This window comes from Pseudomonas sp. zjy_15 (assembly GCF_043101865.1).
Taxonomy (GTDB): domain Bacteria; phylum Pseudomonadota; class Gammaproteobacteria; order Pseudomonadales; family Pseudomonadaceae; genus Aquipseudomonas; species Aquipseudomonas putida_Y.
The window spans coordinates 1-47,534 of the sequence record NZ_JBICII010000027.1; the positions used below are offsets into that span (position 1 = coordinate 1).

The 47,534-nt window shown below is 61.6% G+C and carries 37 protein-coding genes; 14 read left to right on the forward strand and 23 right to left on the reverse strand.

Annotation, left to right across the window (positions count from 1 at the left end):
* The 4 genes from ACF8EF_RS03865 to ACF8EF_RS03880 form a co-directional block, all read left to right on the forward strand.
* Positions 1 to 937: zeta toxin family protein (locus tag ACF8EF_RS03865; protein WP_392460571.1), on the forward strand; the 937-nt coding region annotated here is incomplete at its 5' end.
* Between the two features lie 370 nt (positions 938 to 1,307).
* Positions 1,308 to 3,005, forward strand: a complete 1,698-nt coding sequence (locus ACF8EF_RS03870) for an EAL domain-containing protein (protein ID WP_392460572.1) — start codon at positions 1,308 to 1,310, stop codon at positions 3,003 to 3,005.
* 46 nt (positions 3,006 to 3,051) lie between these two features.
* On the forward strand, positions 3,052 to 7,929 hold the full coding sequence (locus ACF8EF_RS03875; RefSeq protein WP_392460574.1) for a PAS domain S-box protein: 4,878 nt from the start codon (positions 3,052 to 3,054) through the stop codon (positions 7,927 to 7,929).
* Positions 7,919 to 8,881, forward strand: coding sequence for a diguanylate cyclase domain-containing protein (locus ACF8EF_RS03880; protein ID WP_392460575.1), 963 nt, complete (start codon positions 7,919 to 7,921; stop codon positions 8,879 to 8,881). Before ACF8EF_RS03875 ends, ACF8EF_RS03880 begins: the two co-directional genes overlap by 11 nt.
* A 184-nt stretch (positions 8,882 to 9,065) precedes the next feature.
* Here ACF8EF_RS03880 and ACF8EF_RS03885 read toward each other — a convergent pair whose 3' ends face one another.
* The 10 genes from ACF8EF_RS03885 to ACF8EF_RS03930 form a co-directional block, all read right to left on the reverse strand.
* Entirely contained in the window at positions 9,066 to 9,524 is a 459-nt protein-coding gene (locus ACF8EF_RS03885) for a hemerythrin domain-containing protein (RefSeq protein ID WP_176684369.1), read from the reverse strand.
* A 555-nt stretch (positions 9,525 to 10,079) separates the two neighbouring features.
* The gene (locus ACF8EF_RS03890; protein WP_176684370.1) at positions 10,080 to 10,781 is read right to left on the reverse strand and encodes an XRE family transcriptional regulator; all 702 of its coding nucleotides are present in this window, start codon (positions 10,779 to 10,781) and stop codon (positions 10,080 to 10,082) included.
* Positions 10,782 to 10,963: 182 nt separating this feature from the next.
* The gene (gene ppa / locus ACF8EF_RS03895) at positions 10,964 to 11,491 is read right to left on the reverse strand and encodes an inorganic diphosphatase (protein WP_003255365.1); all 528 of its coding nucleotides are present in this window, start codon (positions 11,489 to 11,491) and stop codon (positions 10,964 to 10,966) included.
* 92 nt (positions 11,492 to 11,583) lie between these two features.
* Positions 11,584 to 12,399, reverse strand: a complete 816-nt coding sequence (locus tag ACF8EF_RS03900) for a zinc-dependent peptidase (protein WP_392460577.1) — start codon at positions 12,397 to 12,399, stop codon at positions 11,584 to 11,586.
* A gap of 20 nt (positions 12,400 to 12,419) precedes the next feature.
* Positions 12,420 to 13,067: a DedA family protein gene (locus ACF8EF_RS03905; protein WP_021783945.1), complete on the reverse strand. Its 648-nt coding sequence runs from the start codon at positions 13,065 to 13,067 to the stop codon at positions 12,420 to 12,422.
* 189 nt (positions 13,068 to 13,256) lie between these two features.
* Positions 13,257 to 13,715, reverse strand: a complete 459-nt coding sequence (locus tag ACF8EF_RS03910) for a GNAT family N-acetyltransferase (RefSeq protein ID WP_028697785.1) — start codon at positions 13,713 to 13,715, stop codon at positions 13,257 to 13,259.
* A gap of 108 nt (positions 13,716 to 13,823) precedes the next feature.
* The gene (gene eutC, locus ACF8EF_RS03915; protein WP_392460578.1) at positions 13,824 to 14,642 is read right to left on the reverse strand and encodes an ethanolamine ammonia-lyase subunit EutC; all 819 of its coding nucleotides are present in this window, start codon (positions 14,640 to 14,642) and stop codon (positions 13,824 to 13,826) included.
* A gap of 8 nt (positions 14,643 to 14,650) precedes the next feature.
* The gene (locus tag ACF8EF_RS03920; RefSeq protein WP_010951821.1) at positions 14,651 to 16,045 is read right to left on the reverse strand and encodes an ethanolamine ammonia-lyase subunit EutB; all 1,395 of its coding nucleotides are present in this window, start codon (positions 16,043 to 16,045) and stop codon (positions 14,651 to 14,653) included.
* A 46-nt stretch (positions 16,046 to 16,091) separates the two neighbouring features.
* Positions 16,092 to 17,540 (reverse strand): ethanolamine permease, encoded by a 1,449-nt coding sequence (eat, locus tag ACF8EF_RS03925; RefSeq protein ID WP_392460579.1) that lies wholly within the window; start codon positions 17,538 to 17,540, stop codon positions 16,092 to 16,094.
* 226 nt (positions 17,541 to 17,766) lie between these two features.
* Positions 17,767 to 19,287 carry an aldehyde dehydrogenase family protein gene (locus tag ACF8EF_RS03930; RefSeq protein ID WP_176684372.1) on the reverse strand — a complete coding sequence of 507 codons (1,521 nt, stop codon included), beginning with the start codon at positions 19,285 to 19,287 and terminating at the stop codon, positions 17,767 to 17,769.
* Positions 19,288 to 19,542: 255 nt separating this feature from the next.
* Here ACF8EF_RS03930 and ACF8EF_RS03935 point away from each other — a divergent pair, with 255 nt between their 5' ends.
* The 4 genes from ACF8EF_RS03935 to ACF8EF_RS03950 all read left to right on the forward strand — a co-directional run bounded on the left by ACF8EF_RS03935 (position 19,543) and on the right by ACF8EF_RS03950 (position 23,884).
* Entirely contained in the window at positions 19,543 to 21,558 is a 2,016-nt protein-coding gene (locus ACF8EF_RS03935; protein ID WP_339535105.1) for a sigma-54-dependent Fis family transcriptional regulator, read from the forward strand.
* Positions 21,559 to 21,624: 66 nt separating this feature from the next.
* The gene (mpl, locus tag ACF8EF_RS03940) at positions 21,625 to 22,974 is read left to right on the forward strand and encodes a UDP-N-acetylmuramate:L-alanyl-gamma-D-glutamyl-meso-diaminopimelate ligase (RefSeq protein WP_392460580.1); all 1,350 of its coding nucleotides are present in this window, start codon (positions 21,625 to 21,627) and stop codon (positions 22,972 to 22,974) included.
* On the forward strand, positions 22,971 to 23,600 hold the full coding sequence (gene ubiX / locus ACF8EF_RS03945; RefSeq protein ID WP_003255348.1) for a flavin prenyltransferase UbiX: 630 nt from the start codon (positions 22,971 to 22,973) through the stop codon (positions 23,598 to 23,600). Before mpl ends, ubiX begins: the two co-directional genes overlap by 4 nt.
* Entirely contained in the window at positions 23,597 to 23,884 is a 288-nt protein-coding gene (locus ACF8EF_RS03950; protein WP_176684375.1) for a YceK/YidQ family lipoprotein, read from the forward strand. Before ubiX ends, ACF8EF_RS03950 begins: the two co-directional genes overlap by 4 nt.
* A gap of 46 nt (positions 23,885 to 23,930) precedes the next feature.
* Here the strand turns inward: ACF8EF_RS03950 and ACF8EF_RS03955 are convergent, their stop codons facing one another.
* The 7 genes from ACF8EF_RS03955 to ACF8EF_RS03985 form a co-directional block, all read right to left on the reverse strand.
* A complete protein-coding gene (locus tag ACF8EF_RS03955) occupies positions 23,931 to 24,575 on the reverse strand; it encodes an oxidoreductase (protein WP_176684376.1) in 645 nt (214 codons plus the stop codon).
* Between the two features lie 27 nt (positions 24,576 to 24,602).
* A complete protein-coding gene (locus tag ACF8EF_RS03960) occupies positions 24,603 to 26,336 on the reverse strand; it encodes a C13 family peptidase (protein ID WP_392460581.1) in 1,734 nt (577 codons plus the stop codon).
* Between the two features lie 212 nt (positions 26,337 to 26,548).
* Complete coding sequence (locus ACF8EF_RS03965; protein ID WP_245355382.1) at positions 26,549 to 27,613, reverse strand: 2,3-butanediol dehydrogenase; 1,065 nt, start codon at positions 27,611 to 27,613, stop codon at positions 26,549 to 26,551.
* A gap of 52 nt (positions 27,614 to 27,665) precedes the next feature.
* The gene (locus ACF8EF_RS03970; protein WP_392460582.1) at positions 27,666 to 28,772 is read right to left on the reverse strand and encodes an acetoin dehydrogenase dihydrolipoyllysine-residue acetyltransferase subunit; all 1,107 of its coding nucleotides are present in this window, start codon (positions 28,770 to 28,772) and stop codon (positions 27,666 to 27,668) included.
* Positions 28,769 to 29,791: an alpha-ketoacid dehydrogenase subunit beta gene (locus ACF8EF_RS03975; protein ID WP_274148801.1), complete on the reverse strand. Its 1,023-nt coding sequence runs from the start codon at positions 29,789 to 29,791 to the stop codon at positions 28,769 to 28,771. Before ACF8EF_RS03975 ends, ACF8EF_RS03970 begins: the two co-directional genes overlap by 4 nt.
* 33 nt (positions 29,792 to 29,824) lie before the next feature.
* Positions 29,825 to 30,802 carry a thiamine pyrophosphate-dependent dehydrogenase E1 component subunit alpha gene (locus ACF8EF_RS03980; RefSeq protein ID WP_010951830.1) on the reverse strand — a complete coding sequence of 326 codons (978 nt, stop codon included), beginning with the start codon at positions 30,800 to 30,802 and terminating at the stop codon, positions 29,825 to 29,827.
* 22 nt (positions 30,803 to 30,824) lie between these two features.
* Entirely contained in the window at positions 30,825 to 31,880 is a 1,056-nt protein-coding gene (locus tag ACF8EF_RS03985; protein WP_176684380.1) for an ATP-NAD kinase family protein, read from the reverse strand.
* Positions 31,881 to 32,163: 283 nt separating this feature from the next.
* Between ACF8EF_RS03985 and ACF8EF_RS03990 the strand changes: the two genes are divergently transcribed.
* On the forward strand, positions 32,164 to 34,017 hold the full coding sequence (locus ACF8EF_RS03990) for a sigma-54-dependent Fis family transcriptional regulator (RefSeq protein WP_392460583.1): 1,854 nt from the start codon (positions 32,164 to 32,166) through the stop codon (positions 34,015 to 34,017).
* A gap of 193 nt (positions 34,018 to 34,210) precedes the next feature.
* Here the strand turns inward: ACF8EF_RS03990 and accC are convergent, their stop codons facing one another.
* The 6 genes from accC to ACF8EF_RS04020 all read right to left on the reverse strand — a co-directional run bounded on the left by accC (position 34,211) and on the right by ACF8EF_RS04020 (position 42,303).
* A complete protein-coding gene (accC, locus tag ACF8EF_RS03995; RefSeq protein WP_003255333.1) occupies positions 34,211 to 35,566 on the reverse strand; it encodes an acetyl-CoA carboxylase biotin carboxylase subunit in 1,356 nt (451 codons plus the stop codon).
* Between the two features lie 17 nt (positions 35,567 to 35,583).
* Positions 35,584 to 36,045: an acetyl-CoA carboxylase biotin carboxyl carrier protein gene (gene accB, locus ACF8EF_RS04000; protein ID WP_176684382.1), complete on the reverse strand. Its 462-nt coding sequence runs from the start codon at positions 36,043 to 36,045 to the stop codon at positions 35,584 to 35,586.
* Positions 36,046 to 36,145: 100 nt separating this feature from the next.
* Positions 36,146 to 36,601, reverse strand: a complete 456-nt coding sequence (aroQ, locus tag ACF8EF_RS04005; RefSeq protein WP_003255330.1) for a type II 3-dehydroquinate dehydratase — start codon at positions 36,599 to 36,601, stop codon at positions 36,146 to 36,148.
* Between the two features lie 179 nt (positions 36,602 to 36,780).
* Positions 36,781 to 38,553 carry a protein-disulfide reductase DsbD gene (locus tag ACF8EF_RS04010; protein ID WP_392460584.1) on the reverse strand — a complete coding sequence of 591 codons (1,773 nt, stop codon included), beginning with the start codon at positions 38,551 to 38,553 and terminating at the stop codon, positions 36,781 to 36,783.
* Positions 38,554 to 38,741: 188 nt separating this feature from the next.
* Positions 38,742 to 40,703: a methyl-accepting chemotaxis protein gene (locus ACF8EF_RS04015; RefSeq protein ID WP_176684384.1), complete on the reverse strand. Its 1,962-nt coding sequence runs from the start codon at positions 40,701 to 40,703 to the stop codon at positions 38,742 to 38,744.
* A gap of 244 nt (positions 40,704 to 40,947) precedes the next feature.
* Positions 40,948 to 42,303, reverse strand: coding sequence for a diguanylate cyclase (locus tag ACF8EF_RS04020; protein ID WP_176684385.1), 1,356 nt, complete (start codon positions 42,301 to 42,303; stop codon positions 40,948 to 40,950).
* A gap of 248 nt (positions 42,304 to 42,551) precedes the next feature.
* Here ACF8EF_RS04020 and ACF8EF_RS04025 point away from each other — a divergent pair, with 248 nt between their 5' ends.
* The 5 genes from ACF8EF_RS04025 (at position 42,552) to ACF8EF_RS04045 (ending at position 47,456) form a co-directional block, all read left to right on the forward strand.
* Positions 42,552 to 43,619 carry a DUF2333 family protein gene (locus tag ACF8EF_RS04025; protein WP_176684386.1) on the forward strand — a complete coding sequence of 356 codons (1,068 nt, stop codon included), beginning with the start codon at positions 42,552 to 42,554 and terminating at the stop codon, positions 43,617 to 43,619.
* A gap of 2 nt (positions 43,620 to 43,621) precedes the next feature.
* Positions 43,622 to 44,155: an NUDIX hydrolase gene (locus ACF8EF_RS04030; RefSeq protein ID WP_392460585.1), complete on the forward strand. Its 534-nt coding sequence runs from the start codon at positions 43,622 to 43,624 to the stop codon at positions 44,153 to 44,155.
* A 239-nt stretch (positions 44,156 to 44,394) separates the two neighbouring features.
* A complete protein-coding gene (locus tag ACF8EF_RS04035) occupies positions 44,395 to 44,766 on the forward strand; it encodes a translation initiation factor Sui1 (protein ID WP_176684388.1) in 372 nt (123 codons plus the stop codon).
* A gap of 150 nt (positions 44,767 to 44,916) precedes the next feature.
* Positions 44,917 to 46,830, forward strand: a complete 1,914-nt coding sequence (speA, locus tag ACF8EF_RS04040) for an arginine decarboxylase (protein ID WP_176684389.1) — start codon at positions 44,917 to 44,919, stop codon at positions 46,828 to 46,830.
* A gap of 170 nt (positions 46,831 to 47,000) precedes the next feature.
* On the forward strand, positions 47,001 to 47,456 hold the full coding sequence (locus tag ACF8EF_RS04045) for a transposase (RefSeq protein ID WP_392460586.1): 456 nt from the start codon (positions 47,001 to 47,003) through the stop codon (positions 47,454 to 47,456).
* Positions 47,457 to 47,534 lie beyond the last annotated feature (78 nt).

Here is a 47,534-nt window from a genome sequence, read left to right on the forward strand (position 1 = left end):
ATTCAGAAAGGTCGTCGACACATTGTTCGACAAGAAGCGCGACTATGTCGACGGCGTGCTCAAGCCCAAAATGCTCATCATTGCCGGTGCACAAGGCTCGGGTAAGACGTACTTGCTGGAAAACGCGCTGCTGAAGAGCGGGCGGTACGACAATTACGTTCGCCTTTACGAAACCCATTTTCGTGAACTGCACCCTCACTATCGGGCCATGGAAGACAAAGGCGTGCTGTATGTCTACGAGCATACCGAGTCGTTCATCTGGCGGCTGGGGGCATTGATTTGCACGTATGCGATGGAAAACAAATACAACATCATCATGGAGACCGCGCTCGACAGCCCTCATTTCGCTGATTTTCCACCTGAAGCCGCCCGACAGGGCTATCAGAGCGAGGTCCATCTGATTGCGTGTCAGAAAGAATTCAGCCACTGGTCGACCCTGGACCGTGTGGTCAACAGCGTTGGCAATCAGGAGATCGAGCGTGTGGTCAGCCTGACGCAGATCGAAGAGGCGCAAATCAATGGCAGGTCCATCATCGATGCTTTCGAAAACGCCTGTATCGAGGTACCGGGTTCCGAAATCGTGATCTATCGACGTGGCCTGGAGACGGATAAGAATAGCCTTCCGGTCTGTCACAGCACCTGCCCGGAAAAAGGGCTTCTCGTGCCCCAGCAGACCTATCAGGGCAGAGCATTCTTCCGCGGGGCAGACCTGAAGATCGACTTCAAGGTCCAACGCAGCCCCCAAGCCGATTTCCCCTGTTCTTATATTCAGTATGCGCAGGTGGTGCATGCCGGCCTGCTGGGTTCGGAACACCGTCGGGCGATGGCCGAGCTCAATTGTAAAACCCTCGGCCAGGCTCAGAAGCTGATGTCGCAACTGCCTGTCGATGTCTACCGCGAGCTGTGCCTGTACGTACTCAAGTACGCGCAACCTTGAGTCGACCAGGGGCAGGGCTGATCACTGGCCAGGCATGCCCTTGATCACCCGCGCCTGTCGGACAATCGCCCATCCCGCTACCACAGTGACGGGGTGGGCATTTCCGTTGTCCTTTTGTCTGCTACCCCTAAATCCATTCTTCAGCATTCAATGGGTTGTTGTAGCTGGATCTTCATTCTGGATGTTGGGGCAGGCTGACCCTCGGAACTTCAATGTAATCACTGAGCACCTTAAGCCATGAGCTCACATCGCATTACGGGATATCAGCAGTCCATTGTGAGCAACCTGTTGGTCACAGGCTTGTCTGACTGCGCAATTCGCAGCTGATCGTCTACGCTGACGCTTTGAAATGGATTTCCAGGAGTCACACATGCTTGATCTGGCAGATCAGATGAACTCTGTGATCCTGATCGTTGATGACCAATCAAGCGATCGTGAAGTTCTTCAAGGGTCTGTCAGCAGCTTCGGTGAGGTTCATGTTGCCCATGACGGCCGTGAAGCGCTGCAGGTGGCCGGGGAATACCGCCCCGACCTGATCCTTATCGACATCGAGTTACCCGACATGAATGGCTTTGCATTGTGCCGGGCGATCAAGACCGACCCAAAGCTCTGTGACGCTGCCGTCCTGTTCGTCAGCTCCCATACCCAGTGCGACAATCAAGTTCGTGCCCTGGAGTTCGGAGGGGTTGGCTTTATCCAGAAGCCTATCAATGTTCCCGTGGTAAGGGCCCATGTACGCGCCCACCTGAATCTGCGCAATGAAGCCAAGCGCTTGTCTTATTTTGATGCGCTAACTGGCTTGCCCAACCGTCAACTATTCACGAACCGCGCAGCACAATCGATTCAGCAGGCCCAAAGCAACGGCAGCAAGGTCGCGTTGTTACTGTTGGATCTGGATCATTTCAAGAGCATCAATGACTCATTGGGGCATTCAGTCGGGGATGCCATTCTAAAGTGCGTCGCTGAGCGTTTGGCCAGCAGCGTTCGGCCGCAGGATACGGTGAGCCGGCCGGGAGGCGATGAGTTCGTGATTTTACTGCCGCAAGTGGTCCGGCTAGAAGCTATTGGGGACTTGTGCGAACAGTTATTGCGGACGCTTGCGTCCCCGATGCAGATTGGCGAGAAGCGTTACAGCATTACCACCAGTATTGGTGTCAGTATCTACCCCGAAGACAGTACCGACCTGGAAGCGCTTTACAGCCACGCCGATGCAGCCATGTATCAGGCCAAACGTGAAGGCAGGAATCGCTCACGCTTCTTTTCCCGGACATTGGAAACCAGCACCCGTGCCAGGCATATGCTTGAGCAACATATGCGCAGCGCCTTGGAACAGGGCGTCTTCGAGGTTTTCTATCAGCCGAAAATGGATGCCCGAACGGGATGTATGCGTGGCATGGAAGCGTTGATTCGCTGTCGACAACCCGATGGCACGCTGCTTTCACCAGGTGAATTCATTCCGGTCGCAGAGGAGACTGGACTGATTGTTCCACTGGGGCGTCAAGTACTGACGCAGGCCTGTAAAGACGCCTGCCTATTGATGGATTCAGGATTTCAAGTCCCCGTCAGTGTCAATATTTCCGCTGTTCAATTTCGTGAAGATAATTTCTTCGACATGATACGTAGGGGGCTCCAGGACTCAGGGCTTCCTGCGTACCTGCTTGAGCTGGAAATCACGGAGGGCGTGTTGGCAGACAATGTCGTCAAGGCGCGAGAAACACTTGAAGCACTGAAGCGCATGGGCGTGCGGCTGGCAATCGACGATTTTGGTACCGGCTACTCCAGCCTTAGTTACCTCAAACAACTGCCCATCGATGTGCTGAAAATCGACCAGAGTTTTGTGCGTGACATGCTTGACGACCACAGTGATGCCGCCATCATCGAAGCCATTGTGCGTATGGGCCAGGCGCTGGGGTTGGAACTGATTGCCGAAGGTGTGGAAAACCAAGAGCAGGCGATCAGCCTCATGGCACTGGGTTGCTGGCTGATGCAGGGATATCACTACTGCCGACCAGTACCGTTCCTGCAACTGCAACAGATGCTGGAGACCGGCAATCTGAGGCCAATCTAGCGCAATCGATTTTTCTCGTTTGGCCAGCCGCTGATGTGGGGTGAAATTGAAAGATCGTATTCTGAAGCTTGGATCTGTTACAGCGATGATCGCTGTGTTTGTCGCAGGCCTGGCGGTTACCCTTATGACCTCCTACGTTCTGATGAATCAGAACAGGGCGCATGCCGAGGCTGCATTGACCCGTGCAGTCCAGCGTACAAGCGATGCTGTTGCTGCACGCATCCATCTTTATGAGTTCGGTTTGAGAGGAGCGCGTGGTGCTCTTCAGGTCATGGGCGAGCAACAGGCCAGCCGTCATGGCTTTTTGACTTACATCAAGACTCGAGACCTCGATACCGAGTTTCCGGGGGCTCGCGGCTTCGGTTTCATTCGTCGCGTTCCAGCCAGTGCCGAAGCGGCTTTCCTGCAAAAGGCCAGGCTCGATGGCAAACCTGATTTCACGATACGCCAGCTTACGCCACATGAGGGCGAGCGCTTCGTCATTCAGTACATCGAGCCTCAGGAGAAGAACCTGGCAGCGGTAGGTTTGGATATCGCGTCAGAAAAGAACAGGCGAGAGGCTGCTGGCGCGGCAATGCGCACGGGAGCTGCGCGTCTCACGGGTCCGATCACCTTGGTCCAGGCAACGGGCAAACCGCTGCAGTCATTCTTGTTCCTGCTGCCGATCTACCGAACGGGAAATACGCCGGATACCGTTGCCGAAAGAGTGGCACAAGGTTTTGGTTGGAGTTATGCACCGCTACTGACCGAAGAGGTCCTTACAGGGCTGCCATTGCCATCCGATGGAATTCGGTTGCATTTGCGTGACGTGACCGATGCGGCCGCCCCTGTGCAATTCTATGAGCGCAATCAAAATGGCGGGGAACAGCAAGAGGTCATGCGCACCCATTTGACCCAGTTGGTTTTTGGTCGTCGCTGGGAAATCGAGTTGGTTGCATACCCCTCTTTCGTGCAGGAGTTACGCCAGTTCTCCCCCCGCAGTGCCTTTGGCATCGGGCTGTGCAGCACCCTGTTGATCACGGCATTGGTGGGGGTTTTCAGTGTCAGCCGTAGACGTCGACGCGACGTTCTGGCGGAACAGGCCAAGCTCGCAGCCATTGTTGAGAACTCCAACGATGGAATCATTGGCCAGACCCTGGATGGCATCGTCACGGCCTGGAACCATGGCGCCGAGAAGATTTTTGGCTATGGCAGCGATGAAGTACTGGGCCGCACTTTACTGGGCCGGATATTGCCCTGCGAGTTGGCGGACGAGGAAGTGCATTTGCTGGAGAAAATAGCTCGCAGCGAGCGTATCGAGCACTTTGAGACCCGACGAGTGCGTAAAGACGGCCAGTCGTTAGACGTTTCGGTAACAGTCTCGCCTATTTGTGATGCAGCAGGGCGGGTTGTTGGGGCCTCCAAGACCGTTCGCGACATCACCCAGCAGAAGCGGGCAGAGGCACGCATTCTGGAACTGAATGTTGGCCTGGAGCATCAGGTGGCCGAGCGCACGACAGAGCTGCGCGAGCTGAATGCCCTGCTGACCAACGTCCTGCACTCGGCATCACAGGTCTCGATCATCGCGACCGACCTCGAGGGCATCATCACCGTTTTCAACAGAGGGGCTGAGCAATTGCTTGGCTACACGGCCGAGGAAGTCGTTGGCCTTCGCACCCCCGGTATGTTCCATCTGGATGAGGAGATGGCACAACGAGGCGAGGAGTTGAGCCGGGCCTATGGAGAAACGATAGGGGGCTTCCGCGTTTTTGTGCACAAGGCTTCTCTGGGCGAGGCGGAGGTTCGGGAATGGACGTACGTGCGCAAGGACGGCACGCGTTTCAGTGTTACGTTGCTGGTCACCGGCATGCACAATGCCGATGGCAGGTTGAGTGGATACCTGGGTATCGCTATCGATATCAGCCGGCGCAAGCAGGTAGAGGAGCGCTTGGCCGACAGCCTGGCACTGACACAGACCATTCTCGATACAGCCGTCAACCCTGTCATCAGGATCGATCGGACAGGGGTGATTCAGTCTTGCAATCGTGCTACGCAGAACGTTTTCGGCTACCAACCTGACGAGCTTGTCGGCAGTGACGTTGGAGTCTTGTTGCCCGCTTTATTCGAGGGTGACTTGTCGCTCTCGCAGGATGCGCTTGGTGATCCGGCCAGCAGCAATATGACCGGGGTTTCCCGAGAAGTGGAGGCTCGCCGCAAGGATGGGCTTATCTTTCCCGCGCAGGTCACGCTGGGCTGCATGCAGATTGGCGGTCAGCCCATGCTCGTCGCCGTGCTCTTCGATCTTTCCGAACAGCGGCGTCAGCATGATGCCATCGCTTCGGCACGCGACCAGCTGGCCTTGGCTTCGGATGTGGCGAAACTGGGGGTGTGGACGTGGTCTCCCGAAGACGATGATCTGCAGTGGAATGATCGGATGTTCGAGATTTATGAACAGCCGCTCGCCTTGAAAGCGGTTGGCCTGAGTTACAAGCACTGGCAGGAGCGCCTGCACCCCGACGACGCTGAAGTTGCCGCCCGATTGCTACAGGGATTACTTGATGGGAACGGCGTATTCGAGACACTGTTCCGCCTTCAGTTACCCGGTGGCGGTATTCGTTATGTTCAGGCCGCTGCCAGGATCGAGTATGTTGCTGAAACAGGCTGCCGGAAAGTTATAGGCATAAATCGCGATGTCACTGTAGAACATGAGCTGCAGTCACGCTTGTTTCTCGCTAAAGAACAGGCAGACGCGGCCAATGCCGCCAAGAGTGCTTTCCTGGCCAACATGAGCCATGAAATTCGCACACCCATGAATGCTGTGCTGGGCATGCTGCATTTGGTTCAGGCCACAGAGCTTGATGCGCGGCAGCTTGACTATATCCGCAAGGCGCACGGCGCTGCCAAATCGCTTTTGGGGTTGCTCAATGACATTCTTGACTACTCCAAGATCGAAGCCGGCAAGCTGCAGCTCGATCCACATCCCTTCGAGATCAATGGGCTGATGACGGACCTTGCTGCGGTGCTGGGGGGCAACCAGGCAGATAAGGATGTCGAATTGTTGTTCGATCTCGATACCTCATTACCCCCATGCCTGGTGGGCGACAGCCTGCGTCTGCAACAGATTCTTATCAATCTGGCTGGCAATGCGCTCAAGTTCACTGAGCGTGGCGAGATTACCGTGAGTCTCAGAGTCTGTGATCGTCGGCCCGATGCTGTTCGGCTGCGAATTTCTGTGACCGATACGGGAATAGGTATCAGCGAAGAGCAACTCCAGCGGATCTTCGACGGGTTCAGCCAGGCCGAGGCCTCCATCAGTCGCCGTTATGGTGGGACGGGCCTGGGGCTGGCGATCTGTAAGCGGCTGATCGAGCTGATGGGCGGCATCCTGAGAGTGGACAGCCAGCCAGGGGTGGGCAGCTGTTTCTGGTTCGAGCTGGAATTCGCTTTGGCGAATACCATGGAGACAGAGCACACGACAGTTTTTCCTGACCTCAATGTGTTGGTGGTCGACGACAATCACACGGCCCGCGAAGTACTCGCTAGAACTGCTGTCGCGTTAGGATGGCAAGTCGATCAGGCCAGTAGAGGGCGAGAGGCGGTGGAGCGCGTGCTGCGTGCTGCGAATGTGCGCCCTTACGATGTAGTGTTGATGGATTGGCGCATGCCGGATGTCGATGGCCTGACTGCTGCTCGCCTTATACGGGACTCGCTCATGGATTCTGCGCCGGTAGTGGTGATGGTTACTGCGCATAGTCACGAGGTGTTCGCGAGTTTACAGCAGGGGCCACAGGAGCCTTATGTTGCGGTCTTGAGCAAGCCAATCACCCCTAAGCAGCTTGCCACTACTGTGGAGCTTGCAGTCTCAGGTACGCAATCTTCCAATGTCACTGGGCCCGTGAGCCCGCTATCCAGGCTCGACGGTATCAAGTTATTGGTGGTTGAGGATAATCCGCTCAATCGCCAGGTGGCTCAGGAACTGCTGGAACTCGAGGGGGCTAAAGTGACGTTGGCTGAGGGGGGGCAGCAGGGTGTCGAGGCCGTGTTGAATGGCGTGCAAACCTTCGATGCGGTACTGATGGATATCCAGATGCCTGACATGGACGGGCTGGAGGCAACCCGTCGGATTCGTCAAAGCCCCCTTCATTGGGGCTTGCCTATTGTCGCCATGACTGCAAACGCCTCAACCTCCGAGCGTGAGGCGTGCCTGGCCGCTGGAATGAATGAACATGTAGGCAAACCTGTCGATCTGGAAAACCTTGTAGCGGTTCTCAGGAAGCTGCTGGACCGAGAGGTGCCTGTCCGGCCGGCCATTCAATCGAGCGACTCGCCGAGCGATGAGTCAACCGAGAGTGTGTTGCGGCGCTTCGGCGGTAACCTGACACTGTTGCGTAACGTGCTGCAGCGTTTTCCAGATGAGATGCGACGTAATCTTGATAAGCTGGAGCGGCACTGCAGCAACAGCGAAAAGGCCGGTGTGTTGATGCAATTGCACACCATCAAGGGCAGTGCCGGCACCATGGGTGCTAGTGGGCTATCCGCGCTGGCTGCCGAGCTGGAGCAGCGCCTTCTGCAGGCGTCGCCGGAGGAGGGGCAGTCGTTCATGGCCAATCCTCGGTGGCTATCGCACCTGCACATGCAACTCGCGTCTGACTGCACACGGCTTAATCTTGCCTTTGCCACTTCCGTGGTATTCGCGACTGAACGACCACTTGCATTCACGGAGAGGGACTGGGAAATTGAATTGAGTGGCCTGCGAGCGCTGTTGGTCAGCAGTAATCTCGTCGCACTCCAGCGAGCTGAGTCCTTGCAGGATGCGGTACCGTTACACAGCAAAGCGATCTTTGACGCGCTTAAGCAGGCCGTCGACGATCTGGATTTCCAGTCAGCCGCCCTGTGGTGCGATAAGCTGACCGATTCACTCAAAAGGAATGTTGATGAACGATGAATCTGGACATCCAAAGGTCAAGCCGCGTTTATTGATCGTGGATGACCAGGCACTCAATATCCACGCGCTGAATGAGCTATTTCGTGCTGACCATGAAATCTACATGGCCATGGATGGAAATAAGGCAGTGGACATGGCCCTGACACAGTTCCCGGACTTGATCCTGCTCGATGTGATGCTCCCCGGCATAGACGGCTATGAGGTATGTCGTCGCCTTAAGGCCAGTCCGTTGACGGCAGCCATTCCTGTGATATTCGTAACCGCCAAGGGGGAAGAGGCGGACGAGGCAAAAGGACTTGAGCTTGGTGCTGTTGACTACATTAGCAAGCCATTTCATCCCGGTATTGCCCGCGCTCGGGTAAAAACCCATCTGACTTTGAAGTTGCAAAGCGACTACTTGAAGAGCCAGGCGTCAATCGACGGTTTGACAGGCATATCCAACCGACGAGCTTTCGAGCAACACCTCCATGCAGCCTGGAGTCATTTATGCCGTGACGGAGGGTGGCTAGGACTGATTCTTGTCGACATCGATTACTTCAAACGCTTCAATGACCACTATGGGCATCTAGCGGGGGACCAGTGCCTGCGCCGTGTCGCTGCGGCCCTGGACAGTGGGATCAGACGACCTTTGGATATGGTTGCGCGCTATGGCGGTGAAGAGTTTGTCTGCATTCTGCCCGGCACCCACCTCAGTGGCGCCGCTACCGTTGCTCAGCAGTTGTCTGATGCTGTGGAGAATCTGAAGATCCCTCATGTGGAGTCATTGGTCGCTGACCGGGTGACTATTTCACAAGGCGTAGCCTGTCTCCAGCCTAAGCAGGGGCAGGACGCACATCAGCTTGTAGGCCTGGCAGACCAAGCTTTGTATCAGGCCAAGGAGAATGGCAGAGCAAGGTTCAGTTTTTCCGAGGTATGCAACAGCAAGCGGCAAAGTCCTTCAGTCGGTCACTGATAGTACCTATCGGACTGAGCGTTAAGAATGTGCTCTGTGGAAACCTACCGTAAGCGTCCGACCAATCCACCTTGCCGTAAACTGCCATAGGAGGGTATATGCACCATCGGTTATCAGTGCAATAAAGTTGCGGGGTCGAGTGTTAAACTAACCTTATTTTAATGAAAGGTATTTAAATCTCTGGTTAGTGCCATTGAAGCTTTATTTCCTGCCATTGGGTGTCTGACAACCACTTGTCTGCCACCGGAAAGAAAATATTCTCCTCGGCATCCATATGATCATAATATTTCTTGATGAAGTCTTCTATCGTGTCGGCGATTACTCTTGCCTCCTGCGTTGAGTGCTCCAACATCTTGAGTTGTCCGGCAATTCGCTTGAAGGCTTGATGATCTTGCTCGATATCCTTGACCCGTTGGTGGATCGGGGCCTCGGTTGCCAGCAAGGCCAGCCGAATAAGCTCTTCATTTTCATGGTGGTGCCGCTCTGCATCACCATGCAAGGCTTCCAGTTGCTTAAACAACAGCTTGCGGTCATCGGCACCCGCAGACCCGTGCCTTATCCTCTCCAGTAACTCTTTGATCTGATTAATTTTGGTGGCCACTTCATGATGATAGGCGTGCAGCTCTTTCAATAAGGCGTTCATATTAAATCCTCATCGCTACATCAAGCCTTCACAGATTAAATGTTATTAATCAGCAATCTCCGAGGATGGCAGCAGGTGTCGGCTCTCATCTAATCGTTTTATTATAGTCTGACGCGAAACGCTCACCCCAAAAAAATCCTTTCCATTGGAAGATTTCGAAATATCAAATTGATGTCCATATACGCTGCAAGAAAAAGCAGACACACCAAGGTCGCTTGCGACAGTGGGGCCTGAGCGCGACTGAAGGCACAAGTGGCTTCGTTCTATGGACGGGCGAGGGGGCTGGAAACCCGCGGATTGTGAGCGTTTTTTAAAGGCTTGTTGAATTAAAAAGCCGGCTTGTGGCCGGCTTCTCGGGGACGCTTCCGACTAATTTATGGTAAGCCGCAATCGCCTTAACTGTGTGGCCATCAAGGGCCTGAAAGAGATGGCAGATGCCCGTGTGGGATATCGCCGAGCCCTCTGGACCGCGGCTCGCGCCGGTCGGGGCTTAATGTGCGGCGTAGCATACAAGGGCGGGCGCAGGATGCCCAGCAAAAAATTGCGCAGGGTGCTTCAGCTGGGCCGCTGCTGGCGGAAATGTGACCAATGGAACACCCAGCCAAGAATTTCCAGGCCCTGCGCCTGACGCTGAGCAGGGGTGTAGCGTTCGACCGCGTAGTTGCGCCTGTCATGGCTGTGCAGGTACAGGATGCCGTGCTCGCCAACACTGAGGTTGTTCACCCTGAGCATGCCGTTTTGCAGCAGGGCATAGGTTTCGCCCTCGACCACCTGGGTCATGCCCAGGTCGATGGCCAGGGTCGCTTCCAGCGGAATCAGCGGGAGCATGTTGTTGGCCGGCATTGCCAGGCAGATTGCATTGCTGGCTTGCACGCCCAAGCCCTTCAGGGTTTTTGCCGGCAAGCGCAGGTGCTTGCTGCCCACCGGCGACAGCAAGCCGTTGCGCACTTCGTAGTAGGGCACCTTCAATACCCGGCCACGATGTTCCCACAGCGGGGTAAGCGGATTGGCGGGCGCTGGCCGTGGAAGGCCGTTGCGCAGGAGTGGGTTGGGGTATTTGGGGCCTTCACCGGTGCGCAGCCAACGTCGGTGCACACAGAACAGATCGGCCAGTTCGTCCAGCCGGGCCAAAGGTACACCGCGTTTGAACCAGTTGTTGACGTGCTGTGCTGTGACGCTGCGCTGGGCGGCGAAATCGGAAGGGGTCAGGCCACATTCGTGGAGCAGGGCCCTGAGGCGGTCGCCGGAAGTGTTCATGGCGGCGAGTGTAGCGGCGGGTTGCCAGTAAGGAAATGAACCAGGTGTTGACGGGATTTGTACGAAAAGAGGCTGTTTGTAGGATGCTGGTGTAGGACTGTGTAGGATTTGTTCCCCGCAGTGAGCGCGTTCCATTCAGGCATGAAAAACCCCGCCAAAGCGGGGTTTCCCTGCAGTCGGAATCAGCCCTTGTAGGCAGCGACCGATTTGGTGATCGCGGCACGGGCGGCGTCGGCGCCTTCCCAGCCTTCGATCTTGACCCATTTGCCCTTCTCGAGATCTTTGTAGTTGGCAAAGAAGTGCTCGATCTGCTGGATCAGCAGGGCTGGCAGGTCGGTGTATTCCTTGACGTCAACGTACAGCTGCGACAGCTTGTCGTGAGGAACAGCGATGACCTTGGCGTCGCCGCCACCGTCGTCGGTCATGTTCAGCACGCCAACCGGACGGGCGCGGATAACCGAGCCTGGGGCCACTGGGTAAGGGGTAACCACCAGCACGTCCAGCGGGTCACCGTCGTCAGCCAGGGTGTTCGGGATGAAGCCATAGTTGGCTGGGTAGAACATCGGGGTAGCCATGAAACGGTCGACGAACAGCGTATCGCTGTCCTTGTCGATTTCGTATTTGATCGGCGCGTGGTTGGCCGGGATCTCGATGGCGACGTAGATGTCGTTCGGCAGGTCTTTGCCCGCCGGAATCTTGCTGTAGCTCATTGGGCAGTGCCCCCGTGTTTGACCAAAAAGTGGCGGCGATTATAGGCACATTCTGCCGGGGCACGCCACGCTTGGCCTGATGTGCGGGCCCGTCAGGCGTGGCTTTCGCGGTACTCGGGGTGTTCCGCCTGCAGCCGGCACAGGCGCGCCAGCGGGTCTTGCCGGTAGAACTTCGACAACTGGTGGTAGACCTGTGGATAAGCCTGATGAAGCAGGTCGGGGGCACTAAAGAAGTACTCGCTGGTAACGGCAAAGAACTCCGCCGGGTTTTCCGCAGCATAGGGGTCGATGGCGGTTTCGGCGTCGGGGTTGGCGTCCAGTTGCTGGTTGAGATCGTCGTAAGCCTGCTGCATGGCGCTTGCCCACTCATCAACTGGCATGCCGCTGTGCAACGGTGGCAGGCCGTTGGCATCGCCATTGAGCATGTCGAGCTTGTGCGCCAGCTCATGGATGACCAGGTTGTAGGCCTCCCAGCCACCACTGGCCAGCACGCCGTTCCAGGCCAGGATGATCGGCCCCTGCTGCCAGGCTTCGCCACTGTGCTCGCCGTCCCATACATGCTCCACGCCACTGGCATCGCGGTGGCGCTGGGGGCTCTTGAAGTCGTCGGGGTACAGAATGATTTCGTGGAAGCCTTGGTACCAGTTCAGCTCACCCAGGTGAAGCAGCGGTAACTGTGCCTGGGCAGCCAGCAACAGGCGCTGCTCGTCGTCCAGTTCGACACCGGGCAGGCAGGTGAGGTGCTTGTCGAGCAGGAACAGGATGCAGGCTTCGCGCAGCCAGTGGTCTTCAGCGTCGCTGATGCCGTCCAGCATCGGCAGCCGCTCGCGTACGGCCTGCCATTGCTGTGGCGTGACCGGGTAACGCGCCAGAGTACGCTTGCGCCGCCAGGCGCTGAATGACCACATGCCGTTCGTTCTTTACCTGTTCAGTGAGCCTTGGCCGTACGGCCCAGGCGCCCACGCAGCAAGCCGATGATCATCGGCACCAGCGACAGGATGATGATGCCCACGACCATCAGCGACAGGTGCTGCTTGATGAACGGCACGTTGCCGAAGAAGTAGCCCAAGGTGACCAGGCCGCCGACCCATAGCAGCGAACCGGCAACGCTGAAGCCGAGGAAGCGTGGGTAGTGCATGTGAGCGATGCCCGCGACGAACGGTGCAAAGGTACGCAAGATAGGCAGGAAGCGCGCCATGGTCACGGTCTTGCCGCCATGGCGTTCATAGAAATCGTGGGTACGCTGCAGGTAGTCGCGGCGGAAGATCTTGGAGTTGGGGTTGTTGAACAAACGCTCGCCGACCGTTCGGCCGATCACGTAATTGGTGCTGTCGCCCAGGATTGCAGCGGCCATCAGCAGGCCGGCCAGCAGCACCGGGTCCATGCCACCACCCGCCGCAACGGCGCCGGCGATGAACAGCAGCGAGTCGCCCGGCAGGAATGGCATGACTACCAGGCCGGTTTCGCAGAAGATCACGGTGAACAGGATGGCGTAGATCCAGGGACCGTAGTTGGTGACCAGCAGATCGAGGTAGGCATCGAGATGCAGGATAAGGTCCAGCGGGTTGAAATCCATGTACAGCACCTGTGTTCTTGGGCGTAGGCTTGGTTACCGGGGGAGGGGTAAATTTTCACACATGACAGGTGCGCCATTATACGGCTAAGTGAGGATCATGCCCGAGGAGTTTGTAGCGGGGGGTTACGGTAGAGGGGTATTCCTTTACCAGCTTCTGAGCGGGCGTGCCCGCTCAGAGGTCGGTGCCGGTCAATCCTGACTGATCGGCAGAATGTAGCTCTTGAACTCGGTATCCTCGCGAAAACCGATGGATTCGTAAGTCTTGTGCGCCACTTCATTGTTCGCGCTGGTCGACACCCGCATGCGCACAGCATTGGTCTCTTTGGCCATTTTCTTCGCTTCGCGAATCAGGTGGTCGGCCACCAGCATGCGCCGGGAGTCCTCAGCTACATAGATATCGTTGAGAATCCATACCCGCTTCAACGATAGCGACGAGTAGCTCGGGTACAGCTGGCAAAAGCCCAGCAGTTTGCCGTCGTCATCATCCGGAAGTGCCAGGTAAATCACCGATTCATCCCGCTTCAGGCGCTTTTCCAAAAAGCTGCGCGAGCTGTCGGGGTAGGGCAACTGCCCGTAGAATTCACGGTATTTGACGAACAACGGCGTGATCAGGTCGAGGTGTTCCAGGGTTGCCTTGATGATGCGCATGTGCGGCCCTCAGAGTCCATTTGGGAAACAGCGGAATGCCAGCAGCGTTCAAGGGCATGCTGCCCCAATGCACGGCACAAGTGCAATCCGCCTTCCGTGACAGGTTTTTTACCGTTTGCCGAGCAGGAAGTTACCTTTCTGGCTGGCGCTGTCTTCATTCTCCAGGCTATGTACCTCGGCTTCGTCCTTCAGATTCACCCCGGAAAGCTGGCGCCGGCAGGCTTCGCGCATCAAGTACAACAGGCGGTGCGCCGCCATGCCATAGCTCAGCCCCTCCAGGCGGATATTGGAAATGCAGTTGCGGTAGGCATCGGTCAGGCCGACCTTGGGTGCATAGGTGAAATACAGGCCAAGGCTGTCGGGCGAGCTCAGCCCCGGGCGTTCACCGATCAGCATCACCGTCATCCGTGCGCCCAGCAGCTCGCCGACCTCGTCGGCCACTGCCACACGGCCCTGCTGGACCAGCACCACCGGGGCGCTGGTCCAGCCGTCGGCGGCAGCCTGTTCCTCGAAGCGGGTCAGGAACGGTAGCGTGTGGCGATGCACGGCCAGTGCCGAGAGGCCGTCAGCCACCACGATGGCCAGGTCGACGCCGCCGGGGTTGGCCTGGGCATGCTGGCGAAGGGTCGCAATCGAGTCTTCGTTCAGCCGCCGGCCAAGGTCCGGCCGCTGCAGGTACTGGTGGCGGTCGCTGGCAGCGCTGTGCAACACCAGGCTTTCGCGCCCGCGGTCACTCAGCTGGCTGGCCAGGCCGGCGTGGTCGAAAGCCAGGTGCACGGCATCACGTGCCTGGGCATGGGCGAACTGGAAGTCCAGCTGCGCCCCGGTCGGCAGGCTGGTGCCGGTGCGGCCCAGGGCGATGCGCGCCGGGGTCAGGTTGCGCAGGGCCAGCCAAGGGTTGTCGGGGGTAGGCGTGCGATGGTCCATGGTCATCCCTATGCAAGCTGTGCCAAGGCCTGGCGGAAGGCCGGCGGCAGGTTGTCACCGAAGCGCACCCGGCCATCGGCCTGGGTGAAGATGCCGGTGCGGGCCAGCCATGCCTCGAATTCCGGCCCGGGCTTCAGGCCCAGGGTCTGGCGCGCGTACAGCGCGTCATGGAACGAGGTGGTCTGGTAGTTGAGCATGATGTCGTCGGAGCCGGGGATGCCCATGATGAAGTTGATGCCGGCCACACCCAGCAGCGTCAGCAAGGTGTCCATGTCGTCCTGATCGGCTTCGGCATGGTTGGTGTAGCAGATATCGCAACCCATCGGCACGCCCAGCAGTTTGCCGCAGAAATGGTCTTCGAGGCCGGCGCGGATGATCTGCTTGCCGTTGTACAGGTATTCCGGGCCAATGAAACCGACCACGGTGTTGACCAGGAACGGCTTGAAGTGACGGGCCACGGCATAGGCGCGGGTTTCGCAGGTCTGCTGGTCGACGCCGTGGTGGGCGTTGGCCGAGAGCGCGCTGCCCTGGCCGGTTTCGAAATACATCAGGTTCTGCCCGAGGGTGCCACGTTTCAGCGACAGACCGGCTTCGTAGCCTTCCTGCAATACGTTCAGGTTGATGCCGAAGCCGGCATTGGCCGCCTCTGTACCGGCGATGGACTGGAACACCAGGTCCAGTGGCACGCCGCGGTTGATCGCTTCGATCGAGGTGGTGACGTGGGTCAGTACGCAGGACTGGGTGGGGATGTCGTAGCGCTGGATGATGGCGTCGAGCATTTCCAGCAGGGCGCAGATCGAAGCGATGCTGTCGGTGGCCGGGTTGATGCCGATCATGGCGTCGCCGTTGCCGTACAGCAAGCCGTCGAGAATACTGGCGGCAATACCGGCCGGTTCGTCTGTCGGGTGGTTGGGTTGCAGCCGGGTCGACAGGCGCCCGCGCAGGCCCATGGTGCCGCGGAACCGGGTGACCACGCGGATTTTCTGCGCCACCAGCACCAGGTCCTGCACGCGCATGATCTTTGACACGGCAGCGGCCATTTCCGGGGTCAACCCGGGCGCCAGGGCGCGCAGGCTGTCTTCGTTGGCTTCCTCGCTCAGCAGCCAGTCACGCAGGCCACCCACGGTCAGGTGGCTGACCGGGGCGAAGGCCTGGGCATCGTGGGTGTCGATGATCAGGCGGGTAACTTCATCTGCTTCGTAAGGGATCAGTGCTTCATTGAGAAAGTGCGTCAGCGGAATATTGGCCAACGCCATCTGCGCGGCGACGCGCTCGGCGTCGTTGCTGGCCGCCACGCCTGCCAGGCAGTCCCCGGAGCGTGCCGGGCTGGCCTTGGCCATCACTTCCTTGAGGCTGTCGAAGCGGTAGACCAGATGGCCGACCGTGTGTACGAAACTTGCCATACAGAATCTCCAGAGCCGCGGGTTGCCCCGCGGCGGGTGGCGACGATCAGTGCAGGGCCTCTTCGGCCTTCTGGATCGCGGCGAATTCCTCTTCCGGTGTGCCCGCGACCAGGTGGTGGCGGCTGTAGAAAGCAAAGTAGGCAATTAATACCGCATAGATCACTGCAGCGCCAATGACTACCCGCGGGTCAACCAGGAATCCGGCGACCACGGCGATGCACGCCAGCACCAGGGCCAGACCGGAGGTGAAGATGCCGCCCGGGGTGCGGTATGGGCGTTCCATCTTTGGCCGGCGGATGCGCAGGGTAATGTGCGCAGCCATCATCAGCACGTAAGACAGGGTAGCGCCAAATACTGCCACCAGGATCAGCAAGTCACCCTGGCCCGTCAGCGACAGGGCAAAACCGATGATGCCGGGGATGACCAAGGCCAGTACCGGGGCCTTGCTTTTGTTGGTTTCCGACAGTTTGCGCGGCAGGTAACCGGCGCGGGACAGGGCGAAGATCTGCCGGGAATAGGCATAGATGATCGAGAAGAAGCTGGCGATCAGCCCGGCCAGACCGACCAGGTTGACGAAGCCGCCCATCCAGGTGGAGCCGCCGTAGGCCTTCGACAGGGCTTCGACCAGCGGGTTACCGGAGGCCTTCAGCGCCTCGGAGCCTGCGCCGCCCGGGCCGACCACCAGGATCAGCAAGGCGAAGGCCAGCAGTACCAGCATGGCACCGATCAGGCCGCGTGGCAGGTCACGCTTGGGGTTCTTGGTTTCTTCTGCGGCCAGTGGCACGCCTTCGACGGCAAGGAAGAACCAGATGGCGTAGGGGATGGCTGCCCACACGCCGACATAGCCGAACGGCAGGAAGCTGCTGGCGCCGACGGCGTCCGTTTTGGCGATGTCGAACAGGTTGGCCGCATCAAAATGGGGCACCATGCCTATCAGGAATACGGCCAGGGCAATGGCGGCAATGGCGGTGATGATGAACATCAGCTTCAGTGCCTCACCCACGCCGAAAATGTGGATGCTGATGAACACGATGTAGAACGCCAGGTAGATCATCCAGCCGCCGATACCGAACAGCGATTGGCAGTAGGCGCCGATGAACACCGCGATGGCGGCAGGGGCGATGGCGTATTCGATCAGGATCGCCGTGCCGGTCAGAAAGCCGCCCCACGGGCCGAAGGCACTGCGGGCAAAGCCGTAGCCGCCGCCAGCAGTGGGGATCATCGACGACAGCTCGGCCAGCGAGAAGCACATGCACAGGTACATGGTGGCCATCAGCAAGGTGGCCAGGAACATGCCACCCCAGCCGCCCTGAGCCAAGCCAAAGTTCCAGCCGGCGTAATCGCCGGAAATGACGTAGGCCACGCCCAGGCCGACCAGCAGTACCCAGCCGGCGGCGCCTTTTTTCAGTTCACGTTGCTGGAAATAGTCAGAGCCGACTTTCTCGAAGTCGACGGAAGAGCCTGCCGGCGTTCCGGCGGAATGTTCGCTTGGCATAGATTCACCTGTTGTTTTTCTTGGTGGCCGGAAGGGTTCCGGGCCGATGGTGATGGGTACTGCAGGAAGCGAGCCAGAGCGGCTGGTGCACGGTTGCCGCCCTGGGTTCAGGGTATGCCGGCCTGGCCTCTTCGCGGGTGAACCAGCTCCTACAGGGATTGCGCAAGATTCAAGACCAGCGCAGGACCTGTAGGAGCGGGTTTACCCGCGAAGAAGGCGACGCGGTCTAGAAGAAGCCCAACGGATTGATGTCGTAGCTCACCAGCAGGTTCTTGGTCTGCTGATAGTGATCCAGCATCATCTTGTGCGTCTCACGCCCGACCCCCGACTTCTTGTACCCACCGAACGCGGCATGCGCCGGGTACAGGTGGTAGCAGTTGGTCCACACACGGCCAGCCTTGATGCCGCGGCCCATGCGGTAGGCACGGTTGATGTCGCGGGTCCACACGCCGGCACCCAGGCCGAACTCGGTGTCGTTGGCAATCGCCAGCGCTTCGGCTTCGTCCTTGAAGGTGGTGACGCTGACCACCGGGCCGAAGATTTCTTCCTGGAACACGCGCATCTTGTTGTTGCCCTTGAGCAGGGTCGGCTGGATGTAGTAACCGGTAGCCAGCGCACCTTCCAGCTTCTCGACCTTGCCGCCGGTGAGCAGCTCGGCGCCTTCGTCCTGGGCAATCTGCAGGTACGAGAGGATCTTTTCGAACTGCTGCTGCGAGGCCTGGGCGCCGACCATGGTGTCGGTGTCCAGCGGGTCGCCGCGCTTGATCTGCAGCACCTTCTTCATCACCACTTCCATGAACTGCGGGTAGATCGACTCTTGCACCAGGGCACGCGACGGGCAGGTGCACACTTCGCCCTGGTTGAAGAACGCCAGCACCATGCCTTCTGCCGCCTTCTCGATGAAACTTGGCTCGGCCTGCATGATGTCTTCGAAGTACACGTTCGGCGACTTGCCACCCAGTTCGACGGTGGACGGGATGATGTTCTCGGCGGCGCATTTCATGATGTGCGAGCCCACCGGGGTAGAGCCGGTGAAGGCGATCTTGGCGATGCGCTTGCTGGTGGCCAGGGCTTCACCGGCTTCGCGGCCGTAGCCTTGCACCACGTTGAGCACGCCAGGTGGCAACAGGTCGCCAATGACTTCGAGCAGGACGGTGATGCCCAGTGGCGTCTGTTCGGCAGGCTTCAGCACCACGCAGTTACCAGCGGCCAGTGCCGGGGCAAGCTTCCAGGCCGCCATCAGGATCGGGAAGTTCCAGGGGATGATCTGCCCGACCACGCCCAGTGGCTCGTGGATGTGGTAGGCCACGGTGCCTTCATTGATCTCGGCAGCGCCGCCTTCCTGGGCGCGGATGCAGCCAGCGAAATAGCGGAAGTGGTCGACTGCCAGCGGAATGTCGGCGTTGAGGGTTTCGCGGATCGGCTTGCCGTTGTCCCAGGTTTCGGTAATGGCCAGCAGTTCGAGGTTCTGCTCGATGCGGTCGGCGATCTTCAGCAGCACGTTGGAACGATCCTGCACTGACGTGCGGCCCCAGGCGTCGGCGGCTGCATGGGCGGCATCCAGGGCTTTCTCGATGTCTTCGGCAGTAGAACGGGGGAATTCAGCGATCAGCTTGCCATTCACCGGGGAGGTATTTTCGAAGTACTGCCCCTTTACCGGAGCAACGAACTCACCACCGATGTAGTTGCCGTAGCGGTTCTTGAAGGAAACCTTCGCGCCCTCGGTACCGGGATGTGCATAACGCATGGTGTGTCTCCTTGGTATTGTGCTTTTTAGGGAGTTGAAAAGCATAGAGCAAGGGTTGGGCCAGTGTTGGCCGTGCCAGGCAAATCAATGACTTGGGTCATTTTTACCGGCCTGATCAAGGAGGGGCTGTGCCGGCGTCGGTACGCCAGGGGTGACATTTTGTGCCGTTTGCGACACGTCACCGGTGTGTGCATTGCAAAGCCTACCCGGGTGGAGGATGCTGGGCTGACGCTCTATCTGCGGAGAATTACAACAATGCAGAGCAATCACTTCACTCGCCATGCCCGGCAGGTCCATAGCGTTGCCCATGGTGGGGCCGGGGAGGGCGGCAGTGACCCTTCCATCGCCCGTTCCTGGCTGCGCTGCCTGGAGGATTACCACCTCGACCCGGCGGTGATAGAAGCCCCGGTGGTGCTTGAGCATGGGCGCCTGCTGGAAAGCCGCGAGCGCCTGCACCAGGTGCTGCAAATTGCCGACCATGAAATGAACAGCCTGCACCAGCAGCTTTCCGGCGCGGGCCACGCGGTGCTGCTGACTGACGCCCGCGGGGTGATCCTCAACTGCGTCAGTGCCCCCACCGAGCGGCGCAGCTTCGAGCGTGCCGGGCTGTGGCTGGGTGCCGACTGGAGCGAGGCGCGCGAGGGCACCAATGGCATCGGCACCTGCCTGGTCGAGCGCCAGGCGCTGACCATTCACCAGAACGAGCACTTCCGTGGCCGTCACACTGGTCTGACCTGCTCGGCCAGCCCGGTGTTCGACCCGCATGGCGATTTGCTGGCGGTACTCGACGTGTCCTCTGCCCGCCCCGACGTATCGCGGCAAAGCCAGTTCCACACCATGGCGTTGGTCAACCTTTCGGCGAAGATGATCGAGAGCTGCTATTTCCTGCGCCATTTCGAGCAGCAATGGTTATTGCGTTTTCACCTGCAAGCCGAGTCGGTCGGCCTGTTCAGCGAAGGCTTGCTGGCGTTCGACGGCGATGGGCGCATTTGCGCTGCCAACCAAAGCGCACTGAACCTGCTGGGCACGGTACGGGGTGGCGTGCTGGGCAAACCGTTGGAGTGCTTTTTCGCGTGCAGCCATGACGAAATGTTCAGCCGTGCCACGCCCGGCGGCAGCACTGCCTGGCCGCTGCGCACCTTGGACGGTCGCCAGGTGTACGCCAGCCTGCGGGGGCAGGCCCGGGCGCCGGTGTGGTCGGTGCCGGCTGCCCAGCCGCGGCCTGCACGTGAAGTGGAGCCGCTGGTCTGTCTGCTGGACCCTGCGTTGCAAAATGATTTCCGCCGCAGCGTGCGGGTGTTCGAGCGCGATGTGCCATTGCTGCTGCGCGGCGAGACCGGCTGTGGCAAGGAGGCCTTCGCCCAGGCTGTGCATCAGGCCAGTGAGCGGCGCGGCAAGCCGTTCGTCGCCATCAACTGCGCTTCTATCCCGGAAAGCCTGATCGAGAGTGAGCTGTTCGGGTATCGCGGCGGCAGTTTTACCGGCGCGCGCAAGGAGGGCATGCGGGGCAAGCTGTTGCAGGCCGATGGCGGCACCTTGCTGCTGGACGAGATCGGCGATATGCCGCTTGCCCTGCAAACCCGCCTGCTGCGGGTGCTGGAGGAGCGCCAGGTGGTGCCGATCGGGGGAGAGCCACAGGCGGTGGACGTGCGCATCGTCAGTGCTACGCACCGTGACCTGCTGGAACGGGTTGAGCAGGGCAGTTTCCGCGAGGACCTGTATTACCGTCTCAATGGCCTGGAGGTAGCGCTGCCGGCGGTGCGTGAACGCAGTGACAAGGCGCAGTTGCTGGACTTTCTGCTACGCCAGGAGACGCAGGGGCAACGGATCGACATCGAGCCCAGGGCGCGGCAGGTGCTGCTCGAATATACCTGGCCGGGGAACGTGCGGCAGATGCGCAATGTGCTGCGTACCCTGGTGGCGCTTTGCGAAGATGCCCGCATTACCTTTGCGGACCTCCCCGCAGTCATCCGTACCAGCCCACCTCCCGTGGGGGCGGGCGAGCCCACGAAGATGTCCGACCAGGCAATAGAGGGCGAGGGCGTTGCCCTCGTTCGCGGGCAAGCCCGCTCCCACAGGTCCGGCGGTGCCGCAGAGATTGAGGGTGAATCTGTAGGGACCGAGGTTCTGCTCGACGCGGAGCGGCAAGCGCTGAAGGAGGTCCTGGAGGCAAAACACTGGCATCTCACCCGCGTCGCCGAGCACTTGGGCATCAGCCGCAATACCTTGTATCGAAAACTGCGCAAACACGGCATTACCAGGGGCGACTGAGCGAAACAGCGGGTGCGATTTGTCGCGCCCTGGGCTACCCTGCCTCGATGTTTTGCGAGGTCGACCATGCATATTCACATTCTCGGTATTTGCGGCACTTTCATGGGGTCGCTGGCGGTGCTGGCCAAGGAACTTGGCCACCGCGTCACCGGCTCCGACGCCAACGTCTACCCCCCGATGAGCACCCAGCTCGAAGCCCAGGGTATCGAGCTGACCCAAGGCTATGACCCGGCCCAGCTGGATCCGGCGCCAGACCTGGTGGTCATCGGCAACGCCATGTCGCGCGGCAACCCAGCGGTTGAATACGTGCTGAACAAGGGCCTGCCCTACGTCTCCGGTCCGCAGTGGCTGGCCGACCACGTGCTGCAAGGCCGCTGGGTGTTGGCCGTTGCCGGTACTCACGGCAAGACCACCACCAGCAGCATGCTGGCCTGGGTGCTGGAGCACGCTGGCATGAGCCCGGGCTTCCTGATTGGTGGTGTGCCGCAGAACTTCTCGGTGTCGGCCCGTTTGGGCGACACGCCGTTCTTTGTGGTGGAAGCCGATGAGTACGACAGCGCCTTCTTCGACAAGCGCTCGAAGTTCGTCCACTATCACCCGCGTACCGCGATCCTCAACAATCTTGAGTTCGATCACGCAGACATCTTCCCGGACCTGGCCTCGATCGAGCGGCAGTTCCACCACTTGGTGCGGACTATCCCCAGCGAAGGCCTGGTCATCCACCCGACCACCGAGCAAGCGCTGGAGCGTGTGATCGGCATGGGCTGCTGGACCCCTGTGCAAACCACCGGGGAGGGCGGCCAGTGGCAAGCCCGCCTGCTCAGCCCCGATGGCTCGCGCTTTGAAGTACTGTTCGAGGGTGAAGTGCAGGGTGTGGTGGATTGGGCACTGACCGGCCAGCACAACGTCGCCAACGCCTTGGCCACCCTGGCAGCCGCGCGTCATGTAGGCGTGGTGCCGGCCATGGGTATCGACGGCCTGAGTGCGTTCAAGAGCGTCAAGCGGCGCATGGAGAAGGTTGCCGAAGTACAAGGTGTGACCATCTACGATGACTTCGCCCACCATCCGACCGCCATTGCCACCACGCTCGACGGCCTGCGCAAGCAGGTGGGTGAGGCGCCTGTGATCGCGGTGATCGAGCCTCGCTCCAACTCGATGAAACTCGGTGCCCATCGTGACGGCCTGCCAGAAAGCGTCAACGACGCCGACCAGGTGATCTGGTATGCGCCGGCCAACCTCGGCTGGGACCTGGCCGCAACCGCCGCGCAGTGCAAGGTGCCGAGCGTGGTGGCCGACAGCCTCGAAGCGATCATCGAGCGGATCAAAGGCCAGGCTCGCCCAGGCACCCATGTGGTGATCATGAGCAACGGCGGCTTCGGCGGCCTGCACGGCAAGCTGGCCGAGGCGCTGAAATGAACGGACCGGAGCGCATCACCCTGGCCATGACGGGCGCCTCGGGTGCCCAGTATGGCCTTCGCCTGCTCGATTGCCTGGTACGCGAAGACCGCGAGGTGCACTTCCTGATCTCCAAGGCCGCACAGTTGGTGATGGCCACCGAAACGGACGTCGTGTTGCCGGCCAAGCCCCAGGCGATGCAGGCCTTCCTGACTGAATACACCGGCGCGGCCGATGGGCAGATCCGTGTGTATGGCAAGGAAGACTGGATGTCGCCGGTAGCCTCGGGCTCTGGCGCCCCGGCGGCAATGGTGGTGGTCCCCTGTTCCACTGGCACCTTGTCGGCCATCGCCACTGGCGCCTGCAACAACCTGATCGAGCGTGCTGCCGACGTTACCCTCAAGGAGCGTCGCCAGCTGATCCTGGTGCCTCGCGAAGCGCCATTCTCCACCATCCACCTGGAAAACATGCTCAAGCTGTCGCAGATGGGCGCGGTGATCCTGCCGGCGGCACCGGGGTTCTATCACCAGCCGCAGACCATCGACGACCTGGTCGACTTTGTCGTGGCGCGTATTCTCAACCTGCTGAACATCCCCCAGGACATGTTGCCGCGTTGGGGCGAGCACCACTTCGGGGTGGATGATTGAAGCGAGCACTGGCAGGGTTGCTGGCGCTGTTGATGCTGGGGGGCTGCGCCACGGTACGCACGCTGGATGCCAACAAGCCTGGCGCACCGGTGGTGTATGCCGGTACCCGGCTGGATTTGTATGTGATCAATGGCGGGTGTTGCCCGCGGGATCATTACGGTGCGGACGCTCCGGCGTATCCGCGCCTGGATCTGCCCGGCAGCATGCTGCTCGATACCCTGCTGCTGCCGTTGTCTTTGCTGACAGCGGCCGGCATAGGCTTCCAGGCCACCGGCGGCCTGTGATGGCCGTTCGCGGGCACGCCCGCGAAGAGGCCAGCACGAGCGAAGCCTAGATCCTGCCCAACCTGCGCAACTCATCCGACTCCACAACCCGCACGCCGTCTTCTTCCTCCAGCGCCAGCCGCCACAGGGCCCGCGCCAGGGTACAAGCCTCGATTCCCCGGTACTTCCCGGGTATCAACCTGGAAAACGGCGCAACAAGCTGTTCAGTGAGCCTTGGCTCCAGCCGCTCGCCCAGCAGGAACGAGGGCCGCACGATGGTCAACTGTGGCCAGTCCTGAGCCTTGAGCGCTTCTTCCATCTCGCCCTTGACCCGGTTATAGAAAATTGACGACTTGGGGTCGGCGCCCACTGCACTGACCACCAGCAGATGCCGTGCGCCCATTTCCCGGGCACGCTTGCTGAAGGCGACCACCATGTCCAGATCCACTGCGCGGAAAGCCGACTCGGAACCGGCCTGCTTCAGCGTGGTGCCCAGGCAGCAGTAAGCGATGTCGACCCGGCCAGCCAGTTGCGGAAGGAATACCGCCGGGTCGCCCACCGGGTTTTCCAGGTGCGGGTGCTCGGCCAATGGTCGGCGCGTAGGCGCCAGTACGCGGGTGATGGTGGGCTCGTTGAGCAGGCGGTCCAGTAGGTGCTCACCGGTCAGGCCGGTGGCTCCGGCAAGCAGGACATGCTGAGGCGTCAAGTACATGATGTCTCTCCCTTGTTACACACAAGTCTAGTGAGTGCCGGGCATTTTTGCCTGTTCCCTCGCGTTGGCCTGTGTGGTGTTACGCAACGCTTCTTTGGCTTGTTGCTGGCGCAGGTGGTGCCAGTGCTCAAGCACGGCGGGCGGTGCCCACAGCTGCGGCTCGGAGGCCTCGAAGCCTTCCCTGTGTTCTCTTTCGGCAACGCTGGCGCGGGCCAGTTCAAACGCCTGTTTCAGGTCGTCGGTCTGGTTCAGCGCTTCCGCGAACAGGGCATCGCCAAAGTAGGTGAAGTCGGCTTCTTCCGAGCAACCGAAGGAGACGCGGTCGGCCCGGGCAGCGGTCATGATCAGCGTGCGCTCATCTTTGAGCGGGGCGATATAGCCCCCTGAATAGCAGGCGGAGATGACGATTACCTTGTCGCGATCCTTCAGCGGTGCCAGGGCAGTGGCCAGCTCGTCAGCGGCCAGGTCGGCCAGCTGCAGGCGGGGCTGGTCGAGCACCAGTTGGTGGTCCTGGCTGCCATGGCTGGTGAGGTAGATGAACACCAGGTCTTCAGGGCCGCTGCGCTCTGCCAGGGTGGTGGCGGCGCGGGACAGGTTCTCGCGGGTGGCCATGGGGCGTGTGGCCATGTGGTCGCGGTGGTTGACCAGCGTCACCTGGCCGCTCGCACCAAAGCGCACCCTGAGCATGTTGCTGACATAGTCGGCTTCGCGCAGGAATACGCTTTGCTGGCCATCGCCGGCCACTACCAGGCTATACAGCTGGATCGGTGGCGCCGAGCGTGGTACCCGAGCCAGCGCCTCGTCCAGCAGCCGGCCCTGGTTGAGCAAAGCCAGGTCCAGTGGGTCTGGCAGCAGCTTGCCATTCTGGTCACGCACGCGCACGCCGTTGGCCCATGTTCCGCTTTCGACCTTGCCACTGGTCAGGATCAGCCGCCCGTGGCCATGGTAGGCATCGTTCAGGAACCCGCCGATGTACTTGCTGCCGTCGGGCAGTTGCAGGCTGCCCTGGCCCGACAGACGCCAGTCGGCGAACTCACCCTTGTAGTGGCTGCCATCGCTGCCCAGCAGTTCCCCTTCGCCGTTCAGCGAGCCGTCCTTGAATTCACCGATCCACACGTCGCCATCGGCATTCTCGTAACGGCCACGGCCCTCCAGGCGGTTGTCCTTGAACTCGCCGATGTACTGCTCGCCATCAACGCTGTCGTAGGTGCCGGCGCCTTGTAGCTGGCCGTTGACGAAGAGGCCGCTGAACTGGTTGCCGCTGGCATCGCTGCGCACCCCGGCGCCGTTGGGCTTGCCCTTGGCGAACAAGCCTTGATAGCGACTGCCGTCGGCCAGTTCCAGTTGGCCTGCGCCGTCGTACAGGTCGTCCTTGAACTGGCCGCGGTATGTCTGGTCGGCTTGCTTGAGGGTGCCCTCGCCGTCGCGGCGGCCGTGGCGGAAGGTGCCGCTATAGTGGCTGCCTGGGGTGGTCAGGTCGCCCAGGCCCTGAAACAGCCCCTCGGCGAACTGGCCGCGGTAGACCTCGCCGTTCTGGCCATGCCATTCGCCCTGGCCGTGCCACTGGCCGTCCTTGAAGCTGCCGGCGTACCAGCTGCCGTTGGGGTAGTCGATCCGGCCTTCACCCTGCAGCAGGCCATCGACCACCTGCCCCCGGTAACGCCCACCGTCAGGCAGACGTGCGTCCGGTGGGAGCAGCGATTCGCCATCGCCACAGGCGGCGAGCAGCAGGAGCAGGGTAATGGGGAGCAGTGGACGCATGGCGAGGACCGGGCAATAGGTCTGCCGAGTATGACGCAGAATGGGAGCCTGAGACAGTGAGCCCATGTCTCGGCGCATAGGCCGTGTACCCTGCGCGTACCCTGTAGGAGCGGCTTCAGCCGCGAACACCGGCGAAGCCGGTGCCCTCCACCGTGTTGCTTCTTCGCGGGCGCGCCCGCTCCCACAGGTGCCACGTTGCCTTCAAGGTACAATCAGCGCACAGCTGGTGAAACGATGATCTTCACGTTCTCCTCTTTGTTGTTCACCAGTTCCTCGAAGCCCAGCTCGACAATCTGCTCCAATCCGATCCGGCCGGTTACCAGTGGGCGAATATCCAGACGACCATCAGCAATGAAGGCAATCACATCGGCAAACTCGCCGTTGTACGCCAACGCCCCCAGCACCTGCTTCTCGGTGGACACCAGTTCGAAGAAGTTGAACTCGCTGGGCTCTTCGAAAATACCCACCAGCACGCACTTGCCTGCTTTACGGATGGTGTCGATGGCCAGCTTGGCCGTATGTTTGTTGCCGATGCACTCAAAACTCACATCGGCGCCCAGCCCTGCTGTCAGTGCGCGGATTTCCGCCAGGGCATCGCACTGGCTGGGGTCCAGCACCACATTGGCGCCCACTTCCTTGGCCTTGGCTTTACGCGCAGAGGACATCTCAAGGGCGATGACCTGCGCCGCACCCGCAGCCTTGGCGCACATGATGGTGCACAGGCCGATGGTGCCGGCTCCCACCACTACAACGGTTTGCCCAAGCAGGCTGCCGGCCTTTTTCACCGCGTGCATACCCACCGCCAGCGGTTCGATCAGTGCCCCGGCTTCGGCAGGGAAGCCCTGCGGCAGCCGGTAGAGCAGGTTGGCGGGCACGTTGACCAGCTCGGCGAAGGCACCGTTGTTCATCAGACCGGTGAAGGCCAGGCGTTCGCAGATGTTGTACAGACCATGGGTGCAGTAATAGCAGGTGCCGCAATGCTGGCAGGCGTCTGCTGCCACCGGGTCGCCTACGGCATAGCCTTCCACGCCTTCGCCAAGCTTGGCGATGTGGCCACAGAATTCGTGGCCGAGGATGCACTGGCCCTGAATGCCGGTCAGCGGATGCGGGGCCTCTACCGGGATGAACACCGGGCCGGCAACATACTCGTGCAGGTCGGAGCCGCAGATGCCGCACCAATCCACCTTGATCTGCACCCAGCCCGGCGCAGGGTCGGCCGGCAAAGGTACCTGTTCGACACGAATATCGTTGCGGCCATGCCAGACGGCAGCGCGCATGTGGGTGTGGCTCAGGTCATTCATTGTTGTTCTCCAGGCTCACGAAAAGGGCTTAGTGCTTGCGCAGGAATGCGAGCAGTTGCTGGTTGACCTGTTCGGCCGCCTCCATCTGCACCATGTGGCCGGCCTCTGGCAGCACCAGTACTTCGGCTTCCAGGCCCTCGGCATGGCTGGCCGGGATGATCGCATCCTTGCCACCCCACACCACCAGTGCCGGGTGATTGCCCAGTACCCCGCGCAAGTCGTGGCGCTGCCGGTCGCCGTCGGCGAGCGCGCCTGCCAGCTGCTGCAGGGCCTGGTCCACACCTTCCAGGCGCTTGAACTTGAGCATGTCCTCCAGCATTTGCCGGGTGACCAGCGTCGGGTCGGCAAACAATTGCACCATCTGCGGTTTGAGTGCATTGCGGTTGGCCGCGGTGACGAAACCTTGCAAGTACTGCCCGTTGATCGCTTCGCCCAGACCGGCGCTGGCCACCAGGCTCAGGCTGGCCACCCGCTGCGGGGCCAGGCGCGCCACGTTGAGGCTGACGGCGCCGCCCATGGAATGGCCGGCCAGGTGGGCCTTGGCGATGTCCAGGTGGTCGAGCAAGGCGAGCACGGTTTCGCTCAGCTCATCCAGGTCGCCCCGTTGCAGGCCCTTGGCCGACTCGCCGTGGCCCGGCAAGTCGAGGGCAATGACCCGGCGTTCTGCAGCCAGTGCCGGGTGGTTGAACAGCCAGTTATTCAGGTCACCGCCAAAACCGTGTACCAGCACCAGCGGTGTGCCGCCTTCACCCAGCTCGAACCAGCGCAGCAGGCGTCCGCCTACTTCCGCCTTCTGTGGGGCCGGCCCCTGGCTCTGGTCGGCCGCACCTTCGGCGACGAACTCGGCCTGGAAGCGCTGTACCACAGCATCGATCTCAGCCTCTTCTGCTTCGCCTTCGACGACCACCGCCAGCAGTGCGCCGACGGGCAGGGTTTCATCCGGTTTGGCCACCTGGCGGCGCAGCACGCCGTTGAACGGCGCTTCGACGCTGCTGCTGATCTTGTCGGTCTCGACGTCCAGCACCTCGTCGCCCTTGCTGATTTCGTCACCTTCCTGCTTGAGCCAGGTGTCCACCCGGCCCTCGGTCATCGACAGGCCCCACTTGGGCATGGTCAGGGTATGGATCTGGCTCATGCGGCACTCCTTGCGGCTTCGATCACCTTGCGCACGGCGGCTTCGATCTTCGCCGCGTCAGGGATGTACAGGTCTTCCAGGGCGTCGGAGAACGGCACCGGGGTATGCGGCGCGGTGACCATTTCGATCGGGCCCTTGAGTGCGCCGAAAGCTTTCTGCGCCACCAGCGCGCTGATGTCGGTGGCCATCGAGCAGCGCGGGTTGGCTTCATCGATCACCACGAGGCGGCCGGTCTTCTCCACACTTTCCAGAATGCTGTCTTCGTCCAGCGGGCTGGTAGTACGCAGGTCCAGCACTTCGCAGTCGATGCCCTGACGGGCCAGGTTGTTGGCGGCCTCCAGCGCCACATGCACCATGCGCCCGTAGGTAACCAAGGTCACGTCGTCGCCATCGCGCACGAAGTTGGCTTCGCCGAACGGTACGGTGTACACCTCTTCCGGCACCTCGCCCTGCATGCTGTACAGCAGCTTGTGTTCGCAGAAGATCACCGGGTCGTTGTCGCGGATCGCCTGGATCAACAAGCCCTTGGCATCGTAAGGCGAGGATGGGCACACCACTTTCAGGCCGGGGATGTGCGTCCATAGCGAGGTGAGCATCTGCGAGTGCTGGGCGGCCGCGCGCAGGCCGGCGCCATACATGGTGCGCATCACCAGCGGGGTCACTGCCTTGCCGCCGAACATGTAGCGGAACTTGGCGGCCTGGTTGAGGATCTGGTCCAGGCAGCAGCCGGCGAAGTCGACGAACATCAGTTCGCACACCGGGCGCAGGCCCTGGGTGGCAGCACCGACGGCGGCGCCGACGTAGCCGATTTCCGACAGCGGCGCGTCAAGCACGCGCCCGGGGAATTGGTGGTACAGGCCTTTGGTCACGCCCAACACGCCACCCCAGGCGTCATCCTCCCCGGGCGCACCGGCACCGCCGGCGACGTCTTCGCCAATGATGAACACTGTGTTGTCGCGACGCATTTCCTGGGCCAGAGCTTCGTTGATGGCCTGCTGGTAGCTGATCTTTCTTGCCATGGTGGTTCTCCTGTTGTTCTTGTATTCCGCGGCTCAGGGGTAGGCGACGTAGACGTCGGTGAGCAGGTCGGCGGGCTGTGGCTTGGGATCGGACTTGGCGCGGCGAACGGCGTCTTCGATCAGGTCCTCGACGCGGGCGTCGATGGCGTCCAGTTGCTCGGCCGTGAGCAGGCCGGCGCGGGTGGTTTTGTTGCGAAACTGCATGAGGCAGTCGCGGGATTCGCGCAGGTTCTTCACTTCATCAGGGGCGCGGTAGGTTTGCGCATCGCCTTCGAAATGGCCGTAGTAACGGCTGAGCTTGACCTCGATCAACGACGGCCCTTGCCCGGAGCGGGCGCGCTCGATGGCGGCGCCGGCGGCCTCGTATACGGCAAAGAAGTCGAAGCCGTCGATGGTGACGCCTGGCATGCCGAAGCCGGCAGCGCGGTCGGCAATATGGTCGCAGGCGACGGACCAGTTGGAGGCAGTGGCCTCTGCGTAGCCGTTGTTCTCGGCCACGAAGATGCAGGGCAGGTTCATGATCGACGCCATGTTCATGGCTTCGAACACGGCGCCCTCGTTGGATGCCCCATCGCCGAAGAAGGCTACCGACACGTCATCGCGGCCCTTGAGCTTGGCCGCCAGCGCCGCCCCGGCCACCAGTGGTGCGCCGGCGCCGACGATACCGTTGGCACCGAGCATGCCCTTTTCCAGGTCGGCAATGTGCATCGAGCCGCCTTTGCCGCCGCACACGCCGGTCTTCTTGCCGTAGATCTCGGCCATCATGCCGTACACGTCCACACCTTTGGCAATGCAGTGGCCATGGCCGCGGTGGGTCGAGGCGATGCAGTCGCTGTCGCGCAGGTGGGCCATGACCCCGGCGGCAGAGGCTTCTTCGCCGGCATACAGGTGGACGAAGCCGGGAATTTCGCCGGTGGCGAACTCCACATGCAGGCGTTCTTCGAAGGCGCGGATGGTCCGCATGACTTCATAGGCATGCAGCAGTTGTTCAGTACTGAGTTGATTGGACATCTTGTTGTTCTCCGGGGTTGTCTCAACACGGGTTTGCAGGGTGCAGGCGGTGGCCGCGCGGGACGGCCAGCAAGTGGTGGCGGGCGGCATGCGCCAGTACGGCCTCGACGTCCACGCTGAGTGGGCCTTGGTGGTCGAGGGTGATGGTGGGCGTGTCATGCTCGGCAAATTCGATTTCGCGTTCGCCGTCCAGGGCCAGGGTGCCGCTGGCCAGGCTCAGGCGATGGGCGACGCCGGGCGTCAGCGCACCGCAGGCAGAGATGCCGCAGGCTTGCAGCAGGCCGGGCGCCAACGGCGCCAACAACGCCTGTTCGGCGCCGGGGGCCAGGCGAACCCAGGCGCCGTGCGGGTCTTGGCGTGACACGGGGCACCACAGGCCGCACAGGGCCGACAGGCCGATGGCGTGGGGTTCGGCGAAGCAGGCGAAGACTTCGCAGAGATCCTCGCTGCGGCTGAGCGCACGTGCACCGATGAAGCGCTGCGGCGACACGGCCACCTCGACCAAGGCCCATTCGGCCAGCTGTTGTTCTGGCACGTTCACCAGTAAGCGTTTATTGCGGCGCAAGCCGATGCTTGCCGGTACCCGGCCGCTGGCAAGCAGGCCACCGGCCAGGCCCGCGCTGGTGGCTTCACGAAGTTCGGGGAAGGCGTTGTTGGTGCCGGTGGACAGGGTCAGCAGCGGCACGTCAGCGGCCTCGGCGGCGACCGCCTTGTGGGTGCCATCCCCGCCCAGTACGGCGATCATCGCCACGCCGCGCTCGACCATGCGCCGAGTAGCCAGGCGGGTATCGGCCACGGTCTGGGTCAGTGGCAGGTCGAGTATCTCGATGGCCGGCCAATGCTGGTCACGGGCCCCCGGGCCTTGGCTGGCCTTGAGCACCGCGGCAGCGATGCCGGTCATGTCGCTGGGCAGCAACACCTGGCCAATGCCGGTGGCACCGAAAGCGGCCAGCAGGCGCTGGATGGCCGAGGCCTTGTCGGTGCTCGAATAGAGCCCGGCATTGGCGGTCAGGCGGCGCAGGTCGCGGCCAGAGGCAGGGTTGGCAATGATCCCGACAATCGGGGCGGGTAGCGGCATGGCGCACCTCGTGTTTTTGTTTGCAAGGGCAGGAGCAAGCGGGGTGCCAGCTTTCTTCGCGATGGCTGAAGTGGCCGGGCTAGAGGGCTCTGGTCGTGATCGGTCAGGGCTTCACGGGTGTGGCGGCGAGACGCCGGGTGCCAGCGCCAGGCCTGCGTTGCCGAGACGCTGAGACGCTGCGTCTCAAGCCGGCCGGTAATCACACAGTGCTTGTCGGGGCATGCCCAGAGGCGCTTAATGGCCGGACAACGATAAAAACAGCAACGAGAACCGGAGGGCCTGAATGCTTGCCGCGAACTCCCGAGCCCATGTGGACTGCGTCAGCAGGGTGTTGAAGAATGCCGACCGCCTGCCGCAGGCGCCGGTACCACCGCTGATCCTCGATTCATGGCGCCGCTCCATGGATGTGTACCGTCTCGACCCCGGTTCCCAGCAGGGGCCGCGTATCCTTTCCCAAAGCCTGCTCAATGAATGCCGCGAACGCGCCGAGCTGTTCCTGCGTATCGCCAGCGATGCCGTGGCCCGTTTGCACGAGCGGGTACGCGGCGCTGACTACTGTGTGTTGCTGACCGATGCCCAAGGGCGCACCATCGATTACCGGGTCGAGTCGGCCATCCGCAACGACTGTCGCAAGGCCGGGCTGTATCTGGGGACCTGCTGGTCGGAGGGTGAGGAGGGCACATGCGGTGTGGCGGCAGTGCTCACCAGCAAGGCCCCGGTCACGGTGCACAAGCGCGATCACTTTCGCGCCGCCTTCATTGGCCTGACCTGCACGGCGGCGCCGGTGTTCGACCCGTTGGGTGAGTTGCTGGGCGTGGTCGATGTGTCGGCCTTGCAGTCGCCGGACGATCGGCGCAGCCAGCACCTGATCCGCCAACTGGTCGAGCAGACGGCCCGCGAGATCGAAAACGCCTTCTTCATGCACAGCGCCCAAGGCCACTGGGTGATGCGCGCCCATGGCACGCCCGGCTATGTGGAGAGCCAGCCCGACTATCTGCTTGCCTGGGATGCCGATGGCCGCTTGCAGGCGATCAACAGCCTGGCGCGGCAACGGTTGGTGGAGCGCCTGGGGCGTTTGCCCGAGCACATTGGCGAACTGTTCGACATCGACCAGCTGCGCCGGGTGAGCGCGTCGTCCGCCCAGCGCCTGCCCGGTCTGGGCGGTTTGTATGGCCGGGTCAGCGCACCGCAGCAACGCCAGCGTGCGCAGCCTGTACGCCAGGCCCAGGACACCCGTATCGAGCAGCACCTGCGGCTGGCCACTCGGGTCAAGGATTGCAACCTGGCGGTGCTGGTGCTGGGTGAGACCGGGGCCGGCAAGGAGGTATTCGCCCGCCAACTGCACCAGCAAAGCCAGCGCTGTGATGGCCCGTTCGTTACCCTGAACTGCGCGGCCATTCCGGAAACCCTGATCGAGAGCGAGTTGTTCGGCTATGTGGCCGGGGCCTTCACCGGGGCTTCCAGCAAAGGCATGCAAGGGCTGTTGCAGCAGGCCGGTGGCGGCACGCTGTTCCTCGACGAGATCGGGGACATGCCGCTGAACCTGCAGACCCGCCTGCTGCGGGTGCTGGCGGAGGGGGAGGTGGCGCCGCTGGGTGCGGCACGGCGGGAGCGGGTGGATATTCAGGTGATCTGTGCGACCCATCGCGATCTGGCGGCGATGGTTGAGGACGGGCGATTTCGTGAGGACTTGTACTTCCGCCTGGCCAATGCCCGCTTCGAGCTACCACCTTTGCGTGAGCGTGATGACCGGTTGGGGCTGATTCATCAGTTGCTGGCCGAAGAGGCTGCAGCTTGCGGGGTGGAGGTGGTGTTGGCGGATGACGCGCTGCAGGCGCTGCTGGTTTATCGCTGGCCGGGCAATTTGCGCCAGCTGCGGCAGGTGTTGCGGTATGCCTGTGCGGTGAGTGAGGGCGGGCAGGTGCGGCTGCAGGATCTGCCGCAGGAGGTGCGTGGTGAAGCGGTTGGCTCGGCCGAAAGCGGGGTGTCGTGCCCGGCCCGGCAGCTGCTGCTGGACGCGCTGATCCGCCATCGCTGGAAGCCGGCTGATGCGGCGCGCGCTTTGGGTATTTCGCGGGCGACGCTTTATCGGCGAGTGCATGAGCATCGTATCGACATGCCGCGGATGAAGGGGTAGAGCCCTGGGGGCGCGCTGCGCCCCTTTCGCGACGCAAGGCCGCTCCTACAAAGACGGCGTCAGTCCTGAGGCATGCGCGGAATCTGTGGGAGCGGCCTTGTGTCGCGATAGGGCCGCGACGCGGCCCCAGATTCTGGCAGGCAATAAAAAACCCCGGCACAGGGCCGGGGTTCTGGTACATCACACTACACGATCACTCCTGGTTGGCCAGTTTGTGCTCGAGGTAGTGAATGTTGACGCCGCCTTTGCAGAAGCCTTCATCACGCACCAGGTCGCGGTGCAGCGGGATGTTGGTCTTGATGCCGTCGACGACGATCTCGTCCAGGGCATTGCGCATGCGCGCCATGGCTTCGTCGCGGTCCTTGCCGTAGGTGATCAGCTTGCCGATCAGCGAGTCGTAGTTCGGCGGAACCGAATAACCGCTGTACAGGTGCGAATCGACGCGTACGCCATTGCCGCCTGGGGCGTGGAAGTGCTTCACCTTGCCTGGGCTCGGGATGAACTTCTTCGGGTCTTCGGCGTTGATCCGGCACTCCAGCGAGTGGCCACGGATCACCACGTCTTCCTGGCGGAACGACAGTTTGTTGCCAGCGGCGATGCTCAGCATCTCCTTGACGATGTCGATGCCAGTGACCATCTCCGATACCGGGTGCTCAACCTGCACGCGGGTGTTCATCTCGATGAAGTAGAAGCGGCCGTTTTCGTACAGGAACTCGAAAGTACCGGCACCACGGTAGCCGATCTCGATGCACGCATCGACGCAGCGCTTGAACACTTCCTGACGGGCTTTCTCATCGATGCCCGGGGCTGGTGCTTCTTCCAGTACCTTCTGGTGACGGCGCTGCAGCGAGCAGTCGCGGTCGCCCAGGTGAATGGCGTTGCCCTGGCCGTCGGACAGTACCTGTACTTCCACGTGGCGTGGGTTGGTCAGGAACTTCTCCAGGTAAACCATCGGGTTACCGAAGGCTGCACCGGCTTCGGTACGGGTGAGCTTGGCCGAGGAAATCAGGTCCTCTTCCTTGTGCACCACGCGCATGCCGCGACCACCACCGCCACCGGCGGCCTTGATGATCACCGGGTAGCCGACGTCACGGGCAATCGCCAGGGCAACTTCTTCGTCTTCTGGCAGTGGGCCATCGGAGCCCGGTACGGTCGGTACGCCCGACTTGATCATCGCGTCCTTGGCCGAAACCTTGTCGCCCATCAGGCGAATGGTATCGGCTTTCGGGCCGATGAAGGCGAAACCGGATTTTTCCACCTGTTCGGCAAAGTCGGCGTTTTCCGCCAGGAAGCCGTAACCCGGGTGAATCGCAGTGGCGCCAGTCACTTCGGCGGCAGCGATGATTGCCGGGATATGCAGGTAGGAATCCTTGGACGATGCAGGGCCGATGCAGACCGACTCGTCTGCCAGGCCCAGGTGCATCAGTTCACGGTCAGCAGTGGAGTGCACGGCGACGGTCTTGATACCCAGCTCTTTGCAGGCACGCAGGATCCGCAGGGCAATTTCCCCGCGGTTGGCGATCAGGACTTTTTCGAGCTTCCCAGACATCGTTGGCTCTCCGCGATTCAAACGACGGTGAACAGCGGCTGGTCGAACTCAACCGGCTGGCCGTCTTCTACCAGGATGGCGTCGATGACACCGCCAATATCGGCTTCGATGTGGTTCATCATCTTCATGGCTTCGACGATGCACAGGGTGTCGCCTTTCTTCACGGACTGGCCAACTTCAGCGAAGTTAGGCGAGGTCGGCGAAGGCTTGCGGTAGAAGGTACCTACCATTGGCGAACGGATCACGGTGCCTTTCAGGGCTGGGGCAGCAGCAGCAGCTTCGGCGGCTGGGGCAGCAGCAGCGACCGGAGCAGCGGCAGGGGCGGCAGCCATAGGCGCCGGTGCGTAGAACTGCTGGGCAGCTGGAGTCTTGCTGTGACGGCTGATACGGACCGACTCTTCGCCTTCCTTGATCTCCAGTTCGTCGATGCCAGACTCTTCCAGCAGCTCGATCAGTTTCTTGACTTTACGGATATCCATTAATCATCAACTCCCAAAGGTTCGGTCAGGGGGCGAAATACAAAAAAACGTATCTGAAACGTTTCTCTCGAACCCCGGCCCACTTAGGCCAGGGTTTTCATCATTTGGGCTGTGCGTTGGCAGCCAGTTGTTCCAGCGCGGACTCCAGGGCCAGGCGATAACCGCTGGCGCCCAGACCGCAGATAACCCCTACGGCAACATCGGAAAAGTAGGAGTGGTGACGGAACGGTTCGCGTTTGTGCACGTTGGACAGGTGCACTTCGATGAATGGGATGCTCACCGCAAGCAATGCGTCACGTAATGCAACGCTTGTGTGAGTGAAAGCAGCCGGATTGATCAGGATGAAGTCCACACCCTCGTTGCGTGCGGCGTGAATGCGATCGATCAGTTCGTATTCGGCATTGCTCTGCAGGTACTGCAGATGGTGGCCTGCGGCGCGGGCACGTTGCTCCAGGTCCTGGTTGATCTGAGCCAGGGTCACGGCGCCGTAGTGGCCCGGCTCGCGAGTGCCGAGCAGGTTGAGGTTGGGGCCGTGGAGCACCAGTAGCGTTGCCATCTGCGGATTCCTTGGATTTGTAGGGCAATTCGACACAGCGCGCCGAGTGTGCCGTAAAGCGACGGCAAGTGTCCAGTTCCCGGCAATAGGCAGCACGATGTCCGAGGTTCGCGCGAAGTATGTGACCGGATGATTAAATCCGGTCATTCATTTCAGGATTTTTCCGGGCTCGCGGGAAGTTATAGACCGACTTTGTCGCGCACGCGTGCCAGAACGTGCGCAAATTCACCTGCATTTATCTCGCCAATCACCCGATCAGCGGTAATTTCGCTGCCGTTCCCAGAAAAAAACAGCAGGGCGGGTGGGCCGAACAGCTGGTAGCGGTCGAGCAGTTTGCGTTGCTGGGCATTACTTTCGGTTAGGTCGAAACGCAGCAATTTGAAGCCGGACAGCTGTGTTTGCACCTGTGGTGCATTGAGCACCTCATGCTCGATCACTTTGCAACTGATGCACCAGTCGGCGTACCAGTCCAGCAGCACTGGCTGGCCGGCAGCCTTGGCCTGCGCCAGGGCTGCGTCCAACGCATCAGGGGTAGTGATGGTCTGCCAGGCATCGGCTTTTGCTGCTGGCAGGCCGCCGCTGGCGGTCAGTGACGCAACCGGCAGCGGGCGCAGCGGGTCGCCCTGGCCAGTGAGGGCGCCGTACCAGCAAGCCAGCGCGTACACCAGCAAGGCCAGACCGAGCAGTTGCGCCAGGCGCTGGGGTGCCGTCTTGACGACGAATTCAAGGGCGCCGAGGAACAGTGCCACACCCGCGGCGAGGAAACCGACCAACAGCAAGGTCACAGGGCCTGGCAGTACACGGCTGAGCAAGCCGATGGCCAGCCCCAGCAGCAGTACGCCGATGGCGTTTTTCACGGTGTTCATCCACGGGCCGCTTTTGGGCAGCCAGGCCGCGCCCCCGGTGGCCACCAGCAGCAACGGCGCACCCATGCCCAAACCCAGGGCGAACAGCTTGAGCGCGCCACCCAGGGCATCGCCACTGGCACTGATATAGAGCAAGGCACCGGCCAAGGGCGCCGATACACACGGAGAAACCAGCAAGCTGGAGAGCACTCCGAGCACTGCTGCGCCCAGCAGCGAGCCGCCCCGGGTGTGATTGGCGACGTTGTTCAGGCGGTTACTCAGGGCCTGGGGCAGCTTCAGCTCGAAGAGGCCGAACATGGCCAGGGCGAACACCACGAAGAACAGCGCGAAGGGAACCAGCACCCAGGCCGACTGCAGGCGCGCCTGCAGGTTCAGGCTTGCACCGAACAGGCCCATCAGTGCGCCGAGTACCGCGAAGCTGGCCGCCATTGGCAGCACGTAGGCCAGCGACAGCGCCAGGCCGCGCACGCCGCCAACCTGGCCGCGCAGCACCACACCGGAGAGGATCGGCAACATCGGCAGGACACAGGGGGTGAAGGTCAGGCCGACCCCGGCGAGGAAGAACAGCAGCAGCGACTTCCAGTTCCAGCCGTGCTCGCGGGTGGCCGGCGCGTTTGCAGCGCCTTCGCCATCAATACTCAGGCGTGCGGTTTCCGGTGGGTAGCACAAGCCCTTGTCGGCGCAACCCTGGTAGCCCACCAGCAGGGTGAAGGCGCGTGGGTCTTTGCGCGGCAACTCGATATCGAGCACGCCGTGGTACACCTCGACGTCGCCGAAAAATTCATCGTGCTTGGGCTCACCCTTGGGGATGTTCGGCGTGCCCAGGGTGATATCGGCCGGTTCCGTGTGGAACTGGAAGCGGTGGCGGTAGAGGTAGTAGCCATCGGTGGCGACGAAGCGCAGCTTGATGGTTTGCGCATCGGCCTGGACCAGGTTGAGCTTGAAGGCCTCGTGTACCGGCAGGAAGTCGGCGTTGTTGGCCAGCGAAGCGGCGCCGAGGGTGGCGCTGGGGCGGTTGTCGAGCAGGCCTGCGGCGAAGGCAGGGCTGGCCAGCAGCAGGAACAGCATGAAAAACAGGCGGCGCATGGCGGACTCGCGAGGTGGAACGTGCCCGGCATGATAACGGATGCGCAGGAATAATTGGCCCGAAACAAACGTAGGAGCGGGTTTACCCGCGAAGCGCCGCGCGGGCGGCGCTCGATCTCCCAGGCGCAGCACATGTCCCGTCGAACACCACCCAACTGCTACACCTGTCGTGGCGACCACCCGCTGACTCAGACCCTGAACGCTCGCACCGCCCGGTTCAGCTCACCGCCCAGGCTCAGCAACTGTTCGCCTTGCTCACGCCCCTCGCCAATGCGCTGCAGGTTGTCTTCACCCAGTTCGTGAATCCGCTCGCTGTGATCACGAATCTCGCTGACCGCGCCACTCTGCTGCGCCGTGACATCGGCAATCCGCACCGCTGTATCGGAAATGGTACGAATGGCACAGACAATCTCATCCAGTGCCCCATCCGCCGCCTGGGCTTGGTTGGCCGTGGCCTCGGCGTGTTCCAGTTGCGCGCGCATCCCCGCCACCGAACTCCTGGCGGCCTGCTGCAAGCGGTCGATCAATGCCTGTATCTCGCCGGTAGCCCCCGTGGTGCGCTGAGCCAGCGAGCGCACCTCATCGGCAACCACGGCAAAGCCACGGCCCATTTCGCCGGCGCGGGCCGCTTCGATCGCGGCGTTCAGTGCCAGCAGGTTGGTCTGCTCGGCAATCGAGCGGATCACCGTCAGCACCCCGCCAATGGTTGCCGATTCTTCCGCCAGTTGCTCGATCATGCGGGCGTTGCCTTGCACTTCATCGACCAGTTCACGCAAGCCCGACAGGCTCTGGCCGATTACCGCCTGGCCTTGTTCCACCGCACGCCCGGCATCGCGGCTGGCCTCGGCGGCTGCGCTGGCATCACCAGCCACTTGTTGAATGGTTGCTTCCAGCTCGCCCAAGGCATCGCGGATCTGCCCGGTATCGCCGGCCTGTCGCTCGGCGCCGCCGTGCAGCGCAGCGCTCATGCCGGCCAGGGCATGGCTGCTGCCGGCCACCTGCTCGGCGTTATGGCGGATGGTGCCGACCAGCTCCACCAGGTACTGACGCAGGCGGTTGAGCGACTCCTGGATGTCGTGCAGTTCGCGGTTGGTCTTGCCCAGGGCGATGGCTTGGGCGAAATCGCCCTCGGCCCAGCGTGACAGGGCCGGGGCCAGTCCGGTCAGGGTACGGGCCAGGCGCCGTTGCAGCGTATCGATCAATAGGGCGATCAGCAGGATAAGGCCGATCATCAGGCCTTGGATGATGCGCACCTCGGCAGCGATTTTCGCATGCTGGCCGCGTACTTCGGGTTCCAGCGCGGCGATGGCCTGTTGTACGGCTTCCAGGCGCTGGCCGGTGGTGGCGGCCAGCTCGGCGCGGCGCTCGATCTGTTCGCGGGTGCGTTGCAGTTCGGCCGGGTAGCGGTTGAGCAGGCTTTGCAATTCACGCTTGAGGCCCACGGCAATGTCTTCCTGCTGGGCGCTGCTCTGGGATTCCAGGCCCATCATCGCAGCGAAGTCGTCGGCTCCGGATTCGGCCGCGCGGGTTACGCCGAGCAGTGGCAGGCCGTCGACCGTCTGGGCCTGGGCGCGGATCAGTTGCAGTTCGCGCTCCACCTCGTCGGCCAGCTCTGGGCGGCCGCTGCTGACCAGCTTGTCGCGAGCCAATGACAGCCGCCCCAGATGCAGGGTGGCGTCGAGCAAGGGCTGCAAGTAGCGATTGGCCTCGGCGTTGCCACTGTCGCGGGCGTAGCTGGCCATCTGCTCGAAGTTCGCCCCCAGCTCCCGCTCGGCTTGCAGCAGCAGGGCTTGTGGGTCGCCGGCCAGCTTGCCGGCGGCCAGCAGTTCATTGGCGGTGAAGGCCTGCAGGCTATCCAGGCTGGGGCGTAACTTCTCGGCCAGCTCTACCGGCCAGTCCGTCAGTGCGGCCTGCAACTGCTGGGTCGCCTCCATGGCGGCGGCCTGGCGCAGGGCATCGCCGCTGCCCAGGTAGGCCTGGATATTGCGCGCCGCCTGGTTCTGGAACTGCTGGGACAGGCCCAGATAGCGCTCCATCAGCTGGTAGGGGCGCTCGAGGGCGCGCTGCGACCACCACAGGGTGGCGCCCAAGGCGATACACACGGTTACCAGCAACAGGGTGTTGAAATTGGTCAGCCACTTCAGGCGCATAGCCGCGAACTTCCTGCGCAGGGGAGAGGTAGGCGCCTGAAGTTATTGCGATTTTGTGACGGGGTGATGACGCCAGGGGCTTGGCGTCAGAAAAAAAGTGGCACAGTGCCTCTATTGGTGTGGCCTGCACTGGCCTCTTCGCGGGCTTGCCCGCTCCCACAGGTTTACCTCCAGATTTGAGGTGTGTGAAATGCCTGGGGAAGCGGGCGAGTCTGTGAAGAAGCCGGCACAGTGAGTGCGAATTTCAGGGCTCTACACGAACGACGCAATTGCGCCCCGCATGCTTGGCCCGGTACAGCGCCTCGTCCGCTGCGCTGGCCATGGTCAGTGCATCCAGCCCCTCATCCAGTTGCACCACGCCGGCGCTGAAGGTGCACTGCAAGTCTCGTGGCTGCGCCGGGTAGAGAATTTCGGCAAAGCGCCGGCGAATTTCGTCCAGCACTTTGTGTGCGGCGTCCAGCGCGGTATTGGGCATGACGATGGCGAATTCCTCGCCACCGTAGCGGCCAATGAAATCGGTCTTGCGCAAGCGCTGCTTGAGGAATAGAGCAAGGCTCTTGATCACTCGGTCGCCCATGGGGTGGCCATGGCGGTCGTTGATCTTCTTGAAGTGGTCGATGTCGAGCATGGCAAAGCTCAACGGCTGCTGCTCACGGCGGGCGCGGAAGCTGCAGTCTTCCAGCAACTGCAGGATATGAGTGTGGTTGTACAGCCCGGTGAGGCTGTCGCGAACCATGCGCGCCTTCAAATGGCGGGCGCGGGCGGCGCGGTTGCGCACGGTAGTGATCAGGTGGCGTGAGCGAAACGGCTTGGTCAAAAAGTCATCACCGCCTTCGCTCATGGCATCCAGTTGCTTGTCCAGGTCGTCCTCGGCAGACAGGTAGATGATCGGCACACTCACATACCGGTCACTGTGGCGGATTACCTTGGCCAGCTCCGGGCCGGTGCAGGCCGGCATGTACAGGTCGAGGATGATCAGGTCGGGCTGGAAGTCGGCAAGCTCGGCCATGGTGCGGATCGGGTCGGTCAGGCTGCGGGTGAGCATGCCGGCGCCGGCCAGTACACGCTCGGTGTACATGGCCTGGGTGCGCGAATCGTCGATGATCAGCACGCGCAACGGGTCGTGCGGGGCGGTGTTGGTCAGCAGTTCGACCTTTTCCAGCAAGCTGGAGGCTTCCAGGCTGCCGGTGAGAAAATCCTGACCGCCGGCGCGTACTGCGGCAAGGCGGGTAGGGGTGTCGGCTTCGTGATGGCTGAAGAACAGCAACGGAATGGAGCGTGCCAGGCCCTGCTGCACCTGAGCGGCCAGCAGCAAGCCCAGCCCGGCGCCGGTGAAGTCGACATCCATGATGATGGCCGACGGCGGGTACTCGCTGATCGAGGCGAGAAACGCTGCGGCGCTCGGCAACGCTTGCACCACCAGACCAAAGAATTCCAGTTGCTGGGCCAGGCGCTGGGCGCGCTCGTGGTCCTGCAGCAGGATGTACACCGGTTTGCGCACGGGCAGATGCAACTGGTCGAGCGGATCGTCCTTGCGCAGGCCGTTACGCGTCAGCTGTTGGACGGGGCACTGCGGGCTCGGCTCGACTGCTTGGCTCATGTCCTGGCTACTTATAGGTTGGGATGTGCAGGGGCAATGATGGCTCTATGCTAGCAGCTCTTTTCAAGTGCGTGAGTGCCCTGCGTCAACAAAGCGGGCAGAACGAATATTCAGTTGCTGACTGAATGGTCGCTTATGCGTACGGTGGTGTCTGCTTTATAGTGCTGGCATTCGGGCTTACCGTGGCACCCTAGCGCAGGCCTGTGGTCAAAGCCCCTGAACCGTCGTGACTGATTAAGGACAAAGCCATGCTGGACTGGAAAAACCGAGAGGCCAAAGCCGAGCCCCGTGAGCGTGTCGACGGGCGTGGCGCTGCCGCCCGTAGCTACCTTGGCGGCCTTTGGAGCCGTGCCCTGGGGACCCTGATCGGGTTGTACCTGCTGGTGTGTATCGGCCTGGGCTGGTACTGGAGCCAGGAGCCTGCTCTGTTCCCGGTGCAGCAAAACGCCCAGGCCGCAGCCGAACGTGCTGGCCAGCAGATGGTGGTGGGCTATACCACCGTCGAAACCCTCAAGACCGTGGCCAACACTTTGTTGAACAAGCCGGGCGGCTACATTTCCAACGACCGCTTCCCGCCAGGGCTGTGGATGGACAACATGCCAAGTTGGGAATATGGCGTGCTGGTCCAGGTCCGCGACCTGTCCCGTGCTCTGCGCAAAGACTTCGCCCGTTCGCAGTCGCAGTCCACCGAAGACGCCGACCTGGCCAAGGCCGAGCCACGCTTCAACTTCGACAACAAGAGCTGGATCCTGCCGTCGAGCGAGTCGGAGTTCGAAGAAGGCATCAAGTCGCTGACCCGTTACCAGACCCGTCTGGCTGCTGGCGACAAGGGCGCGATCTTCTATACCCGCGCCGACAACCTGAACAACTGGCTGGGTGACGTGGCCACCCGTCTGGGCTCGCTGTCGCAGCGCCTGTCGGCAAGCGTTGGGCGGGTCAAGCTCAACAGCACGTTGAAGACCGAGTCGGTCGTTGCCGGTCAGGCGCCGCAGGTGGACGAGGAGCTGGTAGAAACCCCATGGCTGCAGATTGACAACGTGTTCTACGAAGCCCGTGGCCAAGCCTGGGCGCTGTCGCACCTGCTGCGTGCCATCGAGGTTGACTTCGCCGACGTGCTGGCGAAGAAGAATGCCACCGTCAGCGTGCGCCAGATCATTCGTGAGCTGGAGGCCTCACAAGAGGCGCTGTGGAGCCCGATGGTGCTCAACGGCAGTGGCTTCGGCATGTGGGCCAACCACTCGTTGGTCATGGCCAATTACATTTCCCGGGCCAACGCTGCGGTAATCGACCTGCGTCAGTTGTTGTCGCAGGGTTGATGATGGCTATCAGCCCCGCCGAGGCCGCCCATCGGGCGGCTTCCGACCGCGAGCTGGTCACCTGGGTGGACGAGACCGACCAGGTACTGGGCGCCTTGCCCCGTGCCGAGCTGCGCGAGCGTGGCCTGATCGGGCGCTGCACGTTCATTCTGCTGTTCAACAGTGCCGGTGAATTGTGTGTACACCGGCGTACGCTGAGCAAGGCGCTGTACCCAGGGTATTGGGATGTGGCGGCGGGCGGCATGGTCACGGCTGGGGAGGCGTATGCCGAATCGGCAGCGCGCGAGCTGGCCGAAGAGCTGGGCATCGAAGGCGCTGAGTTGCGCTTCCACGAGCGGTTCTACTTTGGCCAGCCGGATAACCGCTTGTGGTGTGCAGTATATTCGGCGGTGTCGGATGCGCCGTTGCGGTTGCAGCCGGAAGAGGTGATCGAGGCGCGCTTCATCGGTCTGGAACAGGCTGAGCAGGAAAGCCTGAGCAAGCCTTATTGCCCGGACTCGTTGGCGGCGTTGCAGCGCTACAAGGCCACTGTGTAGCCTCGGGTTTACCCGCGAAATACCGGCCCAGACACCCGTTTCGCAGGGCAAGGGCTTTGCCCTTGTTCGCGGGTAAACCCGCTCCTACACAACAGGCGTATTTATCGTTACACTGCGCGCCCTTTTCGGGCTGCCGCAATTCTTGCAGCAGTAGCGCCGCCCCTGCCAGAGTGGGGCTTCGCGGTCGGCCTCAACCCCAAGGCACGACCAGTTTTTGTCCTCAGCACCGAGGAACAAAAGTGGCCAAGAAAGCTTCTTCCTTTTCCGCCCTTGGCGGTCTCGTGTACTCCACCGACGCCGGTCGGCACTGCCCCGACTGTGGCCAGCCGGTGGATGCCTGCATCTGCAAGCAGCAAACCATCCCCGAAGGCGACGGCATTGCCCGCGTGCGCCGCGAAAGCAAAGGCCGTGGTGGCAAGACCGTGACCACCGTCACCGGCGTGCCGCTACCGCCTGACCAGCTCAAAGAACTGGCGACCACGCTCAAGCGCCGCTGCGGTACCGGCGGCGCGCTGAAGGACGGGGTTATCGAGATCCAGGGCGACCATGTCGAGCTGTTGATCGGCGAGCTGACCAAACAGGGTTTCAAGGCGAAAAAGTCCGGCGGCTGAAGCCACCGCGCGATTTTTTGCCCAGCGCTTTCTAAACTCGTTCCCGTGGTCAGAGTCTATGCCTGAGCACGGATGAATCGTCATTTTCAGCTTTTACACTCGCCCCGCTGCCTGCGGGCAGTGTCTTCGACTTATCTATAGGGGACTTGAATGTCCGTACGACGCACACGCAAAGACGATGGTAGCCAATGGACCGTGGCTGATAGCCGCAGTGTTTATGGCATCCGCCATTGGGGCGCTGGCTATTTCGCCATCAATGACGCCGGGCGCGTCGAAGTACGCCCCAACGGCCCTGACAGTGCTCCGATTGACCTGTTCAAGCAGGTCGACGAACTGCGCCAGAGCGGCTTGTCGCTGCCCTTGCTGGTGCGCTTCCCTGACATTCTGCAGGACCGTGTGCGCCAGCTGACCGGCGCCTTCGACGCCAACATCGCGCGCCTGGAATACCAGAGCCAGTACACCGCGTTGTACCCGATCAAGGTCAACCAGCAGGAAGCGGTGGTGGAGAACATCATCGCCACGCAGAACGTTTCCATTGGCCTGGAAGCCGGCTCCAAACCCGAGTTGCTGGCAGTGCTGGCGCTGGCGCCGAAGGGCGGCACCATCGTCTGCAACGGCTACAAGGACCGTGAGTTCATTCGCCTGGCGCTGATGGGCCAGAAGCTCGGCCACAACGTGTTCATCGTCATCGAGAAAGAGTCGGAAGTAGCCTTGGTGATCGAAGAAGCCGCCGAGCTCAAGGTGAAACCGCAGGTTGGCCTGCGTGTTCGCCTGTCGTCGCTGGCCTCGAGCAAGTGGGCCGACACCGGTGGCGAGAAGTCCAAGTTCGGTTTGTCCGCCGCCCAATTGCTCTCGGTGGTGCAGCGCTTCCGCGATGCCGGTCTGGACCAGGGCATCCGCCTGCTGCACTTCCACATGGGTTCGCAGATCGCCAACCTGGCCGACTACCAGCACGGCTTCAAAGAGGCCATCCGTTATTACGGCGAACTGCGTGCGCTGGGCCTGCCGGTCGATCACATCGACGTGGGTGGCGGCCTGGGTGTGGACTACGACGGCACCCACTCGCGCAATGCCAGCTCGATCAACTACGACATGGACGACTACGCCGGCGTGGTGGTGGGCATGCTCAAGGAGTTCTGCGACGCGCAGGGCCTGCCACACCCGCACATCTTCTCCGAGAGTGGCCGTTCGCTGACCGCGCACCACGCCATGCTGGTGATCCAGGTCACCGATGTCGAGAAGCACAACGACGACGTACCCACCATCGAGAACAAGGAAGCCCTGCCCGAGACCGTGCAGTGGCTGGCCGATCTGCTTGGCCCGACCGACATCGAGATGGTCACCGAGACCTACTGGCGTGCCACCCACTACATGGGTGATGTGGCCGCGCAGTACGCCGACGGCAAGATCAGCCTGGGCGAGAAAGCCTTGGCCGAGCAGTGCTATTTTGCCGTGTGCCGCCGCCTGCACAACTCGCTGAAAGCCCGCCAGCGCTCGCACCGCCAGGTGCTGGACGAGCTGAACGACAAGCTGGCCGACAAGTACATCTGCAACTTCTCGGTGTTCCAGAGCCTGCCAGACACCTGGGCCATCGGCCAGGTACTGCCGATCATCCCGCTGCACCGCCTGGACGAAGAGCCGATGCGGCGTGCGGTATTGCAGGACCTGACTTGCGACTCCGACGGCAAGATCAACCAGTACGTTGACGAGCAAAGTATCGAAACCAGCATGCCGGTGCATGCGGTGAAGGAGGGCGAGGATTACCTGCTGGGCGTGTTCCTGGTGGGTGCCTATCAGGAAATCCTGGGTGACATGCACAACCTGTTCGGTGACACCGACTCGGTGAACATCTACCAGAATGCCGACGGCAGCGTGTACCACGCCGGTATCGAAACCCACGACACCATCGAAGACATGCTGCGCTACGTGCACCTGTCGCCGGAGGAGTTGATGACGCATTACCGCGACAAGGTTGCCAGCGCCAAGATCACTGCGCGCGAGCGGACCCAGTATCTGGATGCCTTGCGCCTGGGCTTGACCCGGTCTTCGTACCTGTCGTCGTAATTGACGGGGCCGCCCCGCAAAAACTGCACGGATTGCTTGTTTTTGTGGGCGCGGCCTCGTGTCGCGATATGAGGGCGAAGCCCTCACCGTGTCATACCCGGTAATGGTCCTGTCCTCGCCCGTCGCATTCGCGGCGCTAACTTTGAATGCACAATTCAAAGGAGAAAGACATGGAACGTCCAGGCTCCCATCGTTTACGTAATGGCCCGGTGTCCGAATCCGGGCGCCTCTACCTGTTGACCACAACTACCCGCAGCCGAACGCCGTTGTTCAAAGACTTCCGATTCGCCAGGACCGTGATCCAGCAGTTGCGGTTCAGCGATGAGCGCAAGGCTTGTCGATCGCTGGCATGGGTGTTGATGCCGGATCACCTTCACTGGCTTATCGAGCTGGGTCCAGTGAGCCTGGGTAGGCTAATGTGCGAATTCAAATCCAGAAGCAGCTGTGCCTTGTACAAGGCCGGTGCTGAAAGACGGCATATCTGGCAAACCAGCTTTCATGACCGGGCTTTGCGTCGCGAGGAGGATGTGCGAGCGGTGGCCCGCTACATCATCGCCAACCCCATTCGGGCCGGCCTGGTGCGGCGGGCTGGCGAGTATCCCCATTGGGACTGTGTATGGCTGTGAGCATGTGAGGGCTTCGCCCTCATTTCGCGACACAAGGCCGCTCCCACAGCGATCGCGAAAGCAGGCCGACCCGCTATC

Excerpts from the sequence above, each read along its gene's own strand:
- ACF8EF_RS03960 (WP_392460581.1), bottom strand. The coding sequence starts at position 26,336 with ATGCGTCCACTGCTCCCCATTACCCTGCTCCTGCTGCTCGCCGCCTGT.
- ACF8EF_RS03885 (WP_176684369.1), bottom strand. The coding sequence starts at position 9,524 with ATGAACGCCTTATTGAAAGAGCTGCACGCCTATCATCATGAAGTGGCC.
- ACF8EF_RS04010 (WP_392460584.1), bottom strand. The coding sequence starts at position 38,553 with ATGCGCCGCCTGTTTTTCATGCTGTTCCTGCTGCTGGCCAGCCCTGCC.
- ACF8EF_RS03990 (WP_392460583.1), top strand. The coding sequence starts at position 32,164 with ATGCTTGCCGCGAACTCCCGAGCCCATGTGGACTGCGTCAGCAGGGTG.
- ACF8EF_RS04030 (WP_392460585.1), top strand. The coding sequence starts at position 43,622 with ATGGCTATCAGCCCCGCCGAGGCCGCCCATCGGGCGGCTTCCGACCGC.
- eat (WP_392460579.1), bottom strand. The coding sequence starts at position 17,540 with ATGCCAAGCGAACATTCCGCCGGAACGCCGGCAGGCTCTTCCGTCGAC.
- ACF8EF_RS03975 (WP_274148801.1), bottom strand. The coding sequence starts at position 29,791 with ATGGCAAGAAAGATCAGCTACCAGCAGGCCATCAACGAAGCTCTGGCC.
- ACF8EF_RS03905 (WP_021783945.1), bottom strand. The coding sequence starts at position 13,067 with ATGGATTTCAACCCGCTGGACCTTATCCTGCATCTCGATGCCTACCTC.
- eutC (WP_392460578.1), bottom strand. The coding sequence starts at position 14,642 with ATGGACCATCGCACGCCTACCCCCGACAACCCTTGGCTGGCCCTGCGC.
- ACF8EF_RS03970 (WP_392460582.1), bottom strand. The coding sequence starts at position 28,772 with ATGAGCCAGATCCATACCCTGACCATGCCCAAGTGGGGCCTGTCGATG.
- ACF8EF_RS04025 (WP_176684386.1), top strand. The coding sequence starts at position 42,552 with ATGCTGGACTGGAAAAACCGAGAGGCCAAAGCCGAGCCCCGTGAGCGT.
- ACF8EF_RS03930 (WP_176684372.1), bottom strand. The coding sequence starts at position 19,287 with ATGCGTTATGCACATCCCGGTACCGAGGGCGCGAAGGTTTCCTTCAAG.
- accB (WP_176684382.1), bottom strand. The coding sequence starts at position 36,045 with ATGGATATCCGTAAAGTCAAGAAACTGATCGAGCTGCTGGAAGAGTCT.
- ACF8EF_RS04045 (WP_392460586.1), top strand. The coding sequence starts at position 47,001 with ATGGAACGTCCAGGCTCCCATCGTTTACGTAATGGCCCGGTGTCCGAA.
- ACF8EF_RS03890 (WP_176684370.1), bottom strand. The coding sequence starts at position 10,781 with ATGAACACTTCCGGCGACCGCCTCAGGGCCCTGCTCCACGAATGTGGC.
- speA (WP_176684389.1), top strand. The coding sequence starts at position 44,917 with ATGTCCGTACGACGCACACGCAAAGACGATGGTAGCCAATGGACCGTG.
- ACF8EF_RS03985 (WP_176684380.1), bottom strand. The coding sequence starts at position 31,880 with ATGCCGCTACCCGCCCCGATTGTCGGGATCATTGCCAACCCTGCCTCT.
- ACF8EF_RS03910 (WP_028697785.1), bottom strand. The coding sequence starts at position 13,715 with ATGCGCATCATCAAGGCAACCCTGGAACACCTCGACCTGATCACGCCG.
- aroQ (WP_003255330.1), bottom strand. The coding sequence starts at position 36,601 with ATGGCAACGCTACTGGTGCTCCACGGCCCCAACCTCAACCTGCTCGGC.
- ACF8EF_RS03935 (WP_339535105.1), top strand. The coding sequence starts at position 19,543 with ATGCAGAGCAATCACTTCACTCGCCATGCCCGGCAGGTCCATAGCGTT.
- ACF8EF_RS04015 (WP_176684384.1), bottom strand. The coding sequence starts at position 40,703 with ATGCGCCTGAAGTGGCTGACCAATTTCAACACCCTGTTGCTGGTAACC.
- ACF8EF_RS03920 (WP_010951821.1), bottom strand. The coding sequence starts at position 16,045 with ATGGCAAGTTTCGTACACACGGTCGGCCATCTGGTCTACCGCTTCGAC.
- ubiX (WP_003255348.1), top strand. The coding sequence starts at position 22,971 with ATGAACGGACCGGAGCGCATCACCCTGGCCATGACGGGCGCCTCGGGT.
- ppa (WP_003255365.1), bottom strand. The coding sequence starts at position 11,491 with ATGAGCTACAGCAAGATTCCGGCGGGCAAAGACCTGCCGAACGACATC.
- ACF8EF_RS03870 (WP_392460572.1), top strand. The coding sequence starts at position 1,308 with ATGCTTGATCTGGCAGATCAGATGAACTCTGTGATCCTGATCGTTGAT.
- accC (WP_003255333.1), bottom strand. The coding sequence starts at position 35,566 with ATGTCTGGGAAGCTCGAAAAAGTCCTGATCGCCAACCGCGGGGAAATT.
- ACF8EF_RS03980 (WP_010951830.1), bottom strand. The coding sequence starts at position 30,802 with ATGTCCAATCAACTCAGTACTGAACAACTGCTGCATGCCTATGAAGTC.
- ACF8EF_RS03955 (WP_176684376.1), bottom strand. The coding sequence starts at position 24,575 with ATGTACTTGACGCCTCAGCATGTCCTGCTTGCCGGAGCCACCGGCCTG.
- ACF8EF_RS03880 (WP_392460575.1), top strand. The coding sequence starts at position 7,919 with ATGAACGATGAATCTGGACATCCAAAGGTCAAGCCGCGTTTATTGATC.
- ACF8EF_RS03900 (WP_392460577.1), bottom strand. The coding sequence starts at position 12,399 with ATGTGGTCATTCAGCGCCTGGCGGCGCAAGCGTACTCTGGCGCGTTAC.
- ACF8EF_RS03965 (WP_245355382.1), bottom strand. The coding sequence starts at position 27,613 with ATGCGCGCTGCCGTCTGGCATGGCCGCAACGATATTCGTGTCGAACAG.
- ACF8EF_RS04020 (WP_176684385.1), bottom strand. The coding sequence starts at position 42,303 with ATGAGCCAAGCAGTCGAGCCGAGCCCGCAGTGCCCCGTCCAACAGCTG.
- mpl (WP_392460580.1), top strand. The coding sequence starts at position 21,625 with ATGCATATTCACATTCTCGGTATTTGCGGCACTTTCATGGGGTCGCTG.